This window comes from Rheinheimera tilapiae (assembly GCF_042432165.1).
GTDB lineage: Bacteria > Pseudomonadota > Gammaproteobacteria > Enterobacterales > Alteromonadaceae > Pararheinheimera > Pararheinheimera tilapiae.
Map to the genome: position 1 here is coordinate 48,396 of NZ_JBHLXP010000003.1, position 57,671 is coordinate 106,066.

The window sequence follows — 57,671 nt, forward strand, 5'->3', positions numbered from 1 at the left end:
AACAAAACTCATAGAAGCTCCTTGCGTGGAAAAGAAAAAATGCTGGAGTGCGGTGACGGCTCTACGCGTCGATTAACGCAACCATTGAAAGAGGCCGCGCAGCTCAGATGCTGCTTGCAACTGTTGTTGTTGCCAGCGCAACTGGCATAAAGTGCGGGCCAGCGTGCGAAAACCGTTTTCTGTAAAGGCATCACGAAATAACCAGCAACGCTTGATCTGGCCGTCCGTTGTCTGCCAGACCAACCAGACACCGAGCCAACAAATCAGACTCTGCGCGAGCAATTGTCCGCCTTCGGTCTGTAGCACCGGCGGCTCTGCGGCGCTATAACGGCGCAGCTGTAACGCCGGCGCCAGGCTTAGCACGAAGTCCTTCGCCGGTTCAGTTGTAGCATATAACAAATAAAATACCGGCAACCAGCCGCATGGCAGCCACCAGGGCGCGGTTGCAGATGCAAACCAGCCTGAGCCAGACCAGGCAAACCACATCGCCAGCATCAACATCATCCAGCATAACCGGCGCGGCCAGGCAGAAGTCTGCAAAGCGAGTTGCCGGCATTGCATCTGTTACACCCGGACCCGATTCAGGATCACCTGTACCAACGCCTGTAGTGCTGGATCCGGCGCTTGCGCATGTCCCATAAACCAGGCAAACAGATCCGGATCATCACACGCCAGCAAGCGCTCAAAAATGTGCTTTTCTGGCTCAGTCAGGGCGTCATAGCCGTGTTCAACAAACGGTGCCAATAACACATCCAGCTCGAGCATGCCACGACGGCAGGCCCAGCGTAATCTTGGTTTAATCATCAATGTCGTCATAACATTCCTGTATCTACTGCGTTGAACTGCGGTGCAGCCCGAAGCCAAATTCTAACAAAAAATCCGGCCAGGGGTTGTGCTTTTGCCGGGAACCCCCAATGATCTGGCCATTGTGAACGGTTTTGGTCGGGAGCCCGGCGGTTTTATGCAAAGTTTCTGGATGAGCGCTGAGCAACTGGCTCAGCTGTCAAATAATCTGTCGTCGGCCTTTATCAGCCCGCTGCCTGCATTTCATTTACTGAAAATCAGCGGCGCCGATCAACAAAAATTTTTGCAGGGTCAGGTCACCTGTGATGTGACCCAAATCAGTGCTGAACATTTCCTGCGTGGTGCTCATTGCGATGCTAAAGGCAAGATGTGGAGCACCTTTCACTTACTGCAGGCTGGCGACGATTTGTTGTGGCTGGCATTTCGTGACGAGTTGCAGGCCTCACTGACCCAACTGAAAAAATATGGTGTCTTTGCCAAAATCAGTTTTACTGAAGTGCAGGACCAATATGCCGTGTTTGGCATTGGCGGTGCCGACAGCGCCGCCTTACTCAGCGCACTGGGTTACCCGCAACCAGCCATTGGCCAGCAACTCACAGTTGCAGGTGGATACTTATTGGGCCTGGCAGCCGATCACTTTTTACTGGTGCTGGCAATTGATGAGGCCAAAGCGTTGTGGCAACAGCAGCAGGCCTTGATGGCCGCACCCACCCGCTGGTTAGCGCAACATATCGCCCACGGTATCCCTTATCTGGAACAGCCATTGCTGGGTGAATATGTGCCGCAGCAGCTGAACCTGCAGGCTTTAGATGCCATCAGCTTTACCAAAGGCTGCTACATGGGCCAGGAAATGGTGGCGCGGATGAAATATCTGGGCAAAAACAAAAGAGCCATGTACCTGTTACAAGCCGACACTGACCATACACCGGTTGCCGGCACTGATATCGAGATCCAGCTGGAACAGAACTGGCGGCGCAGCGGTGTCGTGGTCAATGCCGTGAATATTCAGGGCCAACTGCAATTGCTGGCCGTTTTGCCCAACGATATCAGCGCAACCGACCATTTCCGGCTGGCGACAGAGCCGGATGTCAGCTTACAATTACAACCTTTACCTTATTCAATCACCCCCTGAGGTCCTCATGACTATTCAACACAATAAAGTCGTCGCCATGCACTACAGCGTCAGCGATGCCAATGGCAACGAACTCGACAGCTCTTTTGGCGCCGAGCCTTTAGTGTTTATCCACGGCACTGGTTCACTGATCAGTGGTCTGGAACAAGCACTGACTGGCAAACAGGCCGGTGATAAATTCACAATCGCAATCGCGGCGGCAGATGCTTATGGCGAGCGCCACGACGAACTGACGCAGTCAGTACCACGCGCACTGTTTGAAGGTATGGACGTGGCTGTTGGTATGCGTTTTCGCGCTGCCGGTCCGGATGGTCACGAGCAATCCGTGATTGTACTGGATGTCACCGAAGACGAAGTGGTTGTTGATGGTAATCACCCGCTGTCAGGCATTGATTTGACGTTTGAAGTCGAAATCTTAGTGGTGCGCGATGCCACCGCTGATGAGCTGGCACACGGTCATGCCCATGGCATGGACGGTCATTCCGGTCACGACTAAGCAATCCGGCGGGCGGCCAATTCGCGGCGGCCCGCTATCTTCCTACCCATTCCCGCAATGACCTGCAAAACAAAATCCCAAAGATGACCCGCTTGGTCAGACCAGAAAAAACTGTTATAAACCAGACATCATCTCTGCCGGATAAAGCCGATGTCCCAATCTTTGTGTTATCAACCACATATCCGCCCTGCACCGGCAACTTTGATTGATCATCATGGCAAGCTGCAACTAGGCCTGTTTGATGCTTCCATTGCCGACCTCAATGTAACCGCATTCCGGTTGCATTCGGTGATGGATAAATCGGTCAGCCGTTTGGCTCAGCATTTTGCCTATAAGCAGTTTCAGTTTGTCTGTATCAGCGGCCCTGACTGGCTGCTGGCTGTGGCTATTGCCGATGTACGCTACGTTTGCTCCGGCTTTGCTTATCTGTATCAGCAGGGCAAACCGACCCGGGAATTTGCGCGGCTGGCGCCGTTAGGTTTTGGCTGTTTACTCAGCGACTCGCCGCAACATGGCGAAGCGAGCATGGGCAAAGGTTCGACGCAATGGCAGATCAACTGCGCACCAACCGGCTGGACTTTGCGGGTGCAGGCTGGTGGACTGGTCGCAGATCTGCGACTGGATTTTGACCAGCAACAGCCGCTGGCACTGGCAGCACCAACCGGCTACAACGGCTGGACCTACACAGAAAAAAACAATGCACTGCGCGTCAGTGGCAGCTTGCAGTTAGACGGTCAGGCGCTTGATGTACACAGCGCCCGCGGCGGCATCGATTTCTCCGCCGGCTTTATGCGCCGCGAAACCAGCTGGCGCTGGAGCTCGATCAATTCGCTACAACAAGGTCAGGCTTTTGGTCTGAATTTGGCCGCTGGGGTCAATGAGACTGGTCTGACTGAAAATGCCTTGTGGTATGACGGCCAGATCCAGCATTTAAGCCCAGCCCGGTTTGAGTTTGATCGCGGTCAAAACACGCCGTGGCGTGTCACGACATTATGTGGTGAAGTCGATTTAACCTTCAGGGCCGATTTCTGCCGGCAGGAAAAACTGCAGCTTGGTTTACTTGCCAGTAATTTCCGCCAATATGTCGGGCATTACAATGGTACAGTGCGCTTACGCGATGGCCGGGTCCTGCAGTTGCAGAATTGTCTGGGGCTGGCTGAAGATCACTATGCGAAGTGGTAACTAGCGCGTGTTACAAATATCAAACGCACTGGGTTTGCCTGATGAGATAAAAAATACTGTTCATAAAAAGGAGTGACTATGAATTTTTCCCCGCGACTGCTTGGTTTAGTACTGGCTCTGTCCACGCTGACGGCCTGTTCACCGAAAGAAGTCGGTGATGTGAGTCTTGGGCTTTTTACCACCAAAGACATTAAAATTCAGACCTTTAACGATCCGGCAATTCCGGGTGTTACCTGTCACATCAGCCATGTTGAAGCCGATTTATCGCTGGCTGATCCGTCCGATATGTCCATCGCTTGCCGCCAGACCGGCGAAATCACGGCGGCCATGCTCGGCAAAATCGACAAATCCAAATCCGGCGAAGTCATTTTCACTGCATCAAAAAGTATTTTGTTTAAGCATCTGAAAATCAGACGGATCTTTGATGCTGACAACAGGACTCTGGTGTATTTGTCATATTCGACCAAAGAAAGTGCCGGCAGCGATAAACATTCACTGACTACAGTACCGCTGTGGGGCAGCAAGGCCTGGCAAGAGCTGGAAGCGCAGCAGCTGGCAGCAAAAGCGGGTAAGTAACAATTCAACGACTCTCACCACAGAGCGCTGATGCGTTTGTGCTGTAGCTAAATAAAGAAACCCGCCAACTGGCGGGTTTCTTGTTTTAACAACCGTTTAAAGCTTGCGGATATTATCTACCGCGTCGCGGTCAATCAGCTTAATCAATGGGTCGACACCGATGTAAGTGGTACCTTTGGGCACGATAACCCGGACTTGCTGCTTACCGGATTTCAGCCGGTGTTTTTGTAAATATAACAGCTGGTTATCGGCAGAAAACTCATCCGGATCTGCGCTGAACGCGCCAATATCAATATCTTCGTCCAGCACTTGTTCGGTTTCGGCACCTTTGCCATCAGCACTGAGTCTGGCGGCCTGAATGGTTAAGTCCAGTTGCAGCTGGCCATCTGGCAATTCGGTTTTCTGCACCTCAAGCAGCCGTAAATCATACAAAGTAATTTGCATAAACTGCTGTTCGATAAAGGCTTTTTCTTCGCTGCTGACGCCGGTAGTTAAGTGGCGCAGCAGATCCAGCGTGGTTGGATAAGGATTTTGTTTATATTGGAACTCTTGCAAAAACGCCTGCAAGTTCGCGTCGAGCCGCTCTACACCAATCCGGTCTTTGATCGCCATCATCACAATGGAGCCTTTGCGGTAATGGATATAGCCCTGCCCTTCAGCACGCAGCAGTGGTTCTTCCGCGACTTTCTCGTCGGTGCGGCCACGTAAATAACGGTCCAGCTCATATTTCAGGAACTGACGTAACTTCGCCTGACCATATTTGGTTTCCATCACTCTGAGCGCGCTGTATTGCGCCAGTGTTTCCGGGATCACCGCACTACCCTGCACGTTGGCGCTGCCAACCTGATGGCCCCACCACTGATGCGCCATCTCGTGCGCAGTCACATAATAAGGCATGTCGATGCTGTCTTCGTTGCGCAAATCATTGATAAAACCGATGCCCTCAGAGTACGGCACGGTATTGGCAAAAGATTGCGCAAAATCACGGTAACCCGGAAACTCGATGATCCGCATCTGTTGGTGCTGGTACGGTGAAAACGCCCGATTAAAATAATCCAGCGAGTCCTGCATCGATTGCATCATCCGGTCCACGTTCCAGTGATGCGAAGGATGGTAATACACCTCCAGCGAGACGCCCTGATAATCCTGCTTCTTCACCGCCAGCCGTGCCGACAGGAATGAGTAGAAGTTAAACATCGGTGCATTCATTTCATAGCGGAAGTATTGGCGGCCATCCTGCTGCCACTGTTTCTTCAGATAACCCGGCGCCAGCGCGGTTTGATCTAATGCCGTGGAAACCGTGGCACTGAACTCAATGAAATCTTCGGCGCGGCCAAAACCACTCTCAGTGTAGCGGCTGCTATCTTCCAGTTTGTGCGCCCGCTGCACCGGTTCCAGACCGCGTTTGCTGCGTTCATGCCGCTCCTGCAGTTCAAATCCGGCGTTGTAACCAAACTGCGGCAACAATTCCATGTTATTGATAAAGGTGCCGTTTTCAACCACTGCGACATCAACATCATCATCCTGGAACCCCGGATTAGTGCGGCTCAGCACGAAGGTCATATCGATTGTTTGCCCCGGTTGTACCGGCGTACCGAACTCTAGCCAGGCGGTGCCCAGTCGATTGTCGCGTGGGCTCAAAGTGGCGCCCGGCGCGATGATTTCCATACTGCGGGTGTATTTCGGCCAGTTCACCAACATCTTAGTGACCGGTTTGTTGAATTTGTTGGTCAGCGTCTGTTCGACACGAGCTTCGACGCGCCGTTCGACCGGATAAATATCAACAAATGCTTCAACTTTAGTGGCGACCAGGATCGGATCGTCAGCTCCGGCTTTATAGGCCTTTTCATAATCCGCTTGTAAATCCATCTGCTGTTCCGCAGTGTCATATTGATTCAGCACACGGGTGTTGTAGTAAATCCAGCCACCTGTGCCGACGAACACCAGACTACCGAGCAAAATCACCGCCTGACCACCCGCACCAACTTGATAACGCAATTGCTGATAACGCACCGCCAGACTTTGCGCCGGCCCACGCTGGAACATGCCAAACCCCAACACAAACAGGATCGCGGTCAGGCCGCCCCAATACAGCACGTACCAGCTATGACTTTCCAGTGTCCAACCAAAGCGATTCAAATCAGAAAATGGTGCTGCCGGTGACGCGGCAAAATGCCACATGCGGTGGTTAAAGCCCCAGGCATCCAACACCTGCGTCAAGACGAAATACACGACAAACACACCCATACCGACATACTTGTTCGGGCTTAACACCTGAATAAGGAACGCCAGTACCACGGTCAGCATAAAGGGCAGGAAGTTGAAATACCCCAGCCGTATCAGGTATTGCAGCAAATCCAGGTCGTCAAAACCTTTGATAAGCTGGTAACTGATGGTGGTCAGAGTAAAAGCGAAGTACATCAACAACATCGCGGCGCCAACAGCCATTAGTTTTGACAGCCATAGCACCATATTAGCCACCGGCGTTGCATCGATGATATCGCCGATGCCCTGTGTACGTTCACGCCAGACCACTTCTGCACAGTAATAAGTCAAAATCAGCACCAGCAATAAACCACTGGAATCTGTCACCAGTTCAATCATGGTTTGGGTCAGCGGCCAGTCTGCAGTGCCGTAAAAGCGCTGCGGCGCAAATAAAGGCGCCAGCAAATTAAAGATACAAATCAGCAGCAACATAAAAAACGGCGCGCTGAACACCACCTGTTTTAACTCAAAACGCAGCCGTGTCCAGAACTGCGCCAGTGCAGATGGCTGTTGCGCTTTGGTTTGTAGCGCACTGATCGCAAACTCTGGCGTTGCCTTGGCCGCCTTGGTTTTGCCAACCCGGGCTTTTGGTGTTAACGCCAGCGGTTTGAACAAACCACCAAACAATGCCAGTAGCGCCACGCCAACCGCCAGCCATAACAAGCGATTTTGCAGCAATACACCGCTGAAACTAACACTCAGGGTATTTTTCTCGACGATAGTCCAGTACCGCGACACATCCGCAAAAGAGCGTAAACCAAAAGGGTCCAGCAACGCGGCCATCGTGCGGTATTCCGGCGCCTGGGCAAAACTGCCGGCGACCAGATACAGCACAAACACCACCACAGCCACCAGATACATCGCCTGCATCGATTTGAACTTACTGGCGATGGTGTAGAACAGTGCAGACAACACAAATAACGACGGCAAAGCGAAAATCAGATAAGCATCAACATAATAGCTGAGCACTGTTGGGCCAAAACGAGCCTGGTCGACCCAAGGCATCAAAGAGCCTAATAAAGTGCCAAGCGGGACCATCGCAAACACAGTCACCAACACTAAATAGGCACCAACAAAGCGGCCGAGCTGGTATGACAGGGGCGGCACCGGCTTAGTACAGACAAGTTCTTCCATCAAACTGGCGTGATTGCGCAGCGCCGTGCTGCTGACAAAATTCACCACCAGAAACATCGAAAAAATCAGCATTGTGGTGATAGTCCGGGTGATGGCAAAAGGCCCATTTCCCCAAATTTCGCCACCACCACCGATTTGTACGTTGTCTGATGCCGTGGCAAAAAACGCCAGTAAAAAGAACAACAAAGATGTGACATAAAACGACGGCTGGCGCTGGTAATAGCGCCATTCAAACCGAATCATCTGCAGGAACATAGTGCTGTCCTCACGCCGATTGGCGCTGGCGCGCCTGATGCAAACAAGAGAAATACACGTCTTCCAGATTGGCGGCACAAGTACTGAATCCCTCCGGCTGACTGATGGCAAATACATTCAGAACAGTTCGGCCGGCAAACAAACGCTTTGAGATCACGGGTAGTTGTTGCTCTAACTCCAGAGCCTCAGCCTGGCTAACGGTTTTGGTCCAGACCTGACCTTTGAGTTCATCCACGAGTTGTAGCGGATTGCCGGTCAACAGAATTTGGCCACCAGCTAACACCGCCATTTGCGGACACAGCTCAGCCACGTCGTCGACAATATGCGTCGACAGAATAATCACTTTGTCTTCGCCGAGGCTGACCAACAGGTTATGGAAACGATTACGCTCTTCCGGGTCGAGGCCTGCGGTCGGCTCGTCGACAATCAGCAGTTGCGGGTCACCCAACAGTGCCTGCGCAATGCCAAAACGCTGGCGCATGCCACCGGAGAAACTACTGACTGCTTTGTCTTTGTGCTGATACAGGTTGGTGTGCGCAAGCAAGGCTTCCACAGTGTCGCGACGGGATTTTTTCTCGTTCAGGCCTTTCAAAACCGCCAGATGTTCAAGCAAATCAAAGGCGCTGATGCGCGGATAGACCTGAAAGTCCTGCGGTAAATAGCCCAGCGTACGGCGCAGCGCGTTCGGATCTTTCAACACATCAATATTGCCAAACTGAACGCTGCCGCTATCAGCGGCCTGTAAGGTCGCAATAGTACGCATCAGACTGGATTTGCCGGCGCCGTTTGGCCCTAACAGACCGTACATGCCTTTGGGAATATTCAGGCTGACATTTTGCAGCGCTTTGACACCGTTATCGTAAGTTTTGGATAAATTTGTAATTTTTAGCATGGCCGCTCGGTTCCTGGCGAAGTAAGACCAATACAGCATGCCAAAGGGCGTTGCTCACGCCCAGTTAAATACCTTTACAAAGTGTGTCGGAAATTTCGGCGTCCTTTATAACTCGGCCCACATTCTCAGCAGATTATGATAATGCCCGGTCAGCGCCAACACTTCGCTGCTGTCACCTAATTGCTGACGCAGGCTTTGGATTTGCTGATCGAACGAATACAACAAAGCGCGCTTGGCGTCGTCGCGGATTTGGCTCTGGCTCCAGAAAAAGCTGCAAACCCGCTCACCACGCGTGACCGGCAATACCTGATGCAAACTGGTCGAAGGATACAAAATCAAATCACCGGCCGGCAGTTTGACCTGGTGTTCGCCGTAAGTGTCGATGACCTGCAGCTCGCCGCCGTCGTATTCCTCCGGTTCCGACAAAAACAGCGTCGACGATACGTCCGTGCGTAAACTTAAAGTACTGCCCGGCAAGATCCGCACTGCGCCATCGACGTGCAGGCCATAATGCTCGCCGCCGCTATAGGCGTTAAACAAAGGCGGCACCGTGCGAAGCGGCAACGCGGCTGATAAAAACTGCGGATGTTGATACAAGCGCTGTAAAATCAACGCACCCAGCTCGCGCGCCAACGGGCTGTCAACCGGTAACTGGCGGTTATGTTTGACCAAAGCACCTTGCGGCCCAACTGTGGCGCGGCCATCGGTCCAATTGCTTTGCGCCAGCAAACTGCGAAACTGCGCCACTTCGGCTTTGCTCAGAACAGCAGGAATATGTAATAACATCAAGCACCTCAATGGAAAAGGCAGCCACCGGGCTGCCTCTGTACTATTTAACTTCGGTCGGTTTAAAACGCGACATTCACACCGAGCTTGGCTGAACGTGGTGCGCCTTGGTGATAACGACCACCGCCGTTATTCAGCGACTGCACGTATTCTTCGTCCAACAAGTTGTACAGGTTGAACTGGACTGTCACGGTTGGGTTCACCTCGTAAGTCGCCATCGCATCAACCACCCAATAATCTGGCACTTCCAGCATTGAATTCGTTGCAGCCACCAGGTTTGTGGTATTCGACCGGGCTACTGAATCCATGTAGCGCGCGCCGCCACCCAGTTTCAGTTTTTCCAGCGTGTAAGTCCCCCACAGCGTAAAGGTGGTTTTTGGTGTCCACTGCATCACACCGCCATCGGTTGGGGCACCGTTATACAAAGCACCGCGGGTGATTTTTGGATTCATCAGCGCGATACCGGCATTCAGTTCAAAGTTCTGTAATGGAGAGCCGACCAGCGCCAGTTCCAGGCCGCGCACGGTTTTCTCGCCGACCGGTACATAAGTATTCAGGTCGTCGCGTACCAGTTCGTTTTTATTGACCGTTTCGAACAAGGCTGCAGTGGCGAACAGGTTTTTGTCCAGTAACTGCCACTTAGTGCCCAGTTCCAGGTTAGTGCCTTTTTGCGGATCCAGCATTGGGTTGTTTTGATTGGTTGCTGCAGTGCTCAGCGAGAAGTTAGTGCCGCCTGGTGGCAACTGCGACGTGGCATAGGACAGATATACAGAGCCATCTTCAGTTGGCTTGTAGTTGGCGCCAACTTTGTAGCTGAGTAAATTGTCGGACTTACGAGCTTCTGAGCCTACCAAAGTCCCGACCGGAATTGTCTGTGGCGTCGCTGCCGCCTGCACTGTGATGAGGTTGGTATCGGTGTTGTAGTGCTCGGCACGCAGGCCAGCGCTGACTTGCCATTGCGCATTTAAATCAATGGTATCCAACATGTATACAGCGGCAGTGCTGGTACTCCCGTCGGTTTTAGCACCGGTACGGACTGGCAATGCAAAAACGTCTGCGGTCGATGGGTTGTAGAGGTTGGCGTTGACCTGCGTCGTGCCGGTCGGAAGGCCCAGCGTGTAGTTCAGCTGACTTTCAAAACTGAATTCAATGCCAGACGAAATGTTGTGCGTCAACGCACCTTGTTGCAGTGTGGCATTCAGGTTGGTCTGGTTAATCAACAGTTGGTTTTGCTGATCTTTGCCCTGGCGGTTACGGTTCACTGTCCAGCTATTCAGGTCATTTTTCGTAGCGGCCGGTACTGTGATGCCATTGCCGGTGTTCACGCCGGTCAGGATATAGTCTTGCGACGACACGCCATAACGACTGGTATTTTGCAGCTTCACGTTGTCAGCAAAATCGTGTTCAATACGCAGCGTCAGCATGTCGGCAACGACGTGGTCAAAGTCGTTTTTGCTACCATAGAAGCTTTCGCGGTCGACTTTACCAAAAGCCGGCGCCGTATTGTTCGGGAATGCGGTGGCAATCGCGGCACTGTAGAAGCCTTCGAGGCCAATCGTTGGTACGCCGCCATCCGGGATATTGTCCTGCTGTACATGCAGCAGGTTTAAAGTGGTGCGGGTTTCAGTGTTCAGACCGAACGCCAGTGAAGTGGCAATACCGGTGATATTATTTTCCACCACATCACGCCCGGCCACACCGCTGTCCTGGCGCAGTAAATTGACGCGGATGGCCGCATTATCAATGGCCAACGTCTGATTTACGTCAGCACTAACACGTTTGTGTGATCCTGAACCTATAGTGGCGCTGCCGGTGATAAAGCTATCCAGCGTCGCCGCTTTACTGCTCATATTGATATAACCGGATGATGCACCGCGGCCGTTATCCACGCCGGCCGGGCCTTTAGCGATTTCGACTTGTTCGGTGTTAAAAGTATCGCGGCTGATAGTGCCCAGGTCGCGGATACCGTCGACATAAATACTGCTTTGCGTATCAAAACCACGCATAAAAATCGAATCACCGGTTGCGGTGTTGCCATTCTCCCCCATCAGCATGGTAATGCCCGGCGTGTTACGCAGGGTTTCTGACAAAGTATTGGCTTGCTGTTGCTGGAACAGTTCTTTTTTCAGCACCACAATCGTTTGCGGCGTATCAACCAAAGGTTTTACCTGCTTGGCGGAGCTGGCTTTCTCGGCGAATAGTTCGGTCGAAATCGTGCTGCCTTTGACTTCAACTTCCGCCAACTTGCCAGCGTCTTGTGCATATGCAGCCGGCATTGCCAGCATCAGCGCCGAGGCCAAAGCGGCCGGGAAAGGTTGGTTATGTTTTTTCGATTGAATGAACGACATCGTCAGGTCCCTATAAATACAGCCAGTACGGCTTCTGTAGTTTTCGGGCGTCATGGTATCGAGATCCATTCTCATTTGCAAATAGGAATTACTCCTATTCGTGTTTTATTGGTACTCGGCTTGCGCTGATGCTGGATATTGTTCAGACATCGTATAGCCGGCTATGAGCGAGTTGCAGAAATGCGGTTCAGATTGTTTGATATTGCGGCGGATATCAAAGGTGCAATTCGCTTTGCTCATTGCACCCTACGATCGGGCCGCTGGCTCGTAGGGTGGGTAGAGCGCAGCGAAACCCACCGGTTGTCGCACAACGGGTGTCACCAAAGCCAACTTCTGGCACATACCGGCACGCCTTGCAGAAGCCGCAAATAAAAAAACCACCCGAAGGTGGTTTTTTAATCACATCAACAGCTTAGCTGCCGTGTTTGTCGCTGTGACGCATATGCGGGAACAGGATGACGTCGCGGATGCTTGGCGCGTCGGCCAGTAACATGACCAAACGGTCGATACCGATGCCCTGCCCTGCGGTTGGTGGTAAGCCGTGTTCCAGTGCCGTGACGAAATCCTCGTCGTAGTACATGGCTTCGTCGTCACCAGCTTCTTTTTGTGCCACTTGCTCACGGAAACGTTCAGCCTGATCTTCGGCGTCGTTTAACTCGCTAAAGCCGTTGCCCAGTTCACGGCCACCGATGAAGAATTCAAAGCGGTCGGTGATCTCTGGATTGTCGTCGTTGCGGCGCGCCAGTGGTGAAATCTCGGCTGGGTATTCAGTAATGAAAGTCGGTTGTAACAGCTTGGTTTCGACCAGCTCATCAAACACTTCCATCAGGATACGGCCGTGACCGTAGTTAGCCTTCACTTCAATGCCTAAAGACTTCGCCAGTGTCGCCACCGCTTCACGCGTGGTGAGCTGCTCCAGCTTCACTTCAGGGTTGTAATGCAGAATAGATTCAGTCACGGACATGCGCGCGAACGGCTTGCCGAAGTCGAAGATATGGCCCTGATATGGCACTTCAGTGGTGCCCAGAACCGATTGCGCCAGACCACGGAACAGTTCCTCGGTCAGGTCCATCAGGTCATTGAAATCGGCATAAGCCCAGTAGAATTCCAGCATGGTGAATTCTGGGTTATGCCGCGTTGACACGCCTTCGTTACGGAAGTTACGGTTCAGCTCAAATACTTTTTCAAAGCCACCGACTACCAGCCGTTTTAAATACAGCTCTGGCGCAATACGCAGGAACATTTGCATATCAAGCGCATTGTGGTGTGTCTCAAACGGACGGGCTGAAGCGCCACCCGGGATGCTTTGCAGCATTGGGGTTTCAACTTCTAAGAAGCCTTTGCTGTTAAAAAACTGGCGGATATATGCCACTGTTTTTGAACGGATTAAGAACGTTTTACGTGACTGGTCGTTGACGATGAGGTCCAGATAACGCTGACGGTAACAAGCTTCCTGGTCGGTTAAACCGTGGAATTTATCCGGTAACGGGCGCAGCGCTTTGGTCAGTAAACGGATCTCATCAAGCCAAACGGTCAATTCACCGGTCTGAGTTTTGAACAGTGTGCCGCTACCGCCGACGATGTCACCCAAGTCCCACTTTTTGAAGCCTTCGTTGTAGACATTTTCCGCCAGACTGTCGCGGGCGACATACAGCTGAATTTTGCCGCCAACATCTTGAATCGTCGTGAAGCTGGCTTTGCCCATGATGCGGCGCAGCATCATACGGCCGGCCACAGTCACACGGATTTTTTTCTCTTCCAGCTCTTCTTTGCTCAGATGCTCATACTGCGCCAGGATCTGGTCTGAAGTGGCATCACGGCGGAAATCGTTTGGAAATGGATTGCCCTGTTCACGCAGCCCGGCCAGCTTATGTTTTCGCTCGGCGATCAGCTTATTGACGTCCTGATGTTCTTCAATCGGATTGTTCTGTTCAGACATTTTAAGTTCCTGATAATAAGCTAAATTACAAACCCGCTTTTAAGCTGGCTTCAATAAATTTGTCGAGATCACCATCCAATACTGACTGGGTATTTCGCGTTTCGACGCCAGTACGCAAATCTTTGATGCGCGAATCGTCGAGCACGTAAGAGCGGATCTGACTACCCCAGCCGATATCCGACTTGGTATCTTCCAGTGCTTGTTTTTCGGCATTTTGTTTCTGCAATTCAAACTCATAGAGTTTGGCGCGTAATTGCTTAAAGGCGTTGTCGCGGTTTTTATGCTGCGAACGGTCGTTCTGACACTGCACCACGATGTTGGTCGGTAAGTGCGTGATCCGCACCGCAGAGTCGGTTCTGTTAACGTGTTGACCACCGGCGCCTGAAGCCCGGTAAGTATCGATACGCAGGTCGGACGGATTGATTTCGATTTCGATGTCGTCGTCGATCTCTGGCGACACAAACACCGAAGCAAATGAGGTGTGGCGGCGGTTGCCGGAGTCAAATGGGCTTTTACGTACCAAACGATGTACGCCAGTCTCAGTGCGCAACCAGCCGTAGGCATATTCACCGGTAAATTTGATGGTACATCCTTTGATGCCGGCGACGTCACCGTCAGTGACTTCGTACAGTTCTGGACTAAAGCCTTTGGCTTCGCCCCAGCGCAGGTACATCCGCATCAACATGCTGGCCCAGTCCTGCGCTTCAGTACCGCCGGAACCGGATTGAATATCCAGGAAGCAGTTGTCCGGATCATGTTTGCCGGAGAACATCCGGCGGAATTCCAGCTTCGCTAGCTGGGCTTCGAGGTCGGCCAATTCAGTTTGCGCTTCGACAAAAGTCTCTTCGTCTTCCGCTTCAACCGCCAGCTCAACCAGACCCGCCACATCTTCCAGGCCCTGATCCAGTTTATCGATAGTGCTGACGATTTGTTCGAGCGCGGAACGCTCTTTGCCAAGCGCCTGCGCTTTCTCCGGATTGTTCCAGACGGCAGAATCTTCAAGCTCGCGGGAGACTTCTTCTAACTTTTCTTTCTTTGCATCGTAGTCAAAGATACCCCCGAAGCACGTTAGTGCGTTCAGCTAAGTCTTTGATACTGTTATAAACTGGATTGACTTCAAACATGATTTTGCAAGGCGCCTGAAAAAATAGGCGCCGATTGTAGCAAAATTTCGGCTATAGGTGCAGCCTTTTGCGGCGTTCCGGATGGCTGCGGTTGTTTAGAACAACCGATTCAGGCCGGCCACAGATGCCGCACCAATAACTGCAGATTCTGCTGATCACGGAACTCATTGATATCCAACTGATACGCCAGTTCGACTTGCTGAATTTGTGGGTTGGGCCAGCTCTTAATATCAGCGTTAAACCAAATCGCATCAAACAGTTTGCCGTCTGAGCCCTGCAACATCATTTTCAGATGTTTTTCCGCCAGTAAGCGTTGTTGCACCAGCTTAAAGCGGCCGTGAAACACCGGTTCCGGAAAGGCCTGGCCCCAAGGACCGGCATTTTGCAGCAGTTGCGCGAGGCTGATGTCGAGTTCCTGTGGCTTTAGTTCACCGTCGCTGTAGACCACTGCGGTTAAGTGTTCCGGCTGGATAAAACGACCGGCCTGCTTGCTTAATGCCTGCACAAACACGTCATATTGCGCTTCGGCGATGGTGAGGCCAGCGGCCATGGCATGACCGCCGAATTTTTTAATCAGACCCGGTTCAGCCGTCGACACCGCTTCGAGCAAATCGCGCATGTGGACACCCGCTACTGAGCGCGCTGAACCTTTCAGTTCGCCGTTGTCACCACGGGCAAAGGCGATCACGGGTCTGTGCCAGGCTTCTTTGACCCGGCCGGCCAGAATACCAATCACGCCCTGATGCCAGTCGTGCTGGTACAGGCACAAACAAGACGGCAAATCGGTACTTTTTAACGATAAGCGGCTCAGTGCAGCCATCGCTTCGGTCTGCATGCCCTGTTCGATTTCACGCCGTTCCAGATTCAAACTGTCGAGTTCGGCCGCCAGCCGCCGCGCATTATTGATATCAGGCGATAACAAACAGGCGATGCCAATCGACATATCATCCAGCCGCCCGGCCGCGTTTAAACGCGGTGCTAAGGCAAAACCAAAATCCTGCGCCGTCAGCTTGGCCGCTTTGCGATTGGCCACGTCAATCAGCGCCTGAATGCCTGGGCGCACTTTGCCACTGCGAATGCGCTGCAACCCCTGATGCACCAGAATGCGGTTGTTGTGATCAAGCGGAACCACGTCGGCGACGGTGCCAAGCGCGACTAAATCTAGCAGATCAGCAAGATTGGGCTCCGATATCTCAGTGAAAGACCCTTGCTCGCGCAGTGCTGCACGCAGCGCCAACAGCAGGTAAAACGCCACGCCAACGCCGGCCAGTGCTTTACTGGGGAACTCGCAGCCTGGCTGATTGGGGTTCACGATTGCGTCGGCGTCCGGCAGTTCATGGCCAGCTAAATGGTGGTCGGTAACCAGCACCCGCACACCGGCAGCTTTGGCGCGTGCCACACCTTCGATGGCGGAGATACCGTTATCGACGGTGACGATGAGTTCGGCGCCATGCTGCAGCGCCAGTTCGGCCATCTCGACCGACAGGCCATAACCATATTCAAAGCGGTTCGGCACCAGAAAATCGACATTAGCAAAGCCAAGCGCACGCAACCCAGCCAATAAAGTGGCCGTGCTGGTGGCGCCGTCGGCATCAAAATCGCCGACGATCAGAATGCGTTGTTGTGCAGCCCGCGCATCGAGCAGCAATGCCACTGCGGCGGGCATGCCTTTTAACAGCTGATACGGTAACAGTTGTTGTGCGCTACGCGCTAACTCGTGGTTATCGCTGATCCCGCGATGGGCATACAGGCGCTGAAGTACCGGATGCACCGGCAAAGAAAAAGCGGCCGGTGTCAGAACCGGCCGTTGTTGCAGGGTTTTGGCAAGGGTCATCAGGCTTATCGTTTCGCCAGTTGCGTCAGGGCCGCAGCCAGCGCAGCAGCTGGTTGATACCCTGGGATTAACGAGCCGTCCGGCAGTACCATGGCTGGCGTGCCGTTAATGCCAAAACTTTGGCCTAGGTGATATTGCGCCGCGACATTGTTGTCACATTTGGCGACTGACACGTCGCTACCGCCTTTGGCTTTAGTCATTGCACCCTGTTTGTCTTTGGAGCACCAGATCGATTCCAGCGTGCTAAACGTTTGGCTGTTTTCTCCGCCACGCGGGTAAGCCAGATAATGAATGCTGATGCCAGCGTCCAGATAATCTTGCATCTCGCTGTGCAGCTTGCGGCAATAACCGCAATCGGTATCGGTGAATACCGTCACCACGAATTTTTCATTTTTGGCTTTGAATTCAATAGCGGATGGCGTCATTTTGTTAACACCAGCCAGCCGCATCGGCTTCATCACTTCTTCATTGACGTGTACTTTGTTTTTTAAATCAAATACTTCGCCCTGAATCAAATACTGCCCGTCACTGCTTGCGAAAAATAACCCACGATCGGTGAACACCTGCAACAAACCAGGCACCGGCGCATTGGCCACTGACGTTGGCTTCAAACCTAATTCGGCCATGCGTTGCTGTAATTGTTGATCAGCCTGTAACGCAGCCGGCACGGCGGTAGTGGCTGCGACAATCGGCGCCACCGGTAATGCCAGACATAAAGCGGCGATGATTTTTTTCATAACAAATTCCTTGATCATCCACGCGGATGATGTGTCTGATGTAACTGTTGTAACCGCAGCTGCGCGACATGAGTGTAAATCTGCGTCGTCGACAGGTCACTATGGCCCAGTAACAGCTGTACAACCCGCAAATCAGCACCATGGTTCAACAGGTGCGTCGCAAAAGCATGCCGCAGCGTATGCGGTGATAACTCAACGCTGATACCGGCCACTTTGGCATAAAACTTAATCCGGTGCCAGAACGTCTGTCGCGTCATTTGTGCACCTCGTTGACTCGGAAACAATACATCCGACGGCTCGCTGAGCAATAACGGCCGGCCATGCGCCAGATACCGTTGCAGCCATTCGGCGGCTTCTTCACCAAAAGGCACCAGTCGCTCTTTGGAACCTTTGCCAAATACCCGTAACACGCCCTGCCGCGGATTAACCTGATGCAACGTCAGGCTAACCAGCTCCGTCACGCGCAGACCTGAGGCATACAGCACCTCCAGCATCACTTTGTCCCGGAACTGGATGGCCTCGTTTAAGTCCGGCGCCGCCAGCAGCGCAGTGACGTCTGCTTCCGACAACGACTTTGGCAGCGGCTGACCCAATTTTGGATTTAACACGCCGGATAAAGGATTCTGCGATATGACACCACGTTGATGCAGCGTCTGGAAAAACCGCCGCAGACTGCTAAGCGCCCGCGCCGTGCTGCGTGGCGACAATCCCCGGTCATACCGCGTGGCTAGATATGATTCCAGCAGCGCTGTGTTAGCCTCGCTCAAAGGCCGACCTTGTTGCTCGGCAAACAAAGCAAACTGGCGCAAATCAGTACCATAAGCACTGAGCGTATGGCGGCTGACGCCGTCACTGAGCCATAGATCATCAAGAAACTGGCTGATCTGCGCTTCCACGGCGTCACTTAGCAGCCGGACTTTTTTACGGGCATCCACCATTTAAACCACTCCCGACTGCACTTGGGTGCAGATGCCAGCTCTGCTACAATCGCCGCCTTGCCGCAGCCAGTCATATCGCCGGGCATTTGTGCTGCCATAGCTTCGACTCAGGGTTTGAAAGATGAACATTGCCATATTCTACGGTTCTACCACCTGTTACACCGAAATGACTGCCGAAAAACTCAAAGTGCTGCTGGAGTCGGATCCGGCGCTGCCTGTTGGCAGCAGTGTATCACTGCATAACATCAAACAGCAGCCGCTCGTGCGGATGCAAGAGTATGAGGTGTTAATCCTGGGGATCTCGACTTGGGATTTCGGCGAGTTACAGGAAGATTGGGAAGCGCATTGGGATGACATCAGCGGCGTCGATCTGAGCGGTAAAATAGTTGCGATCTATGGCATGGGTGACCAGATTGGCTACACCGAATGGTTTGTTGATGCGATGGGCATGCTCAGTGATGCTATTGCCGGACAAGACTGCCAGCGTATTGGCTTCTGGTCGACAGAAGGTTATCAGTTTGACAAATCGAAAGCAGTGACACCGGACGGTGAATGGTTTGTCGGTCTCGCGCTGGATGACGAAAATCAGTATGACCAAACCGACGAGCGGCTACTAGGCTGGACAGCACAGCTGGTCAGTGAGCTTGCTGAGCTGGGTTAAACCGGCTTACACAGCTCTGCTACAAGCCGCAGCGCGGTTGATTTTTTACACAAAAAAACGCTAACTGACTGATTCAACTCAACGCGACATTGACCGAAAAAAGTGCACAAATGTTAAAATAACTCTTGCGCCATCAATTTTCTCTGCATAGAATGCGCGCAATCGAAAGGCAAGACAGTTGAAAAACTGCTCGCGCAAAGCTTCGGGTCTAAGGGTAGTGATGCCTACGACAGCCGGGCTGCCATCCCACCATCACCGGGATGAAGATCAACAAAATGCCAGCGCGCTTTTGTATCTTTGCAGACTCTCTGCTTGCCTTTCATCGAATCCCCCCAGACTTTAGCTATGCCTGTTGGCACCGGAGTTAACGATGAATTTCAAGACACTGACTTTAATCGCTGTTGTTGTAAGCCCACTGTTCGCAATCGCTCCAGCCAGTGCTGATGACCAAATCGCGCAATCTCTGTGTGCTTATGTGGCCGCAAACGATAAAAACAGCATTCGCAAGACTTTATCTGACAGCAAACTCCGCATCAAAAACGTCTATGACGGCATTCAGTGTGATGGTCTGCCGATGATCCGTTTTGCCATTAAACACAACGCTGCTGATGCTGCTGAATTTATCGTGAAACAGCTGCCAGGCAGCCAGGTGTCTAAATCAGGTGACGTTGAATGGGCGCAGAGCAATGGTTTTGCTGCATCACCAATCATCGAAACGATCAAAGCGCGCAGCGCCAGCTAATAATCTTCATTTTTTAGCGCAAAATATCAGCCCGCACTGTGCCGCAGTAGCGGGCTGATTTCTTTATCAAACCACTGTTTTAGTTCAGTTTCTGCCCGTACCAATTCCACATCAGTACAACCGTTAAAACCGGCATAGGCCTGCAATGCTTTGGCAAACTGCTGACAAAAACGGCTTTTGCTGAGCCACTGCTTCTCCAGCTGTAAATGCTGCAACAATAAGCGTTGTTCGCTACGCTGAGCCTTCACATCGACCAGTCCCGCATAAGTAGCACCATAAAAGACAGGCAAGCTGTAATAACCAAACTGGCGTTTTTCCGCAGGGACATAAACCTCCAGCTGATAATCAGCACCGAACCAATGCTGTAGGCGCTGGCGTTGGATCAGCAGGTTATCAAAGGGATTAAGCAAATAGACCGCAGTGGCTTTGGCCGGAATTTGCCATTGCTCGCTGTGACCATAATATGTCTGCCCCTGAAACTGGAAACTCTGCAACACGCCGCTATGTGCCAGCTCCTTGAGCAGTGTTGTCACAGGCGCTTTCATACCCGGCCGTAAATAACTGATTTGTGCGGCTGTCCCCATGGCATGTGACTGCAAAAACCGCTCAATCAGATGACCGGCATATTCCTGCTCATCGGGCACCCGGCAATCAATGCCTGAAGGCAACACCCGCTCAGTTAAATCCAGCACTTTTTGAAAACGTTCACGCCGCACCACCATCAGCTCGCCTTGCATAAACAACTGTTCCAGCGCTTTTTTGGCCGGTTGCCAGTCCCACCAGGGGCCACTGGCTTCAGTGGTTTTGGCAAAATCGGCCGCCTTTAATGGTCCTTCGGCGCGGATGCGCGCCCGCACTTCCTGCATCTGCTGATGATCCGGGGCAAACCAGTGCTTCTGGCCCTGTTGCAATTGGGCTTTGCGATACAGGCTGAAGCGAAAATCGCGCATCGGTAAAAAAGCAGCAGCATGGGACCAGTATTCAAAAATCTGTTTTTGCTGCAACAACTCATCCAGCCACTGTGGCTGGTAGTTTTTAACCCGGTTGAACAACACATGGTGATGCGCCCGTTCCACCACGTTGATCGAATCAATCTGCACATAACCAAGCTGCTCTATAGTCTGCAGCACCCCGCTGCGGCCACTGAGCGGTTTGCTCAGCCCCTGTCGCGCCAGTAGTAACTGCGATAATTCTGCCTGTGTAAGTGGTAACGCAGTGGTCATCAGGAGCCCTTAGAAATTCAGGTAAAAGTCCGCCAGCAACTGCCGGTAAGCCGGACTATATTGCCCTTGCTGATCGCGGATCAGCAACTCCGGCAGATGTTCAGTCGCCATCGGTTGGCGCCCCAGCTCCAGCAAGGTGCGCGACAGCGCTTTATCCGGTTGGCTGCGTACTTGCTGCACCCGCAATAAATACCAGTCTGTACGGAGCGCTAACGCAAGCAGCCGGTCGGCTTCTTCAGTCGGTAAAATCAGGCTAAACCGGCCTTGGGCTGCCAGCAGCGTCGCCGCAGTCTGCAATAATCCGGCAAAAGGCAACTGGTCATTGTGCCGGGCCAACTGCTTTTGGCGGTCAGGATTGGTTAAAGCCGCGGTGAAATACGGTGGATTTGACAGGATCTGCTGATAGCCACGCGCTGCCAAGTGGTCAGCGCTGCCGGGATAGGTTAAAATATCCCGTTCGATCACTCGGATCCGATTGGACCAGGGACTGGCCGCGGCATTTTGCCGGGCTTCTGCCGCTGCGGCGGTATCCAGTTCTACCGCGTCGACCAGTTGCGACGGGCCCGTGCGCTGCGCCAGCATCAGGCTCAGCACGCCGCTGCCACAGCCAATATCGAGGCAATCCCCGGTGGTTGGCACTGACGACCAGGCGCCTAATAGCAATGCATCTGTGCCGACTTTCATCGCACAGTGCTGATGTGATACAAAAAATTGTTTACAACGAAAGCCTGCAGCCATAGCGCCCCGCGCAAAAGCTGCAGTGTAACGGATGCCTCCGCTGTCAGTACAGCGTCGCTCCGCCTAAGTTAACCCAGAAGGTATTTGACTGTGACTGACCTGACGAGCCCGGATGAGATCCTCCGTTTTGCTGATTTTGATCTGGACCCTGCGCTGGCCCGCGCTTTAACTGAAGCCGGTTTTGAAAAACCGACTACGATTCAGCAAGAGGCCATTCCGGTTGGCCTTGAAGGCCGCGACATCCTGGCCAGCGCACCGACCGGGACTGGCAAGACCCTGGCGTTTTTATTACCAGCACTACAATACCTGATTGACTTCCCGCGCCGGGAACCGGGTTTTGCCCGTGCTCTAATCATGACGCCAACCCGCGAACTGGCCTTTCAGATCTTCGAACAACTGCAAATTCTGACCAAACACACCACACTCAATTGCGGCGTGATCACTGGTGGCATCAACTACGGCAGCCACAAAGATACGCTGGAAAAAAATAACGATATTCTGGTCGCGACGCCTGGCCGGCTGATCGAGTATATGAACGAAGAAAGCTTCCAGGCCGACGAAGTGGAAGTATTGATCCTCGACGAAGCCGACCGCATGCTGGACATGGGCTTTGTCGCCGAGATGGATCGCATCATCAGCGATGCTAAACGCCGCCGCCAGACCATGTTGTTCTCTGCGACGCTGGAAGGCGTGGCGATTGAACGTTTTGCCAAACGCGCTTTGAAAGAGCCGGTCACCGTTGAAGCCGAGTCACCGCGCCGGGAAAAAGCCAAGATCCAGCAATGGATCCATCTGGCCGATGACGCCGAGCACAAGCTGGCCCTGTTGACGCATTTGTTGCAACAACCCGAAATGACCAAAGTGATTGTGTTTATCAAAACCCGCGAACGGCTGGCCAGCCTTGCCGGTCAGCTGGAATCCGTTGGTTTAAAAACCTGCTGGTTGCAGGGCGAAATGCCACAGGATAAGCGCCTTCTCGCGGTCTCACGCTTCAGCAAAGGTCTGGTGCGGATCTTACTGGCGACTGACGTAGCCGCGCGTGGCCTCGATATCGATGACATCAGCCATGTGATCAACTTTGATATGCCCCGCACCGCTGATGTGTATGTGCACCGCATTGGCCGTACCGGCCGTGCCGGCAAAAAAGGCATCGCGATCTCTCTGGTGGAGGCGCATGACATTGATATGGTTGGTAAAGTCGAGCGTTACACTGAGACCGCGCTGAAACGCCGCGTGATCGACAGCCTGCGGCCAAAACACAAAGAAGCCAAACCTTCGACCAAAACCAAAAAGCCAAAATCAGTCGCAAAGAAAAAAGCGCTGAAAAAAGCCGCCAAAGCCAAATAACCACTCTTAGTAAGAAAATAAGCCGCGATACAATCGCGGCTTTTTCTTTAAGAAGCGCTGAATGCTCAGCGCTTAAAGCATCCAGGCGTAACTGAACTTAAGGAACACCGAGCGGTCGTCCCGGGTCAGTTGTTGGATCTCATCATCGCTATAGGCGTGATCGCTGTAACCGGCAAAAAACAGAGTCTGCGGGTTCAGTTTGTAACTGTAGAGCAACTGCGTGCCAAGGTTTTTCTCGCGCTCAGTCACAACGCCCTGATTATTCAGCGGGTTTTGTGTGATGTCTGAATAAATCAGCGCCAAACGCACGAAACTACGCACCGAGAACTGGTAACTCAGGCGTAAGTCGGTCAGATTGGCGGTGAACACTTCGGCATCATCAGCGTCCAGTGTGCGGTAGGTGTGGCGCAGTGCGACCTGCGCATGGATATTGGCATTCCAGCGGATCTCCGGTGCAATTTCCAACCCCTCGCCTAAGCGGTTATTGCGAAAATCCAGCTTGTCTCCCATTTCCGTTTCCACTTCGATATAGACACCGGACCAGGGTTGCACCAAAGCAAAAGTACCAATGGTTTGCTCGGTAAACAGCTGAGTATTGGCGTCAACGACCAGTCGACTGCCATCCAACCGGCTACCAACCCGATCGCGCTCCGTCAGCATCAGCGAGACTTCCGACTGCAGCGGGCCATGGACGATTAATTCCGCTTCCGCTTCCTTTTCTAACAGCTCACCGGCCTGACTATGGCTGATATCCCAGTCACCACGCAGTTCAATATTGTTCCACCACTGCGTATCAGAAAACCACTGATACGACGCACCATGCACCTGTTTGGTCCAGTCGGTTTGTGGCATATAACCCATGTCGGCGCGGAATTCTGCGCTATAGCCGAGATAACGGCTGTACCAGCCAAAGCTGCGGCTTTCATGCTCGTACGCCAGATATTGACCAACACCTGACAGATCGTCACCGAGGCGCAACTTCGCTTCGCCTGCAAACTGTGCCGCCAATGCCTGCGGATAGGCGCTGTCACTGTGCAGCAACTGCGCAATCACTTTATCCTGTGCAGTGGCCTGATATTTCAGATCTACGCCATGCACGTAGTTATGGTAATCGTCACTGCTTCTGAGTGTGCTGATCCAGCCCAGCGATAATTTGGGGTCCAGATCAAACCGATAGCGCAGCACCGCGTTGTCACTTTTCTCGTTGATATATCCCAGATCTGAGCTGATATTGCCCGGAACGATGAACGTTGTGTCTTTGTCATTGGCGGCAAAGATGGCAAACGATTGCTGATCGACGCGGCCGGTTAACTTCAGACCAGCATCCGGCGACGACACATTACGGGTATAAACCAAATCCAGCGGTGAGCTGAAATAGTCGGCATTATCGAGGAAAAAAGGCCTTTTTTCGTCAAAAAACAGCGCAAAAGTATCGTTCATCGACACTTGGGCTTCGTCAGCTTCAATCTGCGAAAAATCCGGATTTAACGTGGCGTTCAGGCTGATATCCGGCGTGATACCCCACTTCAGATCCAGGCTCGGTTCGATATTCCGATCGCTTTTCCAGTCGCTATTTTGCTGCGGCTGGACTTCACGTTGCTGCTCCACGCCCATGACCAAAGACGGCACCAGAGTAAAATGGTTGCCCTGCCGGGCACCTTTGAACCCCTCAATGGTTTGCATCTGGCAAATCCAGCACGGATCTTCCCGTTCAATTTTGTTCGAGGATAAACGGTGACGCACATCGCGTGGATAAAATCTCAATAATTCCAACTTCCAGCGCTGCAGATCCAGTCGATCATTAAAATTCAGTAACCGCAGTGGAATCGCGACTTCAATCTGGTAACCAGTCGCAGTGATTTTACCGGCGCTTTGCCAAATACCATCCCAAGCGGCACTTTCCATCTTGGTAATTTCGTTTTCGATCGCATCGCCCTGCACGCCCAAGGCATTAACAAAAAACTGATAAGCCAGTTTGCTGTCATGGTAAGTGTCGAGTTTGATACCAACACTGTCGTCGTCCCACATCTTGTCACGGTCACGATAAAAAGCGCGAATTTGGCTTGGATCCGGATCTTCAGCAACAAAGCTGATATAGAAAAACTCACCGTCTTCCATCACCCGCGCCATGGTTTTCACTGGCGCCGGCGTGTTTTCACCTGGCTTGGTGTCATAAATAATCGGCATTTCACGGGCTTGTTGCCACTGCGGCTCGTTCAGATCCGCATCAATCACAATGGCCGGGGCCACGTGCGGGATCGACAGCGGTTCAGCCGCTGACAGTGTTGCCGGTAGACCGGCAAGCAGCAGCAACGAGACAAATAAAGGAGATTTCAACACAGGCATGCAACATCCATGGAAAAAGAAAACGGCTGAACTCCGGCGACCAGCGCCGAAAAATCAGCCAAGTATAAGGAGCGGTGACGTCCTGTACAGATCCATGCGGTCAATACAAGGCAAGGTGCGGTTACCGGTCTTGCCCGTAGCAATAAGAAGGACGGGAACTCAGCGTTCCCAGTAGGCTTCTTCCAGACTGTCTTCTTTTTCCGGTAAGCCCCGCGATAAACGCGGTGCGCTTTGGTTCAGGATGGCATAGCTGACGCGATTGGCGTATTTACAGATTTGCGCGAACGACGAATAAGCCAGATAGCTTTGTTCGTGTTTACTCGACAGCGGTAAGGCATGACGGTGAAAATGATTGGCGGCAATATCGTGCAAAATTGCCGCTAACGCGCCATCACCGGCACCATTGGTATTTTTGATCCGCTCTGGCCCGCCGAGATAAGGATCAATGTGTGAATACACCTTCATCGGATCCACACAGTGTTTTTTCTGCATCGGCCGGCTGAATTCAAATTCGTTGTAATCAGGTAAAGCACCGGATTTAATCGGATTGGTGGTTTCACGGCGCGCGCTGGCGTCGGTGTAACCACACAGATACAAGCCTTCAGGTCCGGCAGTGACCAGAACCATATCAGTCAGTTCCAGCGCTGCTTCAGCGGCCTGCAACGGATCCGTGATGCCAGTCAGCGCTGCGGCTTCCAGCTCGTTCATCGCCAACATATCGACGTAATCACGTACTGTGCTGAGGATCAATTCGCGGTGCTCTTCGACCAGATGTTTGGTCCCCAGACTCATCACCACCGGCACGCCATGACGCTTGGCCAGTTCCAGAGTACGGAACATCGCCTGCTGGATTGGCTGGCCGCTGGCACGCAGCGGATAAGCGCTGAGTACCAACGCAGCTGCTTTAGCTATAATATCTTCCGGAATCGCGTCTGCACTCAGTTCATCCATTGCGCCCGGATCTATCACGAATGTGCGTTCGCCATCCGGCGTGATCATGGTGATACCACGGCCAATATCGCCAGCAACACCATGCAGATGATTCATATCGACTTTGCTGCTGGTATGGCAGAGATAATGATAAGCCGGCGAACCCAGCGCGATATTGGCCGACATCACACCCAGTAACACTGATTTGTCATCCGCTAGCACTGAGTAGTTGTGAATAGTATTGCCGATGGTGCCACCGGCGAAGTGATCGGAAATGGCGGCACTTTGCACCAGTTCCTGGTAAATCTGGTCGGCTTTACCGTGTTCGACCAAATTCGACAAGCCTTTGCCGATGCCGTATTTCTGCAGGAATTCGTCGCTGACATTGGCCAGCACATCCACAATCGTCTGGTCCAGGCCGACCACATAAGTATCAAGTTCGGGTCTGACTTCAAAACTGGGTAACTGTGGTTTTGGCGAAGACACCGGGAAATAATGCTTCAGTTTACGGCGGCCGGGAAATTTCATAACGGATTCTCAGAGAAGGTCAGTCCAGTATTTTAGCAAAACTGACCGGTCACGGACTAGGGCGTGTTGACGTTTGGTGTTTGTTTTTGCAGCAGTTTGACAGCTTTTTATGCAAGGCAGTGCGAGAGCCGTGTAGTTATTCTACTCAAACGAGCACTAACGCCGCAGAAAGAGCTGCCAAACGCTGCCCGAAGGGTTCGTTTGGTGGCGCTTTGGGCTTTGTCACTCGTTGCTCACATAGAATCACTATGCTACGCGCCTCGTTTCGCGCCCAAAGCGCCACCAACTCGAACAAAACTTAATCACCAAACGTCAACACGCCCTAGGGCGTCTGGCTTAATTACAACAGATCAATACTGCAGAGGTTAACCAGCGTCGGCTTCTGCACGTAAAAAGGTCAGCTCATGGGCTTTGGACTGCTCCGGGCTAAAGCGGTAGCCCGCGACAGAGAAATTCTGCAAAGCTTCAATCGAATCCGCTTGTTGTTCAATCACATAACGAGCCATCAAACCACGCGCTTTCTTGGCAAAAAAGCTGATGATTTTATACTGACCATTTTTCTGATCTTTAAACTGCACGTTAATCAGCGGCTTCGCCAATAACTTAGGTTTCACCGCTTTAAAATATTCCTGCGACGCCAGATTCAATAAAAATGGCGCGCTGAGCTGTTCAAGTTGTTGGTTTAAGCTGTCAGTGATTTGACTGCCCCAGAACTGGTATAAGTCTTTGCCACGCGGATTGGTCAGGCTGGTGCCCATCTCCAGCCGGTAGGGCTGCATCAGGTCCAGTGGTCGTAATACCCCATACAAACCACTGAGGATCCGCAAATGCTGCTGAGCATAGTCCAGCTGCGGATCAGTCAGGCTCTGTGCCTGCAGCCCCTGATACACATCACCGTTAAAAGCAAACAGTGCGGCTTTGGCGTTGTCCGGCGTAAATGGTAAATGCCAGCTGCTAAAACGTGCCGCATTCAGACCGGCAAGTTTGTCACTGATATGCATCAGCTGACTGAGGTCGGCCGGCGTCAAAGTGCGGCAAACGGTGTTTAATTCGGCTGCATCCGTCAGAAAATCAGCTTGCGTCAACGGCAGTTGGCGCGATAACGGGGAAAAGTCTAGATCTTTTGCCGGAGAAATAACCATCAACATCGGTGCACATTCCTGAAGGTAAAACTGCGGGCGCGACTATAAGCTGCGGTCAAGCCAGTTGCAACAGCGAGTTCAGCTCTTTCATCACTGCCGCAAACCGTTTAGTGTTGCCTTCATTCAACTCACTCTGTTCCAGGATCTCGACACAGCGGCGCGCCAGTCGGGCGGTATCTTTGGTCACACCACCAATTTTGCTGATAGTCTGCAGTAAGTTCAGTGCCAGACTTGGGTTGTAAGGCATGTAGTCAAAGGCTTTGATAAAAAACTCCAGCGCTCGGCCATAATAGCCATTCTGATAGGCATCTAACCCATCATTGTTCAGCGTTTTGATTTCTTCACGCAGATTGTCATGGGCTTTGTGTTCCGTCTGGATCAACACAGTCAGGGTATTGGCCAGTAAATCATCGTGTTCGGCCATCGCATCGAGTTGTTGCATATATTCGTCGCTACGCGACAAATTACCGGCTTCAAAATAAGCTTTGGCTTTGTCCAGACAAGCTTCTGCGGTCAGCGGTTTACCGGTTTGTGCGGCATCACTTTTAGCCAGCAGCTCTCTGGCTTCGTCTATGTTGCCACGTAACACTGCGACCCGAGCCCGGATGGCCATTTCTTCATGCAGATAGGACTCCAACGAAAACCGCTTGCCAATATTGGCCAGGATGTCATCTATTTTTTTGAAATGGCGGGTTTGTTCTAATTTATTCGCGTCTTTGGTCTGCTCCAGAATTGCACGGGCATAATTCAAAAAGTTGTCTGGTGTGTCAAAAATAGAGTAACGCGCGGCTTGTTGTAGCCGGGCATAAATTTTGACCGCATCCTCTTTCAATCCATTGATATTCGCCAGATTCGCCAATGCTTTTTGCCGCTGGTAGTTTTTCGGCGACAGTTTGGTGACTTCGTTCAACGTATCATAGGCGTCTTTATATAACTGACGTTTTAAAAACAGCCGTGACAACCAGTCCAGTGCTTCAACCCGGGTTTCATCCATCTTGCTGAGTTCACGCAGTTCAAACTCGGCTTCCAGCCAGCGCTGCTGACAAAACCTTGCAATCGCAAGCCCAAGCTTGGCCCAGGCATAATCACGCCGCGCCAGAATGGTGATATAAAGCTGCTCGGCGGCCTGATAATACTCAATTTCTAGCAGCAGTTCGCCGCGTAGCCGCAGAGCATACACGGCATAGTCTGGATCATTCTTCACTACCAGTTCACAAGAGTTGGCCGCTTCGATAAACTTCTCTTCGGCAATCTCTTTGTAAACCTGATGCAATGCATGTTTGATCTCAAAAGCGCGCATCAGGCGTTTTTCCAGCTGTACAAAAGAAAATGGTTTGAGTAGATAAGTATCCGGTTGCAGTTCAACCACGCCATGCACAATCTGGCGTTGGCTCTCGGCACTGATAATAATGAAGCAACAGCCTGGTTTGAGCAGTCTCAGATGTTTCAGCGCTTCGAATAGCTGATAACCATCTTTGCCCTCACCGAGGTTGAAATCGGATAAAATGAAGTCATATTGAATTTCTGTGCAATTGGCGATAGCCGCATTGGCATCGGCAGCCGCTGCAATATGTTCGAAACCAATTTTTTGTAGCATGCCTTTAATCGACGCCCGGACCGGATCGCAGTCGTCCACTATCAGTACTTTTTTCGATTTGTAAAATCTGGGATTCAAATATTGCACTGCCTTAACAAATTGCGACCAAACAGCCGTACATGGCGCGAATACCCGTTCGAGGCCGGAACAACCGACTGGAACAAACTATAGTAATGTGACAAAAAATCAGCAATAAGCTCAGCAGAATTCTGTGAATTGACACACTTTCTGTTGTAATATTCCTACATAATTACACTTTTAAGCAGCATTCGTGCTGAAACTGCGACTAAAAATGGTTAAATAACAATATGACAACACTCCTCGAACAACTCAAAGCAGTCACTACAGTCGTCGTCGATAGTGGTGACCTGAACGCCATCGAACAGTTCCGTCCGGTCGATGCTACCACTAACCCATCTTTACTGCTCAATGCCAGTGCTTTGGATTTTGCCAAACCGTTACTCGCTGCTGCTGCCAACTATGCAAAAAGCAAAACGGCCGATCAGGCAGAGCAGATCAGTATTGCCGGCGACAAGTTTGCCGTCGACGTAGGCACTGCTATCAGTAAACTGGTACCAGGCCGAGTCTCTACTGAAGTGGATGCCCGCTTAAGTTTTGATACCGCAGCCACTATCGCCAAAGCGCATCAGCTGGTCGCGTTGTATCAGGAAAATGGCATTGGCAAAGACAAAATCCTGATCAAAATCGCCTCGACCTGGGAAGGCATTCAGGCTGCCCGTCAGCTGGAAAAAGAAGGGATTCAATGTAACCTGACGTTGTTGTTCCATCTGTGCCAGGCCCGCGCTTGTGCCGAAGCCGGCGTGTTCTTAATTTCGCCATTTGTCGGTCGCATTCTGGACTGGTACAAAGCCAGCACCGGTTTAAGCTATGACGCAGAAAGTGATCCGGGTGTGATTTCTGTGCGCGAAATCTACCGCTATTTCAAACAACATGGCCATAAAACCATCGTCATGGGTGCCAGCTTCCGTAACGTTGGCGAAGTATTAGCTCTGGCCGGCTGCGACCGCCTGACCATCGCTCCGGCGCTACTTGATGAGCTGAGTAAACAAAGCGGTGACCTGACGGTCCATTTGCAGGATCAGGGCGTCACTGCTGAGAAACCTGCAGAGTTATCTGAACAAGCTTTCCGCTGGGCACTGAACGAAGACGCAATGGCCACGGAAAAACTGGCCGAAGGGATCCGTAAATTTGCCATTGACCAGCGCAAGCTGGAACAAGTGATCACTGCCGCGCTCGCTTAAGCGCGGCTTTTTTAACAGGAGTTTATTATGTCGTCTGCAGTCTGGAGCGAATTGGCAGCGCTTGCCAAAGCCCCGTTGAACCTGCGTCAGGAGTTTGCTGAAGATCCACAGCGCGCACAGCGTTTTACCGCCAAAGCGCTCGGCATCACTTTGGATTACTCGAAGAATCTGATCACGCAAGGCATTTGGCAGCAACTGCTCCAGCTGGCCGCGCAAAGTCCATTACAGGCCAAACGCGCCGCGATGTTTGCCGGCGACAAAATTAATAACACCGAAGACCGCTCCGTTTGGCACGTCGCACTGCGCGCTCCGGCTGATCAGCCGTTGCAACTGGACGGTGAAGATCTGCAGGCGCAAATTGCGGCCTGCCGCGCACAAATGTATGCGCTGGTGGAACAGCTCAATAGCCGCCGGTATCTGGGTTATCGGGGCGAACCAATTACCGATTTAGTTTGGATTGGCATTGGCGGTTCCTTACTCGGCCCGCAAATGGCACTGGAGGCCTTAACGCCTTATAACCAAAGCCCGGTTAAAGTGCATTTTGCCGGCAATATCGATGGCGCCGTCGTCAGTGATGTGGTGAAGCCATTGAATCCGGCAACCACGCTGGTGTTTGTTGCGTCCAAATCATTTGGCACCGAAGAAACCAAACAGAATGCTTTAGCTGTGCGTCAGTGGTTCCTCGATAGTGGTGCCGATAAAGCCGCGATTGCCCAGCATTTCTGGGCCACCTCTTCCAATATCAAAGCGGCTGCTGAGTTTGGCATCGATGCATCGCATATCCTGCCAATGTGGGATTGGGTTGGTGGCCGCTATTCTCTATGGTCAGCCATCGGTTTCCCACTCTGCCTGACGCTTGGCGTTGCACAGTTTGAGAACCTGCTTGCTGGTGCGCGCGACATGGATACTCACTTCCGTGATGCGCCGCTGGAGCAAAATTTGCCAGTGATTCTGGCGCTGCTGGGTGTCTGGTATATCAATGGTCTTGGCTGTCAGGCCCAGGCATTATTACCCTACAGCCATTATCTGCGTTTGTTGCCGTCTTATGTCCAGCAACTGGATATGGAAAGTAACGGCAAGAGTGTCGACGTCAATGGCGCAGCTCTTACTGATGCCACAGCCCCGGTGATTTGGGGCGATGCCGGTACTAATGGTCAACATGCCTACCATCAGCTGCTGCACCAAAGTGCTTTAGCGGTGCCCGCTGACTTTATTTTGCCCGTGAAGGTCTCGCATCATTTGGCTGATCACCATCACCGGCTGGCGGCGCATTGTTTTGCGCAGTCGCAAGCCCTGATGCAAGGCAAAACCATTGCCGAAGCCAAGGCTGAAGTGCTGGCGCAAGGTGGCTCAGCAGCTCAGGCTGAATTCCTGGCACCGCATAAAGCGTCTCCGGGCAACAAACCCAGCAACACATTACTACTGCCAGAGTTGTCGCCGTACTACCTGGGTGCTCTGATCGCGCTGTATGAGCACAAGGTTTTTGTGCAGGGCGTGCTGTGGAACATCAACTCATTTGATCAGTGGGGCGTCGAACTCGGTAAGCAATTATCGACACCGATTTATCAGGTGTTATCCGATGCTGCCAGTCATGCTTTTGACAGCTCGACAGAGCAACTAATCAGTCAGTTCAAGCAAGGCTAAACTGCTGGATTTGCTTATTTTTTAGAAAGAAAAAGGGGCCTCACGGCTCCTTTTTTTTCGCTGCCATTTCTCATTCATCTTCGCTTCATTTTTCTGTCATCGATGTATTTTATTTTGTCAAAAAATGTGGTATCAATTTTGTTGAAAATAACAACAACAATGTAGCGAGGTGAAGTATGGAAAGCTTTGACGACTTACTGACTATGTTGGAACGACCAGCCGCGAAAAGCCGGCCGGTGAAGCGCAAATGGCGCGAGATCGAAGCCGTGAAGGAGCGGCAGCGTCTGAAAAAAGAGCTCGAAGATATTGACTGGAGCTTAGAAGACGACCTGTTTGAACAACTGATTTAACGTAAAGAGCCCGACCTTCACAGGTTGGGCTTTTTACTTTGGAACATTGCTCAAATAGCGCTCGCTGATTTGCCTAATAAAAAAACCGGAGGTAACTCCGGTTTTTTATTGCGCGGGATCGCGCTGTTGCCGGTCATATCCAGACATTTGCCCGATCACGGCGATGATACTCGGCCAATTGCCGTTTTGAATCATTTCTTTCTGCTGCGGCAAGATCGCTTAGAAAAGATTTCACCTGACGGTGAGTTACTTTCTTTTGTGTCGACAAAAGAAAGTAACCAAAGAAAACTCGAACCCGGTTACGCTCGAAAGCCCGATGAAAATCAACAGTTTGAGGCGCTGGGGCAACTCGCGCGGCGCTACCATCACCGCACTCAAACACTCCCCAGCTTAAGACCTCAAACTATTGATTTGCATCGGCTCGCTTCAACGGGTATCAGGGTTTTCTAGATGGATCATCTGAAACGCCAATTCAATAAAAAAGCCAACTACTGCAGAAGGCTGCCCGTTGGAGCCAGCAGATCAAAGATTAAAGCCTACACCTGCCAATCCACCGGCGTTTTGCCCATTTGCGCCAGCAACTCATTGGCCTTAACGAAGTGGCCGCAACCTAAAAAGCCACGGTGTGCCGACAACGGCGATGGATGCGGCGCGGTCAGCACGTGATGTCGGCTCTTGTCGATGAACTTTTGTTTATTAATCGCGTGTGAGCCCCACAGCAAAAACACCACAGGCTCTGCTTTGGCACTGATGGCTTTAATCACATTGTCGGTAAAGGTTTCCCAGCCCAAATGACGATGCGAGTTGGGCTCGTTCGCGACCACCGTTAATACAGTGTTGAGCAGCAATACGCCCTGACGGGCCCAGCTTTCCAGATAACCATGCTTGGGTATCACAAAATCCGGGTATTCCAGTGCCAACTCTTTGTAGATGTTTTTTAAACTCGGTGGCACCGGAATGTCCGGGCGCACCGAGAAGCACAAACCATGCGCCTGATTCGGCCCATGGTAAGGGTCTTGGCCGATGATGACGATTTTCAGCTGGTCAAACTCGGTATAACGAAAAGCGTTAAACACATCGGCTTCCGGCGGATAAATCACCGTACCGGCGGCACGCGCCTGTTTGACCGCCTCAACAGCTTGCTGAAAATACGGCTGCGTTTTTTCCGCGCCAATCACTTCTTGCCAGGACAACTGCACTTTTTACTCCAGACTTAATAGTACTTTGCGCAATTCTACAAAATCGGCCTGCAGATCGCCCGCTAAACTTGGCTCACCGGCGACCGCTGCTAACGCAGGCGGTAACGCAATCGGGTTGCCGAGGATGTTTTCCACCGATTCCTTAAACTTGGCCGGATGCGCGGTCCCCAGAAACAGACCATATTCACCAGGCTGAAGTTCGCGTTTTAACGCGCGATAAGCCACCGCCGCGTGCGGCTCGGACAAATAGCCCAATTGCGATAACTGGCGCACACCGAGCTGGGTATCTTCTTCATCCACTACTTGCGTCGACAGCGCCGAACGCTCGATCACGCCTTGCGCCAACAAATCTTCGACCCGCGGCCAGTTATTCGGCGCACTGACGTCCATCGCATTGGACAAAGTCGCCACTGTTTTATTCACCTGCCACTGCCCGCTCTGCCAATAACGCGGCACGGTGTCATTAGCATTGGTCGCGGCGATCATCCGTTTAATCGGCAGGCCCAGTGTTTTGGCAATGAGCCCCGCTGTCAGGTTACCGAAGTTACCGCTTGGCACTGAGATCACCAGCTGTTCGCGCTGGGCCGGTGTTAACTGCGCCACGGCTTCGAAGTAATAACAGACCTGGGCAAATAAACGGCTGATATTAATCGAGTTAGCAGAGTTGATATTAAGCCGGCCAACCAGATCGCGATCGTTAAATACTTCTTTCACCAGCGCCTGACACTGGTCAAAATCACCATCAACCGCCAGCGTATGGATATTGTCACCCAGCGTGGTAAACAGTTTTTCTTGCAACACTGAGATCTTGCCTTTCGGGAACAGGATCACCACCTGCACACCGGCTTGGCGATAAAACGCGTGCGCAACCGCGGCACCGGTATCACCTGAAGTGGCGGTCACGATAGTGGTGCGGCTGACATTGGAGCGTTGCTGCGCAGCGAGCAGCGCGCGCGCCATAAAACGACCGCCAAAGTCTTTGAAGGCTAATGTCGGGCCATGGAACAGTTCCAGACAGCCGATGTCGTCGGTCACAGGCGCCACTGGCGCCGGGAAATAAAAAGCTTCGCCCAGCATTTGTTCCAGCTCGGCTAGCGGCAGCTCATCCCCAATCAATGCGTGTAGTAAATGGGCGCTGCGTTTAGCAAACGGCATCGCCAGCAGCGCGTCGACATCGACTGTTGGCCAGCTGGCCGGGAAAAACAAACCTTGTTGCTCACCGAGGCCAATCCGCACTGCATCTAAAAAACTGACCTGCTGTGCCGGTACTTTGATATTTCTTAACAACATAATATTTCCTGGAGCATTGCTGCTAAATCATTGAATTTATTGTTCTGCTATCGCTGCTTACATCACCAATTACAGGGCGCGCGCCCCTGTGGTTGCCAGCTGGCAAATGTGCGTCATCGCATCGGCATTTTTTTCATAATGTGCGGCCAGATAATCGCGGGCGAATGCGGCCTGCTCTGGTGTACTACACAGCGCAAACAAGGTCGGGCCTGCGCCTGAAATACCGACATGACCAATCCCCTGCGCCATCAGTGCCGCCCGGATCGCCGGTAATTCCGGAATCAGCGGCGTACGCGCAGGCTCTGCCACCACATCTTTTAATGCCGCAAACGCTTCGGTTTCATCTTCGCTGTATAAAGCAGCGACAAAACGCGCCACAGTACCGGCAAATTGAATACTGTGTTTTAACGTCAGTTGCTGCGGTAATACGGCACGCGCCGCTTTGGTCGAGAGCACTGTACCCGGATAACTCAGCACCACCTGCCAGTGTGAAAACCACGGTAGTTTGCGATACAGTAACGGGCTTTCCGGTAACATCAGCTGTAAACCACCATGCAGCGACGGCGCGACATTATCGTAATGCACGCCACCACTGACGCCCCCTTCACAGACAGCTGTCAGTTCCAGCAGTTCACGCTCTGACAACGGCTTGCCGAAATAGTCGTTAAAGGCGTAACAAGCCACCACAATCGAACAGGCACTGGACCCCAGGCCACTGCCAACCGGCAAATGCTTGACCAGCCGCAGGTTCAGCCGCGGTAAAGAACGGCCGACTTTTTGCTCAAAGGCATAAAAACTAGTTAAGACCAGATTGTCATTGCTATCGCCTGGTAACTGGTGAACATAACGGCCCGCCAATTCCAGCGACATGCTGTCTGCTTCGCCGAGGATCTGTAACTCATCCCCTAACAAAGTACCGTCCACTGCTTCAAATGCTGCGCCAAGTAAATCAAAACCAACCGAAAAATTCCCGGTGGAGGCCGGCGCAAAATACGACTTCATGCTTAAACCTCCTGCTGCCAGCCCAATGTGCGCATCACATCGCCAAACACACCGGCGGCAGTGACCGCCGCACCGGCGCCATAGCCACGCAGTACAAACGGAATTGGCTGGTAATAGCGGGTATGGATCGCGAGCGCGTTTTCGCCATCTTTGACCTTAGCCAGCGGATGGTCCAGATCTAAGGCCTTGACCGCGACTTTGCACTGACCGTCGGCAATCTCACCGATAAACCGTAGCACTTTGCCTTGTGCCTGCGCCGCCGCCACTTTGTCCGCATACCAAGTGTCCAGTTCCGGCAATTTGGCCATAAAAGTCGCTACATCAGTTCCCGGTGCAAAATCGGCCGGCAATACGCCTTCGACAGTGACATCAGCTAAATCCAGTTCCAGACCAGCTTCACGCGCCATGATGAGCAGCTTGCGCGCCACATCCATGCCGGATAAATCATCGCGCGGATCGGGCTCGGTAAAGCCCATCGCTTTCGCTTTGGCGGTGACTTCAGACAACGGCAGGCCTTTTTCCAGCTCGCCAAACAAGTAACTGAGGCTACCGGACAAAATCCCTTCAAACGCCACCAATTCATCACCGGCATTAAGCAAACCCTGCAGCGTGTCAATGACCGGTAAACCGGCGCCAACCGTGGTTTCATACAGGAAACGACGGCGATTGCGCTGTGCGACCTGACGTAGTTCGCGGTAGTAATCAAGGCTTGCTGTGTTGGCTTTTTTGTTCGGTGTCACCACATGGAAACCAGCCGCCAGGAACTGACTGTACTGGGCCGCGATGGCTTCAGAACTGGTGCAATCAATCAACACCGGATTGGTTAAATGATGTTCCTGCACAAATTTATCCAGCGCCGCCAGTGAGAACTGACCAGTCGCGGCAGTCATATCCGCCTGCCACTTCGATAAATCAATGCCCTGCCCGTTTAACAGCAACTGCCGTGAATTAGCGATGCCATAGACACTTAAACGCACGTTGCGGTTTTGCAGGAACTGCTGCTGACGTTCAAACTGCGCCAACAATTCGCTGCCGACTACGCCGCAACCGACCAGGAACACATCGATACTGGGCACGTGGCTGAAGAAGTTTTCGTGACACACTTTCACCGCATTTTGACAGCTTTGTTGCTCTACCACGGCAGAGATGGAGCGCTCGCTGGAATCCTGCGCAATCGCCACCACGTTGACCCGCGCTTGTGATAAAGACGCAAAAAACTTGGCGGCAACACCACGGTGCTGGCGCATGCCATCACCAACCAGACTGACAATCGCCATATCGGTCTGGATAGACAAAGGCCGCAGCAGCTTGCCCTGCAGTTCCAGTTCGAATTCGGCTTCCAGCGCACGTTTGGCGGCAGTTAAATCCAGTTGCGCCACACAGAAGCTGATACTGAATTCACTGGACGACTGGGTGATTAAATTCACTGACACCTGCTCGCGCGCCATCGTCGCGAAAATGCGCGAAGCCATACCAACCACGCCTTTGAGGCCTGGGCCAGACACAGTGATCAGGGCCAGATGCTCTAGGCTGGAAATGCCTTTGACCAGGCTGTCGCCGCTATTGTGATTATCGATACAGCTGCCCGGCGCCTGCGGATTCAGCGTATTTTTGATGTAACAAGGGATTTGATAACGCGCCAGCGGGCCTATGGTTTTCGGATGCAATACTTTGGCGCCGAAATAAGACAGCTCCATCGCCTCGTCATAAGACAAATGGTCAATCAGCTTGGCATTTTTCACCTGACGCGGGTCCGCACTATAAACCCCATCCACGTCGGTCCAAATTTCACAAACCGAAGCGCGTAATGCTGCAGCCACGATAGCTGCTGAATAATCGGAGCCATTGCGGCCCAGCAAACACAGTTCGCCCTGCGCATTGCTCGAAACAAAACCGGCTAAGACATAAACTTGCGCAGCCTGTTTTTTCACTGCAGCACCGAGTGCAACTTCTGAAGCAGCGACATCCGCCACCGCATTCAGATAATCACCCTGGCTTTTCACGCATTGCACCGAATCAAGCAACACCGCTTTAACTTGCTGTGCCAGCAGTAATTCGGTCATCAGCGCCACGCTGAATTGCTCACCGAGGCCAAGTAACTGCGCCTTGATATGGTCCGGGCAATAATGCAGCAACTCGACGCCCTGCAATCTGTTACTGAGCGTTGCATCTTGTGCAGCGACCACCGCCTGCAGACGTTGCTGCGCCGCGGCATCAATCACTGCAGCCGCGTCAGCCTGCATTTTCTGCAAACGTTGGCGCCAGCTTTGCAACGCATCCTGATAACCAGTACCCAGAAAGGCCAGATCAGTCAACTCCACCAATAAATTGGTCACGCCATGCGGCGCGGATAATACCAGTCCTACCGGCTCGGTCTGTGGCTGCGACCGCACAATAGCCGCAACTTCCAGAAACCGCGCCACAGACGCTAACGACGAACCCCCAAACTTAAGCACCCGCATTTTTTGCTCCTCAGATAAAACGCAAAAGGCCCGTGACTGTTGAGGTCACGGGCCTTTTATCAAGACAATACGCCGCCGACCTCCTACCCCGCAGGGCTGGTGGTAATAATCGTGGTGGTTGTATTGATATTTTTTGTATATTTCATGCGTCTTATATGCGCATTGTTTTAGACGTCTGTCAATCTATATGTTCAAAATATTGTTAGTTTGCCTTCTTGTGATAGTCGGTCTCACCGGCCTGATAACAGCATACCCGATTCCGGCCTGAACGTTTCGCATTATATAACGCCATGTCGGCGCAACGAATCAGATCATCATGCAGGAAATGTTGCTTCGGCACAAATTCAGCAACGCCGATGCTGAGTGTGGTACGGATGGTCTGCTGATTAAACAACATCGGATAGTCAGCAACGGCCCGGCAAATCCGCTCAGCGACTTCTTCCGCCCCGTCCAGACCAGTATCTGGCAGGATAATGCCAAACTCCTCGCCACCGTAGCGACCAAACAAATCTGAGTCACGTAACAGGCTGCTGATAAAAGATGACAACTCAACTAAGACAAAATCACCGCCCAAATGACCATATTTGTCGTTCAGATCTTTGAATTTATCCAAATCAAACAAAATCAGACTCAGTGAATGCTGGTAACGCTGCGCACGATGTATTTCCTGCTTCAGCTGCTCTTCCCAGTACCGGCGGTTCTGTACTTTCGTCAGGCCATCCTGCCGGTTAGCTTTTTCCAGTTCAATCAGTGTGCGGCTCAGATGCTGCTGATAAACAAATGCATCGGTGGCATCTTCAATCAGGATACAAATCAGTGGCTGCTCGTGTTGGCCGGTTTCCAGCGGTAGCATGGTGCAATTCTGCGCCATGTACTGGCTGCTGCTGGTGATAGGCCGCAGATGCGGCAATTTAAAAATATACTGACGCTGCTCCCAGCTGCTAAAAGCCGGTGTTTTTAAATCCAGCACGCTCATCAACTTACGTTTGAGCCAAGCTTCCGGTAAATCAGCGAACACGCTAAACAGGGACTTTCCGAGCACGCCGGCCAACTGCAGGTTGCCGTGGCGTTCAATAAATGCGTTCAGATATTGAATATTGTATTCATCGTCAACAACAATCACGCCGCTGTTCAGTGCGGCGAGAATAGGACTGCTTAACATCGCATGCGACATCAGTAGGCTTCCAGGATCCGATCCAGGATATGTTTGATATTGGTCACTGCTTCGCCCGGAATTAACAGAATCATGTCGCAATTAAAAGAATGATCAATCAGCTGATAACTGATATCTACTTTCAACGCATGCTCCCAATGAAACGAGGTATTTTTCAGTACATCAGCGACATTGCCATGACGTGAAGACAGTATTCTAGGTGCAGAATATGACAAACTGTTTTCAATCTGGCTGGCTAAACCGTTTAAGAAGGTCGTCGTCAAAATTGAGCTGATGTCGGTCAACATCTCAATCTCTGAAACGTCCCCCGGCTCATAGCCCAGCAGCGTCGAGATTTTGTGCGCGTTTTCCATCTTATACAACACAATGGCTTCACCACGCACACCTTCGTTACCAAAAAAGCCCTGACTGACCAACGCAGCTTCAGCATCCTGATAGCGGTTTTCAAACTCAGCCGGAATATGCATGGCGCCAACAAGGGCTATCGACGGTACTTGCAAATGAACGAAAGTATTGAGGAATCGCGCTAGCTTATCGCTAGCCAATCCCATCGCCACGTTAATGATTTCCTGCAGGCAATCGCGCTGCTCTTCGCTGAAACCCAGATTATTCATATGAAACCATACTGTTTCAGTACGCCATTGATTTTGTCTTCGTTCACTGGTTTTTGTACAAACGCCAGTGCCCCAAGTTCCATTACCCGCTTTTGCATTTCCGGTTGGATGTCCGCTGAGATCACGATAACAAAACAGTCGATCCCTTCGGCTTTTATCGCCTCAAGCACACCCACACCATCCAGCTCAGGCATCGTCAGATCTAAAAATACCAAACCGATTTCCTGGCTGCGTAATACAGCCAGCGCTTCTAGACCATTACTGGCAGTTTGGAACTCAGCATCAAAAGACTCTGGCAGACTCTTTCTCACTTGCTTGCGGGCTAAAATTGAATCGTCACAAATCAGGACTGGCAAAGCCATGCAGAACTGCCTCTGAATTTCTAATAATTATTTGAAGTTACGGGCAAAATATAACCACTTGCCCCTTTGATTGCAACATCCGATCATCGTACTGTGTGAAATGAGCTGAAGCTTTTTGCCGATAACTGGCTCTCTTAACAGGCTGATTTGGACTATAGTTGGCCTGCTTCAGACGGCTACAGGCATGACTGATACTGTAACCTGCACGCACAGGGACAAATTCTGTAGTAAAGTATTTTAATTATTGTTTTTTTTAGCTAATTTTATAGCATGTGCTGGTAAGCACTCTGCGACAAGCAGCAGCGCGTTCAGAACTCACAGGATGTCAGATGCAACAAAAAAGTCTTTCGCGCAAGCTGCTGACCAAAGTGCTGTCAGTTTATTTCATCCTGACCTTTGTTGTAACACTGGGCCAAATCGTGGCCGAGTACTTCAACACAAAAAATCATATCAATGGTGAGTTGGCGACGTTACAACAGACCATCTCTGGCTCACTGACCCGCGCCATCTGGGAACTCAATACTCAACAGGCGCTGATTATCGCCGACGGCTTGTTAGCCATCCCATCAATTGAAGGCATTATTGTGCGTGACGACAGCGGTGCTGTGATCACGCAGCTTGGCCAGTATGTTGATATCAGTGAGCGCTACAGCAATCAGCTGGTCAAAGAGGGGGTGCGACTGACAGAACAGCAAAGTGGCTTGTTTGGTTATACCTTTCCCCTGATTTTTGAATTTTCCGGCCGCGCTACTCAAGTCGGTGATGTCACGTTGTTTTCAAGCCGGACCATTGTACTGGACCGGATCAAGGTCGGGATTTATTTCCTGATCGGCAACGCGGTGTTAAAAACCACCTTTTTGATCATTCTGTTCTTAATCGCCTTTCGCAAACAACTGACACTACCACTTGCCGAGTTAACCCAGCAGATTGAAGAGCTTGAGCTGGATAACCTTGAAGATACCAAGGTCGAAATCCAGCATGGCGACACCAATGAACTCGCTGTGATGGCCGATGCCTTCAACCGGCTGATCGCCCGGGTTCAGGATTACAAAGGCCAACTGGAAAGCACCCAGAAGCAATTGCTGCAAAGCAACGAAAAACTAGACCAGCACAATCTGATCTTGGAACAGGAAGTCGCCAGAAAGACCTCAGGCCTGAGTCAGGCAATGATGGATCTGCAACAACAAAAGCAAGAGCTCGAGGTAAAGCAGCAGGCACTACGCGAAGAAATTGAACGTCGCCGCCACACTGAAGATGCCCTGCGCAACAAACAGAGTGAGCTGGAAAAACTGGTTAACGATTTACGTCAGGCGCAAGACCGGCTGGTACAGTCGGAAAAAATGGCCGCCTTAGGTGGTTTAGTTGCTGGTATCACCCACGAAGTGAATACGCCGGTGGGTATTGGTGTCACGGCAACCAGCTTCCTCGCTGAAAAACTGGCCGCGCTTGAACATTCATATCAGGAAAAAAGCCTGTCGCCTAAAGCGCTGGAACATTTTATTGAAGAAGCCAAACAAGGCACTGAGTTACTGAATACCAATTTGGTGCGTGCTTCAGAACTGATTGCCAGTTTCAAACAAATTGCAGTCGATCAGACCAGTGAAGCGATCCGCACTATTCAGCTGCAGGATTATCTGACTGAGATTATCCGTTCACTGCAGCCACACTTTAAAAAGACCAAACATCATATTGAGGTGAATTGTCCGGAAAATCTGGTACTGAGCTGCCCGGCCGGTGCTATTTCGCAGATATTCACCAACCTGCTGATGAATTCTCTGATCCATGGCTTTGAAGATATTGACGAAGGCAACATCAATATCACCGTGATCGACGAGGGCAATATCGTCGACATCAATTACAGTGACAATGGTAAAGGTCTGACACCGGAACAGTTGGAGAAATTATTCCACCCGTTTTTTACCACCAAACGTGACCAGGGCGGCAGTGGTCTTGGTACGCACATTACTTATAACCTGGTACGTCAAACTCTCGGCGGCAGTATTCAGGTCCGTAGTGAACCAGGTCAGGGCCTGGCCTACCATATCCGTTTTCCAAAAGTGCTGAAACGTTAAGCAATTGACAATGCGGCGGCGGCGCTTTGTGCTGTCTGCCGGTTGTCGCTCCGGACTTTCCGGTTATACTGACCGTCTTCTGAGATCCGGACCTGACAGACTATGTGGTTTAAAAACCTGCGTGTATACCAAATTACTGAACCGTTAAACCTCAATATTGAAAAGCTGGATACAGCGCTGGCTGAACATAAATTCACGCCTTGTATGGGCCAGGATGCGCTGAAACTGGGCTTTACTTTTCCGCTGCACCCGAGCATTAAATCCTACGCCCACCAGCTGGAGCACTTGTTTGTATTCGCGTTGAAACGGCAGGAAAAAGTGTTGCCGGCAGCCGTGATCAATGAAGAACTACAACCCAAAATTGACGCATTGGAAGCTGAAAAAGGCCGGCCTTTGGGCCGCAAAGAAAAACAGGCGTTGAAAGAAGAGCTAATCCAGACATTATTGCCACGGGCATTTAGCCGTTCGACTGTGACTCAGGCGATCTATGACGCCAAAAACAACTGGTTTATCGTCAATACCAGCTCAGCCAGTCGCGCGGAAGATTTGCTGGCACTGCTGCGTAAAGCGCTGGGATCACTACCCGCGGTGCCTTGGATTGACAGTAATCAGCTCAGTCAGTCAATGCAGCAGTGGCTGAGCAATCAGGCCTTGCCTACTGGCTTTAGCCTTGGTCATGATGCGGAGCTAAAGGCTCCAGATGAAGAAGGTGCTAAAGTCCGGTTCAGCAACCATGTGCTGACCACGGATGAAGTGCAAAGCCACTTAGAAGACAAACTGGTGACTAAACTGGAGCTGGTGCAGCCGGAGCAATTGAGTCTGGTGATCTGTGAAGATGGCAGTATCAAAAAGCTGCAATTCGAAGAGTTACTGGCGAACAAAAACGACGAACTGGGCTGGGAAGATTTAGTATTGCGGCTCGATGCCGACCTGCTGGTGATGGCTAATGAACTGGCGCAGGTCCTGCAAGTGTTTAAAGACCAGGTTCAGCCTTTGGTAAAGGCGTAACGGTAAGCATTGGGGCGGGCTGTCTGGTGACGCGGACAGCCGATCCCATCACATAAACATCGTTTTTGCGTCTTGATAGTGCTGCTGTACTTGTGGTTCCTGCATAAAATCTAGCTTTGGAATTAGTCCTTGCTGCAAATAACTGTCCAACAGCTGCGATTCATTGCTGCGCAGTGGATATTGTTGGCGGGTGATAGCCGCCAACCGGACAAAATCGGTATAACAAGGCTCGTCAGTCACCGCTAACCCTGCCCAATCCTGAACCACCCGGACAAAAATATCAGCAAAAGACCAGCTTTCCAGGATCACTACACCAATCTTCGGCGATAAATCGCGGATGGCGTGACGTAGATAAGCCGGTTCGGCAAATACCGCCGGATACTTTTCAGCTTCGGTCAGGATCGGTAAAGCGCCAATCTGATACACCAACGCGGCAAGCGTCATAGTGTCCATATTCAGTGACGTATGCTTATGTTTTTGTTGATAAAACTTCAGGCATGCCATCGATATACAGGTAATTTCAATGGTATCACGCCACAGTTCCGCCATTTGTTCTAACACCTGCGGATGCTGGCTGACAAACAACTGCTCAAGCGCCATCGCCGTGGCAATATTTTTGACCTGAAACAACCCGATCCGTGTCACCGCCTGATTCAGCGTATTAACCTTGATACTGCGCCCTAAAAATGCGCTATTGGCGACCTTCAGCATCCGTGCAGCGAGCGCCGGATCCAGTGCGATCACTTCTGCCATCGCATGCAGGTTAATGTCGGGATCATCTGCCGCCTGGCGAACCCGCACAGCGATTTCTGGCAGCGTTGGCAACACCAGCACGTTATTGCGCAGTTTTTCGGTCAGAAGCGTCAATAATGCATTATCCGCCGACATATAAATTCCTCGCTGCTGATGAACGCTCCGACCAGATTTGTTGTAATGCGGCCAGATCGGTTGGGTTGTATGGTTGCGCCGGAAATTTTCCCCAGACCGGTGCCGGCCAGCTCTTGTCGGTCTGAAACCGGGCAATGTGGTGCAAATGTAATTGCGGTACCATATTGCCCAGTGCTGCCAGATTTAGCTTGTCTGGCTGATAGTCACTTTTGAGGTAAACACTCAGCGTGCGACTTTCCAGCCACAACTGATCTTGGTCAAGCTCGGATAGATCGATCACATCGCGCACAGCGACACGACGCGGAACCAAAATAAACCAGGGATACTGCTGGTCATTCACCAGTCGTACCTGACATAAAGGCCAATCGGCCAGCCATACTGAATCAGCAGCCAGCTGCGGATGGAGCTGAAAATGCTCTGTCATTCTACCTTCCATTGTTTCAGTGGTTCGCTTGTAACTGCTGGTGCTGCATGCGCTGAATAATCAGCTGGCAGGCCAAAGCGTCCTGAGATTTTGCCGACAATTCCAACTCAGCCGCCAACTGAGTGATCTCCGGAAAGCCCATACTGCCGGCACATCCTTTCAGACTATGGGCTTCATATTGTAATACCGCCAGATTATTGTCTTGTTGCAACTGTGCCAGTTGTGCCAACTGTGCCGGCAGACGTTCGGCAAAATCTTGTTTCAGAGCAATAATCGCTGGGTCTTGCTCTAGTTTAGCGGCTAAATCCTGCTCCAGCTGCTGCGCTTTACGCGTGTAGTTACGGATCATCGCATAAAAGTCGTGCTGCACTATCGGCTTGCCCAATAACGCCTGACAACCCGCCTCGAGATAGCGTTGGTGGTCTTCCCGCATCACATTGGCGGTCAATGCAATGATTGGCACATCGATACCGGCATGGCGGATTAACCGGGTAGCCTCTTCACCGCCCATCTCCGGCATTTGCATGTCCATAAACACCAGATCAAAATCTTCCAGTAAGAGTTTTTGCACCGCCTGATGGCCATTGGCTACCATGGTAAAATCTGCATTGATCTTACGAAGTAATACAGCGACCAACAGCTGATTGTCGGTATTGTCTTCAGCTACCAAAATTTTCAGTTGCGGCAGACAATCGGATTCCGGTTGCACTGCATCTGGGTTAGTACTCGGTTCGAAATGATCGACCAGGCTAATTTGCTGCGTTTCACAATGCATCAGGATCTCAAAACAGCTGCCCAGTCCTTTGACGCTTTCTACCCGGATATCGCCGTTCATTTGCTGCATCAGTTTTTTCGAAATAACCAGGCCTAAACCTGTGCCGCCAAAGTTTCGCGTGACGGTCGCATCAGCTTGCACGAAAGGCTGAAACAACTTGGTCAACTCTTCGGCACTCATGCCAATTCCAGTGTCTTTAATACGGATCACCAACAGCTCGTCACCGGACTGATAACTGACCTGGATGATAATTTTGCCGCGCTGCGTAAACTTCAGCGCATTGCTGGTCAGATTGAGCAATACCTGGCGAAAACGTAATTCATCAGTTCGCAATTGTGCCGGTAACGGATAGTTCAGCTCGAGCACACAATCCAGCACCTTGGCCTGTGCCTGATTTTTCGTTTGTTGGTAGATATCATCGATAAGCTGAAGAAAGTTAAATTGGACATAGGACAACTCGAGCTTATCGGCTTCAATTTTCGACAGATCGAGGATGTCATTGATCAGCTTCAGCAAATGGTCGCCGCTGCGCAAAACACGCTTTAGATAGTCGGTTACTTGCTCATGGTCTTGCTCGATAATCGCCTGCTCACTAAAGCCGATAATCGCCGTCAGCGGCGTACGGATCTCGTGGCTCATATTGGCGAGGAATACGCTTTTCAGCCGGTTCGCCTGCTCTGCTGATTCGCGGGCCAGGATCAATTGCTGGTTAGCGCTGGCAAGATTACTGTTCGCGCGAGCCAGATCCTGTGTCCGCTTCTGTACTTTTTCTTCCAATTGCTGTTTGTAAGCCCGTTCCCGCTCCCGGTAGACCCTGAGCTGGCGCACCATGACATTAAATGCGGCAAACATGTCCCCCAGTTCGTCTTGTTTTTTAACCGTCAGCAAAGTACTGAGATCACCACGGCCAACAGCGGTTTTAGCCTCGGTCAGCACTTTGATCGGTTCAAAAATGTATTTGATGAGCAACCAGTAGCACAACAATGGCAAACCAATGGCAATCAGGATGCTAAGTATAAAGACCAACACTGGTAAGAACTCAGAGACATCCATCAACTCTGTTTCTTCGACCGCACTAACCAACATGAAATTACCGGGCAACTCAGCACCTAGCACTAACATCGGTTTACCAAGTAGAACAATATGCTGTAACTGTCCGGCACCGACTGATTGTTGTACCTGGGAAAAATTGGATGGCGCCAGTGCGCTGCCGATCAGATTCGGTTTGTCTGCATAAGAAATGATGCCACCGGCGCTGACGAGCAAATTGACATTGGAAGGTAACATGCGGTTCTGCACAATCTGATCCAACGCATCGGTGTTCAGATTGACGACCAAGTAACCCCAAAGCCGGTCAATTTCGTTCGCATCACTGGCAAGCTGATAAATTTTTTGAGCAAGGATCACTTTAAGTTCTTGCTGATCATTTTCCCGACTAATAAAAATACCGGCATCTTCAATCATGCCCTGCAACGACGTAAAGTAATCGGCTCGGAATCGACTGCCTGCCGCGACTGCGCTCCCCGCCGCAACAGGCGACTGAAATACTAATTCACCGCTTAAGCGCAATAGTCTGATCTGCTCAGCGTCTGGGTACGCTTTTTGGTAGTGCTTTAGCTGGGTAGCCAGCGACTTTTCCGCATTGGGTTGCTCTGATAAAAATGCCAGCGTGGTCTCGGTCTGACTTAAATGCTGCAGATGCATCTGGTGATTACGCAGATAGACGTTGAGTTTATTTTGCTGGATCTGCAGATGCTGAGCGACTTTGATGAACGCCTGCTGGGCAAATGATGACTCGCTGTATCGATATGCCAGATAGCCAAATGCCAATGTGGGCAAAACCATCAACGGAAACATATAGATAACAAGAGTTTCGCGGAGTCTCATTCGTCCATTAACCTGACTCTGACCATAGGGAGGGTGTGACTACAGCATAAACAGACAGAACCCAACCGACAACCAATTTCAATGGAAAGCTGCTAGCCGTCAGTGTTTAACTTAACCTGACGGCCTGGGTTCTGCGAAAAACTGCGGATTAGCTTAAATAGGCTGCAGCAAGACTGCTTACCGGTGCTGCTGAAGGTTTGCCATGCTGCCAATCCCCGCCATCGACACCGCTGCCAGCGATATCGATATGCACATATGGCAAGCCATGTGACAATGCAGAGTTCTGGTCTAACCCGGCAGCAACCACTAAAAATGCCATCGGGAACTGGTGGCCACGCGCGGTGACTGATGATGGCGCGTTATTGCAGCTCAGCACATCATCGGCACAGGTACGGGCTTTAATAAAGGCGAAGTCTTCGCGCCGGCTGGACGACAATTCAGACGGATCTCCCCACAGTTCACCGGCAGCTGCGATAGTCGCTGACACACCAGCCTGTCGGGCCGCACCATTTTCGACCAATGCCGTATATGGCCCGACCGCACGCGCCGCATGGCCGGTTAAAGTAGCTACTGAAAACAGTGTTGGGTTTACCGCATGTTGAGCCTGAAGACGTAAATGTGACATCAGGTCAGCCAGCACCAGTCGACCTTCGGCATCGGTATTGCCAATTCTGACCCGAACCCCAGCATGACTGGTAATAATTTCATCGGCGACAAATGCGTCTGAGCCGATACTGTTTCGTACAGCACCGATCTCAGCGATAACTCGCAAGCCCGCAGGTTTTAAAAGTGCGACAGTTTTCATAAAACCGGCGACCGCAGCGGCCCCGCCTTTGTCGCGACTCATACCGGCCATACCACCGTTGATTTTTAAATCTGCGCCGCCGGTGTCATAGACCAAACCTTTACCTGCGAACAACAGTGTTTCGGTAACTTCACCTGCAGGCATATATTCCAACCGGATCACGGCCGGTTTATGCCGTGCTACAGCCAAAGAGCTGCGGGCAACGGCCATCAGCAATGGATAGTCGGCAAGCAGCTGTTCGGTATTCGTTTCTACTTTGACTTTTACATCGGTATGCTGGAATGCATCTACACAATAATCGGCAAAACGCAGTGGTGTCATCCGTTCAGGCTCGGTACCACAGAGGTCACGGGCCAAACGCCGGCCAGCTTCTGTCGCAACCAGAAACGCCGCCTGCGCGTCAGTGAGACCAAGCAGACCAATCTGCTGAACCGGTTCTACATTTTGTTCGCCACGTGCTTCACGCCCTTCCAGTGGCTGCCACAGCGCTTGTGCCGCGGCCAGATATGCAACTTCCAACGCCTGTGCATAACGCGCATCATCCGGTGCCTGCAGCCAAATCAGTGGGCGCACTGCGCCAGCCGCTTTGGCTTGTTGGATCGCGACTTTTGCCACATCAGCAAAACACCGTACATCATCATAATCACGCAATAATGGACCCGTTGGTGCCAGAATCAGCCGCTTACCGGCGGCCAGCGGGCAAATCAGCGTCACCGTTTCACGACCAATACGCTGGTCGATAGCCTGGTGGCTGGCAACAAATTCGGTCAACCCGGCGTCAGGTAACCGGGTGAAATGTTCAGCGATACAAATCAGTGCATCCCAGTCAGCAGCAGAAGCGGCCTGTAGGGAAGACACAGCGACAGGAGTTGGAAAAGCCATTGATTAGTCCTTGGAAAGGCTGCCAGACCAGCAGAGATCAGATAATTTTATTTTCTTGCCAGAGTTTTTCTTTACGCATCCGCTCCTGGCGTTTTTCACACGGATTCTCACAATCACAAGCTTTTTCGATGCCAAGCGCATCAAGACCGCCGCAGCTGCCAGCAATAGTTTTACGTTGCACGATATAACCAATTGCCATAGCCAGCACAACGATTAGCAACACAGCGAACGTCAACAGAAATACTTCCATGACAACCTCTTTAGGCATTGAAGTGAAACAACAAGTTAGTCGAAAACCAACATAGGGGCTGATATTTTACCAGTATTTTAGTCGTGCCGACTACGCCAGATGCACTTTACTACTTGTCGCTCATGGACGCGCCTGCACGCGAACCGATACAGATAGATTGTCGCACCAACTGGGTTGAACATTGCCCTATCGTTCAGCCATAAAAAAACCAACCCGCAGGTTGGTTTTTTCAAACTCACTAAGCTTAACCGCCGAAGTCATCCAACAGAATGTTGTCGTCTTCTACACCTAAGTCTTTGAGCATGTTGATCACCGCTTTGTTCATCATCGGTGGACCACACATGTAGAACTCACAATCTTCTGGTGCTTTGTGGTTTTTCAGATAGTTCTCAAAAATCACGTTATGGATAAAGCCGGTGTAGCCAGTCCAGTTGTCTTCCGGTTGCGGATCAGACAACGCAACGTGCCACTTAAAGTTCTCGTTCTCGGCCTGTAACATGTCGAAGTCTTCAACATAGAACATTTCGCGTTTAGAACGGGCACCATACCAGAATGACATTTTGCGCTTCGATTTCAGCCGGCGCAGCTGGTCGAAAATGTGCGAACGCATTGGCGCCATACCTGCACCACCACCGATAAATACCATCTCAGCATCGGTATCTTTAGCGAAGAACTCACCAAAAGGACCAGAAATTGTGACTTTCTCGCCACCTTTCAGGCTCCAGATATACGATGACATTTTACCGCAAGGTAAAGTCAGGTTATTTGGTGGCGGAGAAGCGATCCGCACGTTCAGCATGATAATGCCTTCTTCTTCCGGGTAGTTCGCCATTGAGTAAGCACGAATCGTCGGCTCGTCTACTTTGGACTCCAGCGTGAAGAATTTGAAACGTTCCCAATCACCGCGGTACTCTGCAGGAATATCAAAATCTGCATATTTGACGTGGTGAGCTGGTGCTTCAATCTGAATGTAACCACCGGCACGGAAAGGCACTGATTCACCATCCGGGATTTGCAGCTTCAGTTCTTTGATAAAAGTGGCTTTGTTATCATTAGAGATAACCGTACAAGCCCATTTTTTGATACCAAAGATCTCAGCCTCAACTTCGATGTCCATGTCAGTTTTAACGCTGACCTGGCAAGCCAGACGACAACCTTCGCGGCGTTCGCCTTTAGTCAGGTGACCAAATTCGACTGGTAACACATCACCGCCACCGGCGTGAACGTGCACACGACACTGACCACAAGAACCACCACCGCCACAAGCTGACGACAGGAAGATCCCCCGATCTGCCAGCACGCTGAGCAGTTTGCCACCAGCACTGACTTTCAGCGCTTTGCTGGCATCGCCATTGATATTGATTGTCACTTCACCGGCTGAAACCAGTTTGGCTTTCGCCACCAGGATCATCACGACCAGTGCGACAACCAGCAAGGTGAACATACCAACACCAAGATAAATCTCAGTATATTGCATTGTTTTTTCCTTCTACTACCGATGCTTACAGGGATACGCCTGAGAACGACAGGAAACCCAGACTCATCAGACCCACCATGAAAAAGCGTGAACCCAGACCACGTAAAGCCAGCGGCACGTCGGCATATTTCAGTTTTTCACTGACTGCAGCCATAACAGTGATCGCCATTGTCCAGCCGATACCACTACCCAGACCAAAAACTGTACTTTCAGCAAGCGTATAGTCACGTTCAACCATAAACGCTACCGCACCGAAAATTGCACAGTTCACCGTGATCAACGGCAGGAAGATACCTAAGGCGTTGTAAAGCGCCGGTACATACTTGTCCAGGAACATTTCCAGCACCTGAACCAAACCTGCAATTACACCAATGTATGCAATGAAGCCAAGGAAGCTTAAGTCTGTATCCGGAAAACCGGCCCAATCTAATGCACCCGGCGCCAAAAACTGCTTAAACACGATGTTATTCAACGGTACTGACAATGCCAGTACCACTGTGACTGCAACACCTAAGCTAAACGCCGTTTTGACTTGTTTGGAAATTGCAATAAAAGTACACATCCCAAGGAAAAACGACAGTGCCATGTTTTCAACAAAAACAGCACGTACAAACAAACTCAAATAATGTTCCATCTGCTACTCCTTAGTGCTGTTCTTGCTGCTCTGGACGCCAGGTCCGCAGGGCCCAAATTAACAGGCCAATGATGAAGAATGCACTTGGTGGCATTAACAGCAGACCGTTTGGTACGTACCAACCGCCAGCACTAACCAGTGGCAGAATTTCAACACCCAGTAATGTGCCAGAACCAAACAGTTCGCGAACTACAGCCACAATCACCAACAGCACGGTGTAGCCTAAGCCATTACCGATACCATCTAAGAATGACATCAGTGGAGGGCTCTTCATGGCATAAGCTTCGGCACGGCCCATAACGATACAGTTCGTAATAATCAGACCGACGAAAACCGACAGCTCTTTTGCAACGTTATATGCATAGGCTTTAAGGATTTGGTCAACTACGATTACCAGTGACGCAATGATCGTCATCTGCACGATAATCCGTACGCTTGATGGGATATGGTTGCGGATCATTGAGATAAACATGCTGGAAAACGCCGTTACCAACATCAGAGCAACACCCATTACCAGTGCTTTATCAAGCTTGGTCGTCACTGCTAACGCAGAACAAATGCCAAGAACTTGTAATGCGATAGGGTTGTTGGCGAACACTGGTCCAAAAACCAGTGATTTCATCTCTTTAGCACTAGCCATTGTTTAATGCTCCTTGACGCACTTTAGTCAGGAATGGGGCAAAACCTTTAGCTCCAGACCAGAACACAAAAGTATTTTGTACACCGTTGCTTGTAATTGTGGCACCTGAAAGGCCATCAACCTGATAGGCAGAAGCTGGATCCGCGTTACCCGGCTTCAGAATTTTGATCGCAGGCTGACCGTTTTCATCAGCAAGTTTCTTACCGACAAATTGTGCAACCCACTTCGGATTCTGAATTTCTGCGCCCAAGCCCGGTGTTTCACCGTGCTCGTAGTAGTTCAGACCTTTGATGGTATTGCCATCTTTATCCAGCGCCAGAAAACCATGCATAGTTGACCATAAACCGTAACCGTGTACTGGCAATACGATGGCACTGATTTGTTTAGACTCGATACCGTCCGCAAAAGCCAGATAGACAGGTGCTATTTTGGCGCGAGTCTTAATCTTAGCTTTATCGTCTTTTTCATCCAGAGTAATACTACCCGCTGGATCCTTCATCATCTTGCGATAATCATAAGACAGTGGATCCTGATCAACAAAATCACCAGTATCTAAATCGACCAGACGGATTTGCACATGCTTTTCAAACTGTGCTTTGATGTCTTCACCATTTAGCATCCCGGTTGCGATCAGAATATTTTTCTGTGCATCTAGTAACTTGTTTTCTGCTTGTTTCGGCCGCAAACCAACCGCTGACGCTGCTACAAAAATCGCACAGATCAGACACAAGCCAATCACGACAAAAAACGTTTTGCCGATGCTTTCGTTATTATTAGACATTACGAGCCAGCCTCCGCTTAATGTTTGATTGCGCGACCATATAGTCAAACAAAGGCGCAAACAGGTTGGCGAACAAAATTGCCAGCATCATGCCTTCCGGATAAGCAGGGTTCACCACACGAATCATTACAACCATGAAACCGATCAGAATACCGTAGGCCCATTTGCCCGTGTCGGTAAATGACGCAGATACCGGGTCCGTTGCCATGAAAAACAAACCAATAGCAAAACCACCTAATACAACGTGCCAGTACCAAGGCATCGCGAACATCGAGTTAGTGTCAGAACCGATCAGATTGAACATGGTCGCAAACACAATAGTACCCACCAGCACGCCGGATACTATGCGCCATGACGCAATACGCAGGTAAATCAGTGCCAAGCCGCCAACCATCAACGCCAATGTAGATGTTTCGCCAATCGAACCAGGAATAAAGCCGTAAAACGCATCCCACCATTGCTGATTGATCGACCAATCGGTGATCGAACCGTTTGCACCTTGCGATAACAAAGTTGCGCCTGAATAACCATCAGCAGCTGTCCATACTTTGTCACCGGAAATTTGCGCTGGGTAGGCAAAAAACAGGAAAGCACGACCAGCCAGTGCTGGGTTCAGGAAGTTACGGCCTGTACCACCAAAGACTTCTTTGGCCACAACAATACCAAAAGAAATACCGAGGGCAGCCTGCCACAGAGGGATTGTCGCAGGGAGGATCAGCGCAAACAGGATAGAAGAGACGAAGAAACCTTCGTTGATTTCATGTTTGCGCACAGAAGCAAACAGTACTTCCCAGAAACCACCGACCAAAAACACGACCGCATAAATCGGCAGGAACCAACAGGCACCGTACCACATTTTTGCGCCCCAGCCTGAGTCAGCTGTGAGTTCGCCGCCAAAGGCGTGGAACAAACCTACTTGCCAGGTGTCGGGTAATTTAATAGTTTCAGATAAGACTGACGCGGCCTGATGGCCGATATTAAACATACCGAAGAACATCGCTGGGAACAGCATTAACCAAACGAAAATCATGATGCGTTTCAGATCGATACTGTCGCGTACGTGAGTTGCAGATTTGGTTACTTTGCCTGGAGTGTACAGAATAGTGGCAACTGCTTCATAAAGCGCATACCACTTTTCATGTTTGCCGCCTTTTTCAAAATGCGGCTCAAGGTTTTCAATATAATGCTTCAAACTCATCTTAACCTTCCTTCTGGATGGTCGTCAGCGCATTTCGCAGTGCCACGCCATAGTCGTACTTACCAGGGCAGACAAAGGTACAAAGCGCCAGATCTTCTTCATCCAGTTCTAAACAACCTAACGTTACAGCACCATCGGAATCGCCAACCAACAAGTCACGCAGTAACAGCGTTGGCAGAATATCCAATGGCATCACGCGCTCATAGTTACCAATCGGCACCATGGCACGGTCAGAACCGTTTGTTGTAGTTGTCATGTTGAACAGACGTTTAGGGCTCAGATGAGACAGGTATGCGCGGGTAACCGAGAATTTACTAGCCCCCGGAGCCAGCCAACCAAGGAATTCTTTTTCAAACCCTTCAGCAAGGACTGAGATTTGATTATGGAATCGTCCAAGATAGGCATGCACACCAACAGCAGTTCTGCCAGCAAGCACTGAGCCTGAGATGATACGATTCGAACCGTCGTTCAGCTCACCTTCGATCAAGGTTGGGATTGAAGCACCCAGCACAGTTTTGATCAAACGTGGATTTTTCACGACAGGACCAGCCAATGAAATAACACGTTCAGCGTGGTATTCACCTGTAGTGAACAGTTTGCCGAGTGCAATCACGTCCTGATAATTGATATGCCAGACCACTTTGGTCAGTGAAACCGGCTCAAGGAAATGGATGTGTGTGCCTGGCAAACCTGCCGGATGTGGACCAGCGAATTCTTCGACCTGAACCTGGCCAGCTACCGGCACATTGGCGCCAGCTGCTTTACAAACGTAAACCTTATTAGTGGTCAGTTTGCTCAGCACAGTCAGACCATGCTGGAAGTCCGCTGCAGCAGCAGCGATGACGACCGCAGGATCAGCGGCTAACGGGTTGGTATCAATTGCCGTAACAAAAATCGCCCGTGGCGTACTGTCAATTGCTGGAATGGCACTGAAAGGCCGCGTACGAAACGCTGTCCACAATCCAGAATCCAGGATCTGCTGTTTCACAACACCAGCATCAAGGCTGTTTAATGCCGCAGCATCAAATTTCTGGAATTGCACCGCCTCGTTTGAGCCGTCAGCTTCAATCACAACGGATTGCAGCACACGTTTGGCGCCACGGTTAATCGCAGTTACGGTCCCGGAGATAGCGGCAGTAAATTTTACGCCAGGATTTTTTTTGTCTTCAAAAAGACCCTGACCTTTTTTTACTTTATCCCCAACCTCAACCAGCATTGTAGGACGCATACCGACATACTCTTCACCCAGCAACGCGACCGTTTTGACGGCAGGACCGTCATGGATCACTTGTTTAGGACTGCCCGACAGGGGAATGTCCAATCCTTTTTTAATTTTAATCATACGTACTTGCACTACTTTAACGGGAAGAAACAGGGCCTGGTTTTTACGGCTGCTCGCCTCGCAGCGCACCTGGCGAAAGCTGGCTGAATTTTAACCAGATTTCAACAGATACACGTACATAGCGGCGGATTTTAGCACTAAACCCACAGACCAGCTATGATAAATAACACTTTTATGCAGCCAGGACAGCGACTGTCGGCAAGTGTAGTCAACTTTGAATATATTGCGCATAATCTGCACAAATTCGCTGAAATTCAGCGGTTTTCCTGTTGTTGCCTTGGAGGCTGTCCCCTTCGTCCTACGTTCAAACAAAAGCCGCCAGAAAGGCGGCTTTATTATCTTAAGCTAAATTCGCCAGTGTCACCATCGGAGAAACATCAGCTTCGTAGTCGACATGGCTATAACCGAAGCCAAACAGACGCAGAAACTCCTGATGGTAGCCTTTGTAATCGGTCAACTCGTCGATATTCGCCGTTTCAACCTGTTGCCATAATGCCGTTACTTCAGCCTGAACATGGTCAGACAGCTCTTTACCGTCCATCCGCAAACGACCACCTTCATCCAGCACGCGCGCCGGGTTGTACAAACACTGCTGGAACAGGCCGTAAATTTGTTCAATGCAACCTTCATGGGTGCCTTCTGCTTTCATCACACGGTACAGTAATGAGATATACAGTGGCATGATTGGAATAGCAGAACTGGCTTGCGTTACCAGCGCTTTTAAAGACGCAACATAGGCATGACCACCCTGCCCTGCCAGCTTAGAGCTGATCGCAGATGCTGCCCGGTCCAGATCTTCTTTGGCGCGACCGATAGTTGCTTTACCATAAATCGGCCAGGTCAGTTCTTTACCAATGTAGGTGTACGCAACCGTCTGGACATTTTCAGCCAATACGCCGGCGGCATGCAGCTGGTCTAACCAACGTTCCCAGTCTTCCCCGCCCATCACTTTGACCGTGTTAAAAATCTCGTCTTCATTGGCCGGTTCTACCGACACTTCTTCAATCTCGCGCTTGCTGGTGTTAAGCGTTTTTGCCGTGTAAGCGTTCTGGATTGGTTTTAATACTGAACTGTAAATCTCGCCAGTCACTGGATCTTTGCGTCGAGGAGCAGCCAGACTGTAAACGACTAAATCGATTTTGCCCATTTCAGCGCGGATCAGAGAAATGGCCTGAGATTTCATCTCATCGGTAAAAGCATCACCATTCAGGTGTTTGTTCCACAATCCTTCAGCATTCGCTGCGGCTTCAAAAGCGGCAGTGTTATACCAGCCAGCAGATCCGGTTTTGCCTTCTGTCGCTTCTTTTTCAAAGAAAATACCCAAAGTCTTAGCGCCAGAACCAAATGCCGCAGTGATACGCGAGGCCAGGCCATATCCCGTTGAAGCGCCAATCACCAATACATTTTTTGGACCGTTAGCGACGGTACCATGTTGTTTGACGTAGCCGATTTGCTCATGAACATGTTCAGCACAGCCCACCGGGTGCGCATTGGTACAGATAAAACCACGGATTTTCGGTTGAATAACCATAAAAAATTAACCTGTGTGATGA

At 51.1% G+C, this 57,671-nt stretch carries 49 protein-coding genes and 1 riboswitch; of the genes, 13 read left to right on the plus strand and 36 right to left on the minus strand.

The annotated features are described in order from the left end of the window. Positions 1–72: 72 nt before the first annotated feature. Both ACFFJP_RS11155 and ACFFJP_RS11160 read right to left on the minus strand, forming a co-directional pair. Complete coding sequence (locus tag ACFFJP_RS11155; RefSeq protein ID WP_377243618.1) at positions 73–561, minus strand: YgfX family protein; 489 nt, start codon at positions 559–561, stop codon at positions 73–75. Positions 562–564: 3 nt separating this feature from the next. Continuing rightward, entirely contained in the window at positions 565–816 is a 252-nt protein-coding gene (locus ACFFJP_RS11160) for an FAD assembly factor SdhE (RefSeq protein WP_377243621.1), read from the minus strand. Between the two features lie 82 nt (positions 817–898). Between ACFFJP_RS11160 and ygfZ the strand changes: the two genes are divergently transcribed. From ygfZ to ACFFJP_RS11180, 4 genes are all read left to right on the plus strand, one after another. After that, a complete protein-coding gene (gene ygfZ / locus ACFFJP_RS11165; RefSeq protein WP_377243624.1) occupies positions 899–1,936 on the plus strand; it encodes a tRNA-modifying protein YgfZ in 1,038 nt (345 codons plus the stop codon). A gap of 7 nt (positions 1,937–1,943) precedes the next feature. Next, entirely contained in the window at positions 1,944–2,432 is a 489-nt protein-coding gene (locus tag ACFFJP_RS11170) for an FKBP-type peptidyl-prolyl cis-trans isomerase (RefSeq protein WP_377243627.1), read from the plus strand. A gap of 150 nt (positions 2,433–2,582) precedes the next feature. Then, positions 2,583–3,614: a DUF2804 domain-containing protein gene (locus ACFFJP_RS11175; RefSeq protein WP_377243630.1), complete on the plus strand. Its 1,032-nt coding sequence runs from the start codon at positions 2,583–2,585 to the stop codon at positions 3,612–3,614. Between the two features lie 78 nt (positions 3,615–3,692). After that, the gene (locus ACFFJP_RS11180; protein ID WP_377243633.1) at positions 3,693–4,190 is read left to right on the plus strand and encodes a CreA family protein; all 498 of its coding nucleotides are present in this window, start codon (positions 3,693–3,695) and stop codon (positions 4,188–4,190) included. 96 nt (positions 4,191–4,286) lie between these two features. Here the strand turns inward: ACFFJP_RS11180 and ACFFJP_RS11185 are convergent, their stop codons facing one another. From ACFFJP_RS11185 to xerD, 9 genes are all read right to left on the minus strand, one after another. Beyond that, entirely contained in the window at positions 4,287–7,844 is a 3,558-nt protein-coding gene (locus tag ACFFJP_RS11185) for an ABC transporter permease/M1 family aminopeptidase (protein WP_377243636.1), read from the minus strand. 10 nt (positions 7,845–7,854) lie between these two features. Continuing rightward, positions 7,855–8,736, minus strand: coding sequence for an ABC transporter ATP-binding protein (locus tag ACFFJP_RS11190; RefSeq protein ID WP_377243640.1), 882 nt, complete (start codon positions 8,734–8,736; stop codon positions 7,855–7,857). A 105-nt stretch (positions 8,737–8,841) separates the two neighbouring features. Next, positions 8,842–9,522: a Fe2+-dependent dioxygenase gene (locus ACFFJP_RS11195; protein WP_377243643.1), complete on the minus strand. Its 681-nt coding sequence runs from the start codon at positions 9,520–9,522 to the stop codon at positions 8,842–8,844. A gap of 62 nt (positions 9,523–9,584) precedes the next feature. Beyond that, complete coding sequence (locus ACFFJP_RS11200) at positions 9,585–11,870, minus strand: catecholate siderophore receptor Fiu (RefSeq protein WP_377243646.1); 2,286 nt, start codon at positions 11,868–11,870, stop codon at positions 9,585–9,587. 412 nt (positions 11,871–12,282) lie between these two features. After that, complete coding sequence (lysS, locus tag ACFFJP_RS11205; RefSeq protein WP_377243649.1) at positions 12,283–13,809, minus strand: lysine--tRNA ligase; 1,527 nt, start codon at positions 13,807–13,809, stop codon at positions 12,283–12,285. Positions 13,810–13,834: 25 nt separating this feature from the next. Beyond that, positions 13,835–14,933 (minus strand): peptide chain release factor 2 gene (prfB, locus tag ACFFJP_RS11210; RefSeq protein ID WP_208931644.1). Its coding sequence is split into 2 segments (ribosomal slippage): positions 13,835–14,857 and positions 14,859–14,933, totalling 1,098 coding nucleotides; the frame shifts between segments, so codons are not numbered across the junction. A gap of 109 nt (positions 14,934–15,042) precedes the next feature. Then, on the minus strand, positions 15,043–16,767 hold the full coding sequence (gene recJ, locus ACFFJP_RS11215) for a single-stranded-DNA-specific exonuclease RecJ (protein WP_377243653.1): 1,725 nt from the start codon (positions 16,765–16,767) through the stop codon (positions 15,043–15,045). A 5-nt stretch (positions 16,768–16,772) separates the two neighbouring features. Continuing rightward, positions 16,773–17,504 (minus strand): bifunctional protein-disulfide isomerase/oxidoreductase DsbC, encoded by a 732-nt coding sequence (dsbC, locus tag ACFFJP_RS11220; RefSeq protein ID WP_377243656.1) that lies wholly within the window; start codon positions 17,502–17,504, stop codon positions 16,773–16,775. Between the two features lie 14 nt (positions 17,505–17,518). Continuing rightward, the gene (gene xerD / locus ACFFJP_RS11225; RefSeq protein WP_377243659.1) at positions 17,519–18,442 is read right to left on the minus strand and encodes a site-specific tyrosine recombinase XerD; all 924 of its coding nucleotides are present in this window, start codon (positions 18,440–18,442) and stop codon (positions 17,519–17,521) included. Between the two features lie 121 nt (positions 18,443–18,563). On the opposite strand from xerD, the gene fldB reads away from it, so the two are divergent. Both fldB and ACFFJP_RS11235 read left to right on the plus strand, forming a co-directional pair. Beyond that, positions 18,564–19,103 (plus strand): flavodoxin FldB, encoded by a 540-nt coding sequence (gene fldB, locus ACFFJP_RS11230; RefSeq protein ID WP_377243663.1) that lies wholly within the window; start codon positions 18,564–18,566, stop codon positions 19,101–19,103. A gap of 158 nt (positions 19,104–19,261) precedes the next feature. Next, positions 19,262–19,349: riboswitch (cyclic di-GMP riboswitch) on the plus strand. A gap of 124 nt (positions 19,350–19,473) precedes the next feature. Further along, the gene (locus ACFFJP_RS11235; protein ID WP_377243666.1) at positions 19,474–19,845 is read left to right on the plus strand and encodes a DUF3718 domain-containing protein; all 372 of its coding nucleotides are present in this window, start codon (positions 19,474–19,476) and stop codon (positions 19,843–19,845) included. A gap of 26 nt (positions 19,846–19,871) precedes the next feature. Here the strand turns inward: ACFFJP_RS11235 and ACFFJP_RS11240 are convergent, their stop codons facing one another. Then, positions 19,872–21,068 carry a winged helix-turn-helix domain-containing protein gene (locus ACFFJP_RS11240; protein ID WP_377243669.1) on the minus strand — a complete coding sequence of 399 codons (1,197 nt, stop codon included), beginning with the start codon at positions 21,066–21,068 and terminating at the stop codon, positions 19,872–19,874. Between the two features lie 9 nt (positions 21,069–21,077). Continuing rightward, positions 21,078–21,752 carry a tRNA1(Val) (adenine(37)-N6)-methyltransferase gene (locus ACFFJP_RS11245; protein ID WP_377243672.1) on the minus strand — a complete coding sequence of 225 codons (675 nt, stop codon included), beginning with the start codon at positions 21,750–21,752 and terminating at the stop codon, positions 21,078–21,080. A gap of 144 nt (positions 21,753–21,896) precedes the next feature. Here ACFFJP_RS11245 and srmB point away from each other — a divergent pair, with 144 nt between their 5' ends. Beyond that, positions 21,897–23,153: an ATP-dependent RNA helicase SrmB gene (srmB, locus tag ACFFJP_RS11250; RefSeq protein ID WP_377243675.1), complete on the plus strand. Its 1,257-nt coding sequence runs from the start codon at positions 21,897–21,899 to the stop codon at positions 23,151–23,153. A gap of 72 nt (positions 23,154–23,225) precedes the next feature. On the opposite strand, the gene ACFFJP_RS11255 is transcribed toward srmB, so the two are convergent. From ACFFJP_RS11255 to ACFFJP_RS11270, 4 genes are all read right to left on the minus strand, one after another. Next, positions 23,226–25,499: a carbohydrate binding family 9 domain-containing protein gene (locus ACFFJP_RS11255; protein ID WP_377243678.1), complete on the minus strand. Its 2,274-nt coding sequence runs from the start codon at positions 25,497–25,499 to the stop codon at positions 23,226–23,228. A gap of 159 nt (positions 25,500–25,658) precedes the next feature. Continuing rightward, positions 25,659–26,957 carry an inosine/guanosine kinase gene (locus ACFFJP_RS11260; RefSeq protein ID WP_377243681.1) on the minus strand — a complete coding sequence of 433 codons (1,299 nt, stop codon included), beginning with the start codon at positions 26,955–26,957 and terminating at the stop codon, positions 25,659–25,661. 365 nt (positions 26,958–27,322) lie between these two features. Further along, complete coding sequence (gene yaaA / locus ACFFJP_RS11265) at positions 27,323–28,105, minus strand: peroxide stress protein YaaA (RefSeq protein ID WP_377243684.1); 783 nt, start codon at positions 28,103–28,105, stop codon at positions 27,323–27,325. A 49-nt stretch (positions 28,106–28,154) separates the two neighbouring features. Beyond that, positions 28,155–29,774, minus strand: a complete 1,620-nt coding sequence (locus ACFFJP_RS11270) for a response regulator (protein WP_377243687.1) — start codon at positions 29,772–29,774, stop codon at positions 28,155–28,157. Between the two features lie 230 nt (positions 29,775–30,004). On the opposite strand from ACFFJP_RS11270, the gene tal reads away from it, so the two are divergent. The 4 genes from tal (at position 30,005) to ACFFJP_RS11290 (ending at position 33,402) form a co-directional block, all read left to right on the plus strand. Next, positions 30,005–30,958 (plus strand): transaldolase, encoded by a 954-nt coding sequence (gene tal, locus ACFFJP_RS11275; protein ID WP_377243690.1) that lies wholly within the window; start codon positions 30,005–30,007, stop codon positions 30,956–30,958. A 27-nt stretch (positions 30,959–30,985) separates the two neighbouring features. Further along, positions 30,986–32,602, plus strand: coding sequence for a glucose-6-phosphate isomerase (gene pgi, locus ACFFJP_RS11280; protein ID WP_377243693.1), 1,617 nt, complete (start codon positions 30,986–30,988; stop codon positions 32,600–32,602). Positions 32,603–32,778: 176 nt separating this feature from the next. After that, positions 32,779–32,952, plus strand: a complete 174-nt coding sequence (locus ACFFJP_RS11285; protein WP_208931659.1) for a DUF3545 family protein — start codon at positions 32,779–32,781, stop codon at positions 32,950–32,952. A 24-nt stretch (positions 32,953–32,976) separates the two neighbouring features. Next, complete coding sequence (locus ACFFJP_RS11290) at positions 32,977–33,402, plus strand: hypothetical protein (RefSeq protein ID WP_377243697.1); 426 nt, start codon at positions 32,977–32,979, stop codon at positions 33,400–33,402. Between the two features lie 86 nt (positions 33,403–33,488). Here ACFFJP_RS11290 and ung read toward each other — a convergent pair whose 3' ends face one another. The 7 genes from ung to ACFFJP_RS11325 all read right to left on the minus strand — a co-directional run bounded on the left by ung (position 33,489) and on the right by ACFFJP_RS11325 (position 41,055). Then, positions 33,489–34,151 (minus strand): uracil-DNA glycosylase, encoded by a 663-nt coding sequence (gene ung / locus ACFFJP_RS11295; RefSeq protein ID WP_377243700.1) that lies wholly within the window; start codon positions 34,149–34,151, stop codon positions 33,489–33,491. A gap of 3 nt (positions 34,152–34,154) precedes the next feature. Next, on the minus strand, positions 34,155–35,441 hold the full coding sequence (gene thrC, locus ACFFJP_RS11300; protein WP_377243703.1) for a threonine synthase: 1,287 nt from the start codon (positions 35,439–35,441) through the stop codon (positions 34,155–34,157). A gap of 69 nt (positions 35,442–35,510) precedes the next feature. Beyond that, positions 35,511–36,443: a homoserine kinase gene (gene thrB, locus ACFFJP_RS11305; protein ID WP_377243707.1), complete on the minus strand. Its 933-nt coding sequence runs from the start codon at positions 36,441–36,443 to the stop codon at positions 35,511–35,513. Positions 36,444–36,445: 2 nt separating this feature from the next. Then, positions 36,446–38,905 (minus strand): bifunctional aspartate kinase/homoserine dehydrogenase I, encoded by a 2,460-nt coding sequence (gene thrA / locus ACFFJP_RS11310; RefSeq protein WP_377243710.1) that lies wholly within the window; start codon positions 38,903–38,905, stop codon positions 36,446–36,448. A 202-nt stretch (positions 38,906–39,107) separates the two neighbouring features. Beyond that, positions 39,108–40,079 carry a sensor domain-containing diguanylate cyclase gene (locus tag ACFFJP_RS11315; RefSeq protein ID WP_377243713.1) on the minus strand — a complete coding sequence of 324 codons (972 nt, stop codon included), beginning with the start codon at positions 40,077–40,079 and terminating at the stop codon, positions 39,108–39,110. Further along, entirely contained in the window at positions 40,079–40,693 is a 615-nt protein-coding gene (locus tag ACFFJP_RS11320) for a chemotaxis protein (RefSeq protein ID WP_377243716.1), read from the minus strand. The genes ACFFJP_RS11315 and ACFFJP_RS11320 overlap by 1 nt, the downstream gene beginning before the upstream one ends. Then, positions 40,690–41,055, minus strand: a complete 366-nt coding sequence (locus tag ACFFJP_RS11325; RefSeq protein WP_377243719.1) for a response regulator — start codon at positions 41,053–41,055, stop codon at positions 40,690–40,692. Before ACFFJP_RS11325 ends, ACFFJP_RS11320 begins: the two co-directional genes overlap by 4 nt. Positions 41,056–41,384: 329 nt before the next feature. On the opposite strand from ACFFJP_RS11325, the gene ACFFJP_RS11330 reads away from it, so the two are divergent. Together ACFFJP_RS11330 and ACFFJP_RS11335 are read left to right on the plus strand one after the other, a co-directional pair. After that, positions 41,385–43,127: a sensor histidine kinase gene (locus ACFFJP_RS11330; protein ID WP_377243722.1), complete on the plus strand. Its 1,743-nt coding sequence runs from the start codon at positions 41,385–41,387 to the stop codon at positions 43,125–43,127. Positions 43,128–43,229: 102 nt separating this feature from the next. Continuing rightward, entirely contained in the window at positions 43,230–44,135 is a 906-nt protein-coding gene (locus tag ACFFJP_RS11335; protein WP_377243725.1) for a recombination-associated protein RdgC, read from the plus strand. A gap of 48 nt (positions 44,136–44,183) precedes the next feature. Here ACFFJP_RS11335 and ACFFJP_RS11340 read toward each other — a convergent pair whose 3' ends face one another. The 12 genes from ACFFJP_RS11340 to fabV all read right to left on the minus strand — a co-directional run bounded on the left by ACFFJP_RS11340 (position 44,184) and on the right by fabV (position 57,649). Continuing rightward, positions 44,184–45,023, minus strand: a complete 840-nt coding sequence (locus tag ACFFJP_RS11340) for an HDOD domain-containing protein (protein ID WP_377243728.1) — start codon at positions 45,021–45,023, stop codon at positions 44,184–44,186. Beyond that, the gene (locus tag ACFFJP_RS11345) at positions 45,010–45,447 is read right to left on the minus strand and encodes an HIT domain-containing protein (RefSeq protein ID WP_377243732.1); all 438 of its coding nucleotides are present in this window, start codon (positions 45,445–45,447) and stop codon (positions 45,010–45,012) included. Before ACFFJP_RS11345 ends, ACFFJP_RS11340 begins: the two co-directional genes overlap by 14 nt. 16 nt (positions 45,448–45,463) lie before the next feature. Further along, on the minus strand, positions 45,464–48,067 hold the full coding sequence (locus ACFFJP_RS11350) for an ATP-binding protein (protein WP_377243735.1): 2,604 nt from the start codon (positions 48,065–48,067) through the stop codon (positions 45,464–45,466). 190 nt (positions 48,068–48,257) lie between these two features. Next, a complete protein-coding gene (locus ACFFJP_RS11355; RefSeq protein ID WP_377243738.1) occupies positions 48,258–49,796 on the minus strand; it encodes a M17 family metallopeptidase in 1,539 nt (512 codons plus the stop codon). A gap of 37 nt (positions 49,797–49,833) precedes the next feature. Then, complete coding sequence (gene nqrM, locus ACFFJP_RS11360) at positions 49,834–50,046, minus strand: (Na+)-NQR maturation NqrM (RefSeq protein ID WP_208931673.1); 213 nt, start codon at positions 50,044–50,046, stop codon at positions 49,834–49,836. Positions 50,047–50,290: 244 nt separating this feature from the next. Further along, positions 50,291–51,523, minus strand: coding sequence for an NADH:ubiquinone reductase (Na(+)-transporting) subunit F (nqrF, locus tag ACFFJP_RS11365; protein ID WP_377243741.1), 1,233 nt, complete (start codon positions 51,521–51,523; stop codon positions 50,291–50,293). A 25-nt stretch (positions 51,524–51,548) separates the two neighbouring features. Next, complete coding sequence (nqrE, locus tag ACFFJP_RS11370; protein ID WP_377243744.1) at positions 51,549–52,157, minus strand: NADH:ubiquinone reductase (Na(+)-transporting) subunit E; 609 nt, start codon at positions 52,155–52,157, stop codon at positions 51,549–51,551. A gap of 10 nt (positions 52,158–52,167) precedes the next feature. Next, a complete protein-coding gene (locus ACFFJP_RS11375) occupies positions 52,168–52,797 on the minus strand; it encodes an NADH:ubiquinone reductase (Na(+)-transporting) subunit D (protein WP_377243747.1) in 630 nt (209 codons plus the stop codon). After that, the gene (locus tag ACFFJP_RS11380; protein ID WP_377243750.1) at positions 52,790–53,578 is read right to left on the minus strand and encodes a Na(+)-translocating NADH-quinone reductase subunit C; all 789 of its coding nucleotides are present in this window, start codon (positions 53,576–53,578) and stop codon (positions 52,790–52,792) included. Before ACFFJP_RS11380 ends, ACFFJP_RS11375 begins: the two co-directional genes overlap by 8 nt. Continuing rightward, entirely contained in the window at positions 53,571–54,776 is a 1,206-nt protein-coding gene (locus ACFFJP_RS11385) for an NADH:ubiquinone reductase (Na(+)-transporting) subunit B (protein ID WP_377243753.1), read from the minus strand. Before ACFFJP_RS11385 ends, ACFFJP_RS11380 begins: the two co-directional genes overlap by 8 nt. Before the next feature lies 1 nt (position 54,777). Continuing rightward, positions 54,778–56,118: a Na(+)-translocating NADH-quinone reductase subunit A gene (locus ACFFJP_RS11390; RefSeq protein WP_377243756.1), complete on the minus strand. Its 1,341-nt coding sequence runs from the start codon at positions 56,116–56,118 to the stop codon at positions 54,778–54,780. Between the two features lie 340 nt (positions 56,119–56,458). Further along, positions 56,459–57,649: an enoyl-ACP reductase FabV gene (fabV, locus tag ACFFJP_RS11395; RefSeq protein ID WP_377243759.1), complete on the minus strand. Its 1,191-nt coding sequence runs from the start codon at positions 57,647–57,649 to the stop codon at positions 56,459–56,461. Positions 57,650–57,671 lie beyond the last annotated feature (22 nt).

Coding starts and splice junctions, on each gene's coding strand:
- nqrF (WP_377243741.1), bottom strand. CDS start 51,523: ATGCAATATACTGAGATTTATCTTGGTGTTGGTATGTTCACCTTGCTG.
- ACFFJP_RS11380 (WP_377243750.1), bottom strand. CDS start 53,578: ATGTCTAATAATAACGAAAGCATCGGCAAAACGTTTTTTGTCGTGATT.
- ACFFJP_RS11200 (WP_377243646.1), bottom strand. CDS start 11,870: ATGTCGTTCATTCAATCGAAAAAACATAACCAACCTTTCCCGGCCGCT.
- ACFFJP_RS11185 (WP_377243636.1), bottom strand. CDS start 7,844: ATGTTCCTGCAGATGATTCGGTTTGAATGGCGCTATTACCAGCGCCAG.
- ACFFJP_RS11325 (WP_377243719.1), bottom strand. CDS start 41,055: ATGGCTTTGCCAGTCCTGATTTGTGACGATTCAATTTTAGCCCGCAAG.
- ACFFJP_RS11335 (WP_377243725.1), top strand. CDS start 43,230: ATGTGGTTTAAAAACCTGCGTGTATACCAAATTACTGAACCGTTAAAC.
- ACFFJP_RS11235 (WP_377243666.1), top strand. CDS start 19,474: ATGAATTTCAAGACACTGACTTTAATCGCTGTTGTTGTAAGCCCACTG.
- ACFFJP_RS11375 (WP_377243747.1), bottom strand. CDS start 52,797: ATGGCTAGTGCTAAAGAGATGAAATCACTGGTTTTTGGACCAGTGTTC.
- pgi (WP_377243693.1), top strand. CDS start 30,986: ATGTCGTCTGCAGTCTGGAGCGAATTGGCAGCGCTTGCCAAAGCCCCG.
- ACFFJP_RS11355 (WP_377243738.1), bottom strand. CDS start 49,796: ATGGCTTTTCCAACTCCTGTCGCTGTGTCTTCCCTACAGGCCGCTTCT.
- recJ (WP_377243653.1), bottom strand. CDS start 16,767: ATGACCCTTGCCAAAACCCTGCAACAACGGCCGGTTCTGACACCGGCC.
- ACFFJP_RS11390 (WP_377243756.1), bottom strand. CDS start 56,118: ATGATTAAAATTAAAAAAGGATTGGACATTCCCCTGTCGGGCAGTCCT.
- ACFFJP_RS11320 (WP_377243716.1), bottom strand. CDS start 40,693: ATGAATAATCTGGGTTTCAGCGAAGAGCAGCGCGATTGCCTGCAGGAA.
- thrC (WP_377243703.1), bottom strand. CDS start 35,441: ATGTTGTTAAGAAATATCAAAGTACCGGCACAGCAGGTCAGTTTTTTA.
- ACFFJP_RS11180 (WP_377243633.1), top strand. CDS start 3,693: ATGAATTTTTCCCCGCGACTGCTTGGTTTAGTACTGGCTCTGTCCACG.
- thrB (WP_377243707.1), bottom strand. CDS start 36,443: ATGAAGTCGTATTTTGCGCCGGCCTCCACCGGGAATTTTTCGGTTGGT.
- ACFFJP_RS11285 (WP_208931659.1), top strand. CDS start 32,779: ATGGAAAGCTTTGACGACTTACTGACTATGTTGGAACGACCAGCCGCG.
- fabV (WP_377243759.1), bottom strand. CDS start 57,649: ATGGTTATTCAACCGAAAATCCGTGGTTTTATCTGTACCAATGCGCAC.
- ACFFJP_RS11170 (WP_377243627.1), top strand. CDS start 1,944: ATGACTATTCAACACAATAAAGTCGTCGCCATGCACTACAGCGTCAGC.
- fldB (WP_377243663.1), top strand. CDS start 18,564: ATGAACATTGCCATATTCTACGGTTCTACCACCTGTTACACCGAAATG.
- ACFFJP_RS11175 (WP_377243630.1), top strand. CDS start 2,583: ATGTCCCAATCTTTGTGTTATCAACCACATATCCGCCCTGCACCGGCA.
- ACFFJP_RS11160 (WP_377243621.1), bottom strand. CDS start 816: ATGACGACATTGATGATTAAACCAAGATTACGCTGGGCCTGCCGTCGT.
- ACFFJP_RS11240 (WP_377243669.1), bottom strand. CDS start 21,068: ATGACCACTGCGTTACCACTTACACAGGCAGAATTATCGCAGTTACTA.
- ACFFJP_RS11190 (WP_377243640.1), bottom strand. CDS start 8,736: ATGCTAAAAATTACAAATTTATCCAAAACTTACGATAACGGTGTCAAA.
- yaaA (WP_377243684.1), bottom strand. CDS start 28,105: ATGTTGATGGTTATTTCTCCGGCAAAAGATCTAGACTTTTCCCCGTTA.
- dsbC (WP_377243656.1), bottom strand. CDS start 17,504: ATGAAAAAAATCATCGCCGCTTTATGTCTGGCATTACCGGTGGCGCCG.
- ACFFJP_RS11260 (WP_377243681.1), bottom strand. CDS start 26,957: ATGAAATTTCCCGGCCGCCGTAAACTGAAGCATTATTTCCCGGTGTCT.
- lysS (WP_377243649.1), bottom strand. CDS start 13,809: ATGTCTGAACAGAACAATCCGATTGAAGAACATCAGGACGTCAATAAG.
- nqrM (WP_208931673.1), bottom strand. CDS start 50,046: ATGGAAGTATTTCTGTTGACGTTCGCTGTGTTGCTAATCGTTGTGCTG.
- ACFFJP_RS11195 (WP_377243643.1), bottom strand. CDS start 9,522: ATGTTATTACATATTCCTGCTGTTCTGAGCAAAGCCGAAGTGGCGCAG.
- ACFFJP_RS11255 (WP_377243678.1), bottom strand. CDS start 25,499: ATGCCTGTGTTGAAATCTCCTTTATTTGTCTCGTTGCTGCTGCTTGCC.
- nqrE (WP_377243744.1), bottom strand. CDS start 52,157: ATGGAACATTATTTGAGTTTGTTTGTACGTGCTGTTTTTGTTGAAAAC.
- thrA (WP_377243710.1), bottom strand. CDS start 38,905: ATGCGGGTGCTTAAGTTTGGGGGTTCGTCGTTAGCGTCTGTGGCGCGG.
- ACFFJP_RS11245 (WP_377243672.1), bottom strand. CDS start 21,752: ATGAAAGTCGGCACAGATGCATTGCTATTAGGCGCCTGGTCGTCAGTG.
- ACFFJP_RS11330 (WP_377243722.1), top strand. CDS start 41,385: ATGCAACAAAAAAGTCTTTCGCGCAAGCTGCTGACCAAAGTGCTGTCA.
- tal (WP_377243690.1), top strand. CDS start 30,005: ATGACAACACTCCTCGAACAACTCAAAGCAGTCACTACAGTCGTCGTC.
- ACFFJP_RS11385 (WP_377243753.1), bottom strand. CDS start 54,776: ATGAGTTTGAAGCATTATATTGAAAACCTTGAGCCGCATTTTGAAAAA.
- ACFFJP_RS11155 (WP_377243618.1), bottom strand. CDS start 561: ATGCAATGCCGGCAACTCGCTTTGCAGACTTCTGCCTGGCCGCGCCGG.
- ACFFJP_RS11345 (WP_377243732.1), bottom strand. CDS start 45,447: ATGACAGAGCATTTTCAGCTCCATCCGCAGCTGGCTGCTGATTCAGTA.
- xerD (WP_377243659.1), bottom strand. CDS start 18,442: ATGGTGGATGCCCGTAAAAAAGTCCGGCTGCTAAGTGACGCCGTGGAA.
- ACFFJP_RS11350 (WP_377243735.1), bottom strand. CDS start 48,067: ATGGTTTTGCCCACATTGGCATTTGGCTATCTGGCATATCGATACAGC.
- ACFFJP_RS11315 (WP_377243713.1), bottom strand. CDS start 40,079: ATGTCGCATGCGATGTTAAGCAGTCCTATTCTCGCCGCACTGAACAGC.
- ACFFJP_RS11340 (WP_377243728.1), bottom strand. CDS start 45,023: ATGTCGGCGGATAATGCATTATTGACGCTTCTGACCGAAAAACTGCGC.